This window comes from Paenibacillus sp. IHBB 3054, from assembly GCF_051594305.1.
GTDB lineage: Bacteria > Bacillota > Bacilli > Paenibacillales > Paenibacillaceae > Paenibacillus_AQ.
The window spans coordinates 1-57,671 of sequence record NZ_JBOFBG010000033.1; the positions used below are offsets into that span (position 1 = coordinate 1).

Sequence of the window (57,671 nt, forward strand, 5' to 3'; positions counted from 1 at the left end):
CTATTCCCGCAATATATGCAATCGGCACCCGGGCCGCAGCGCCGCCTGCTGTATGCGGCCATACTCACCGGCGGCGGTAGTCTCGGCGGCGGCCTGCCTTCGAACCGCTGCCTGCAGCCTCGACGGCGGCCACCCGTCAGTTGTGCCCATCACCCGTAGTAACTATCTTACGTCTACGTTTACGGACAACGATGAGCGATTACTCCGCTCCCCGCTTCAATACCATGCCAAAAAGGCTTCAGCAACGGCCTTCCCGGCGGTGCCGTTCGGATGCGGGTCATATTCGCCGCTCATGTACTCCGCTCTGATTCTGTGCTCAGCAGGGGCCGGCATAGCCAGCACGGAGGCGATGTCAAACACGCGGCTGACACCTGCAGGCGGATTCGTCAGGATCGCCATATTGACCTTACGCCACGCCTGCTCCCGCTCTTCCGCAAAGTTGAATGGCGGCACGGTGCTCAGAATAATCTCTGCCCCTCCATTCGCCTCTTTGATCTTGGCGATAATATCGCTTAAATCCCTGAGCAGCTCTTCTGCCGAACGCTGGCCGATATCAAGATCATTGACCCCGAGCACGATCAGCACCTCATCCCCCTGCTTTGCTTTGTTCATCCACGGGCCATCTGCGGCTACATCATAAGCCCGGCCCCAGCCGGAGCCGATATTCCACAGCCCATAATCCGTTCCCAGCCCCTCGGCAATCCGCGCAGCCCAATAGCTGTATTGATCCTTCTCTGTCCGTACCCCCTGCGTGATCGAATCGCCCAGGAACACCAGCTTCTTCGCCACTTGTTTCTTGTAGCCGATATAGCTTGGCAGCACCAGCAGCTTGTCCGACAAGCTAAATGCCTCTGCCGATTCCTGCCCGGCCAGATTCCCCGGCCCGTCATAGGCTGAGACCAGAATTCCCTCCACGTTGTAGGGCAGCGTTTTGCCGGGGGATGATGTCTTAATCGTCCAGGTGAACGCCAAATAATGTCCCTCCGGCAGTGCCAGGCTTGCTTCATCGCTCCAGAAGGTTTCTCCAGCTTCAACCTGCTTCGTGCGGCTGCCCGCAAAGGTTAGCGGTACCGAAGTACCGGCGGTTACCGTTCCATCTGGAACGCTTCCTCCGTCTGAGACGTATGCCGCTTTAATGCTCCATTCCCCGCCCGGCTCACTTCCGTTTGCATCCTGCCCCAGATCCCAGGTCGAATCCACGCTGTTACTGTGCCAGAATTTAAGCGTCAGGCTCCCATTCTCCCGCAAACGGATGTATGTCCGGAAGGTATGGGTGAATGGCTCCGGCGAGTTCATGATATAGTTGGCCGCGCTCGATAATGCTGTAGCTGAAGAGTAGTCCGGCTGGCTGTACACTCCATTGTCTTCTATTATCCTTGTCATATGTAATCCTCCATTATTTAAGCATATCCTAGATCATCTTAAATTAATTACCGTGTGTTCACAGCATTCAACCTATCTTCACAGCATTTAACCTATCTTTCACATCATTGATCACGTAACCCTCAGCATCCAAAAAGCTCTCTGATGAAATCGGGGACGGAGGTCCCCTGTCATCAGAGAGCTTAAATTATATGCTGTATAAACCTATTTCAGTGTAATGGTGAACGATACGGATTTGCTTCCGGCGTTTACCTTTACTGTAGTCTCATCCGCTTGGTCTGCACCTTCTACGGAAGCGATAGTGCCCAGATCCTTCACTGCCAGCGTGAATGCTTTGCCGCTGCCTTCAGCAGCTACCGTTACAGTATTGCCTTTGCGCTCAGCCTTCACGGTCAGCTCAGGAGCGCCCTTGATGTCACGGACGGTTGCAGTCGTTGCCGCTCCGTCTTCCAGCGAGTACAGTCCAAATTTCACGCCATCGGCAAAATCATAATCCGGACGGGTATCTACACTGCCTGTTGCAAGCAGCGAGTTCTGACGGACGAACAGCGGCAGACTGAAGAAATCATGTGTTTCCTTGCGCCATGACCCGCCCTGCACAGTTTCACCGTTAAGCAGGTGTGTCCAGCGTCCAGCAGGCAGATAATATTTCACTTCGCCGTTCTCCTGGAATATTGGAGCCACCAGCAGGGAATCACCCAGCATGTATTGACGATCCAGCACTTCGCAGGTCGGATCTTCCGGGAATTCCATCACCATCGCCCGCATCGAAGCCCAGCCTTCTTCATGCGCCTGACCGGCCACATCATACAGGTAAGGCATCAAGCTGCATTTGAGCTTGGTGAAGAAGCGGGTAACCTCAACAGCTTCGTCGTCGTAAGCCCAAGGCACACGATACGAGGTGCTGCCGTGTAGACGGCTGTGGCTGGACAGGAGGCCGAACGCCAACCAGCGTTTGAATACATGCGCCGGAGCCGTGTTCTCGAAGCCGCCGATGTCATGACTCCAGAAGCCGAAGCCGGACAGACCGAGGGACAAGCCGCCGCGAAGGCTTTCTGCCATTGATTCATAATCTGCGTAGCAGTCGCCGCCCCAGTGAACCGGGAACTGCTGCCCGCCGGCGGTTGCCGAGCGTGCGAATACTGCCGCTTCATTTTTGCCAAGCTTCTCTTCCAATACATCGAAGACAACCTTGTTGTACAGCTGAGTGTAGTAGTTGTGCATTTTCTGCGGGTCGGAGCCGTCGAAATACACAACATCCGTCGGAATCCGTTCGCCGAAGTCGGTCTTGAAGCTGTCTACGCCCATATCCACCAGGTCGCGCAGGTATCCGGCATACCACTCACAAGCCGCAGGGTTCGTGAAGTCCACAAGCCCCATGCCTGCTTGCCACAGGTCAGTCTGGTAGACATCGCCGTTTGCTTTTTTGATCAGATAGCCGTTCTTTTTGCCTTCTTCAAACAGCGGTGAACGTTGTCCGATATAAGAGTTGATCCAGACGCAGATTTTCAGGCCTTTTTCCTTCAGGCGTTTCAGCATGCCAACAGGGTCCGGGAATACACGGGAGTCCCACTGGAAATCGGTCCATTGGTATTCACGCATCCAGAAGCAGTCGAAGTGGAAAACATGCAGCGGAAGATCACGCTCAGCCATGCCTTCTACAAAGGAGTTAACTGTTGCTTCATCATAGTCGGTAGTGAACGAAGTCGTCAGCCACAGGCCGAAGGTCCATGCCGGAGGAAGCGCTGGCTTGCCGGTTAGGGAAGTATATTTGCTGATGACCTCTTTGATCGTAGGTCCCTCGATAACGAAGTATTCCAGGCTTTCGCCGGCTACGCTGAATTGGGCCTTTTTCACTTTTTCCGAACCGATTTCATACGAAACCAGCTCTGGCTGATTTACAAATACGCCGTAGCCTTTGCTTGTTACATAGAACGGAATGTTCTTGTACGCCTGCTCGGAGCTTGTACCGCCGTCTTTGTTCCAGATATCAACAACCTGTCCATTTTTGACAAAAGCAGTGAAGCGCTCACCCAGACCATAGACGAATTCACCTACGCCGATATCCAGTTCTTCACGCATGAAGGTGTTGCCGTCCTGATCTGTGATGTAAGCCATGGATTTGTAACCGCTGCCTGTAATGCGCTCGTCGCCGCGGTAGAAATCCACTGCCCATTGCTCGCCCTTGCGGATGACTACGCGCAGCCCGCCGCTGATCAGCACGGTTTCCGAATCAGTTTCTTCAATCTGTACGTGGTCGCCGGTTCCCTTGGTCAATTCGAAAGCCGGACCGCGGTCAATTACGCCGTCATTATGAATGATCTTCACGCCTACCACACCCGGAAGCGGGGAATGGAATTTTACGGTCAGCAGCGTGGAGTTAAGGGTTGCTGCGCGTCCTGTAATTGGAGTGGTTTGGGTAATTGCCGTCAAACCCTCAGAAGTTTTTTCCACTACATAGTTTTGTACTGCGCCGTTGATGTTGATTCCGTCGCGAACCAGCCAGAGGCCGTCTGTAAATTTCATATGTGACTTGCCACCCTTCAATTTGGTGTTTATAGTTGCATTATAACGATAATAAAAATACAAAACTAATATAATATAGCTCATTTATAACACTATTCTGATGTTTTACCGAAAGGAGCCCAATTATGGACCGCACATCACAACGTTTGCTTAAAGAAGACCGTGTGCATGGTGATGTTATGTTCCCGCTAGCCGCCTATTGGATCGAGCTTCCGGCCGGAACCCATGTCCTGGATACGCACTGGCATGAGGAGGCAGAGTTCTTTATGCTGCTGGAAGGCGAGATTCTGTTTCAGGTCGATACCGATTATTTCCCTCTCCGGGCCGGGGAGGCCGTATTCATCGAATCCGGCGATATTCATGCCGCCTACGTGCTGAAGGAAGGCCCTTGCAGGTTCTGTGCACTTGTCTTTCACCCCGATCTGCTCGCAAGCGCCCAGTATGATGCTATTCAGCATACAGTGATTCTGCCGCTGCAGGAGAAACGCCAAAGCTTCCCCAGACATCTTACACCGGAGATTGCCTGGCAGCAGGAATTGCTCCATCATCTCGAACGTTTGATGGAGGCATATGCTAATAAAATGCCCGGATTTGAGTCCTTTATGAAAGGGACTTTGCTTATCATGCTCTCGCAGATCGCGATCGAGGGCCGTTCCGTGAACCATACCCAGTCGGAGGGTGCGGATACAACCAAGATCAACCGGCTGAAGAAGGTCATCCTCTACATTCAGGACAACTACCAGGAACCGATACGAACCCGTGATTTGTCCGAGCTTATACCCATGAGCGAAGGACAGTTCTGCCGCTTCTTCAAGGCAATGACCCGCAAGACGCCGGTGGATTACATCAATTCCTACCGGATCCGCCAGGCCGCGGATCTGCTGCAGCAAAGCGACCGCAAAATATCCGACATCGCCATGGATGTCGGATTCGATAATGTCAGCTATTTCATTAAGGTGTTCCGCAAGGCGATGAAATGTTCGCCTTCAGAGTTCCGCAAGGGGGCAGTGCAGGGGGCCGGGCAGTCGCAGCTGTATCCGTGAGATGAATGAGCCTCGTTGAAGGGTTACAGAACCATGCGGTATGCGGGACCCTTCCTGACATATCAGAAGGTAAGCGTTTCGTGAACCGGCCACTCGACCACCGCTTCTTCGCCTACCCGCAGATCAAGCTCTCTTCTCGTGTTCTGCAGCCGGATAATAAATTGCTGGTCCAGCGACTTGATTACAACTCCGATCAGATAGGAAGAACCGGAGTAGTTGATAAAGGCCACTTCACCCGCCAGCGTATTAAGCCCATGCCCGGGTACCGGATGGGGTTCCGGGCTTTGACGCCGCACAGAAACAGCCTCCGGCCGGACCATAACATATGTCGGAGCGCTCCCGCTCCCGGTTTTCTCCGCAGAAACGGGGTTTCCCTTCGTCAGTTCGAAACGCCACATGCCTTCTGATTCCATGACATTGTTGATCGGAAACAAGTTCGATTCTCCCACAAAATCGGCCACGAACGGGTCGGCAGGATGCATATAAATCTGCTGCGGCGTTCCGGTCTGCACGATATTCCCACCGTTCATTACGGCAATACGGTCAGAAATGACCATCGCTTCTTCCTGGTCATGAGTAACAAAGATCCCGGTAAAACCATACTCCCGCTGCAGCACGCGGATTTCAATTCCCAGCGCCTGACGCAGCTTGGCATCTAGGTTACTGAGCGGCTCATCGAACAATACGAGCGGCGGTTTAAGCACAAGCGTCCGGGCCAGCGCAACCCGCTGCTGCTGTCCGCCGGACATTTGCGCGGGGAACCGTTCTGCAAAATCGTTCAGCCGCACGGAATGCAGAGCCGCCTCCACGCGTTCCCTGATTTCCGATTTCGGCACACCGTGACGTTTCAGTCCAAAAGCTACATTTTCAAAAACGCTTAGGTGAGGGAAAAGGGCATAATTCTGGAAGACGAGTCCAATGTTCCTTTTATGCGGAGCAATGTTTGTGAGTTCCCTGCCATCCAGCCGGATAGAGCCCGAGGTCGGATCATGCATGCCTGCAATCATGCGCAGGGTTGTCGTTTTCCCGCACCCGCTCGGTCCGAGAAGCGACAGCATCTCACCGCTCTCTACAGTAACATTCAGATTGTTGACTACGGGTTTTTGCCCGTAATTTTTTACGAGATTTTCGATGATCAGTTGGCTCATGATGTGCCTCCCCGCTATGTTTTTTTGCCCCACCGCATAATGCCGATCCCCAGCAGCCCAATCAGAATCGTGCCTGTAATAATAATGGACGATACCGCAGCCAGCGAGGGTGACAGATTGAACTGAATGTCCGAATAAATGGTCATAGGCAGCGTGTTGATGCCTGGACCCGTAAGGAATAAGGCGATAACCAGTTCATCAAAGGAAAGAACCAGACTGAGGAACGCACTGGCGAGCAGCGAGGGTCTGGCAAACGGAAGTGTTACCAGGAAGAAGGTTTTCAGCGGCGAAGCGCCGAGAATGATCGAAGCCTCTTCTACCGACCGTTCCATCCGCGAGAATCCGGCCAGCATGGTCCGCACGACATAAGGAATAATTAAGATGATATGGGCGAGCAGCAATCTCAGGAAGAACATCCGTATGCCCAGATAGCTGAAGAAAATCAGCAGTCCGATGCCGAACAGCAGCGTCGGAATGACCAGAGGGGACAGAAACAGCCCCTGCAGCGCATTCTTCAGCCGAAATTCAAACCGCTGTATGGCGTAGGCAATCATCGTCCCAAGCGGCAGCGCAAACAGCGTAGTCAAAACAGCCAGCTTAATACTGGTCAGGAAGGGTCCGGTGTACCTCCCGCCTGTCAGCACCTCTTCATACCATCGCAGGGAGAAGCCTTTGGGAGGAAACACCAGGAACTCACCGGAATTAAATGATGAAATGAGGATGACAAGCAGCGGTGCCATAATAAATAGATAGATTAGAGTATTTACTATAGTAAGGAGCGGAAATTTCCTTCTCATATCAAACGACTCCTCCCGGCTTCCTGCCGCTAAGCATCCGTCTGTAGAGACTGGTTACCCCAAGCATGGTCAGCAGTAAAATGACGCCCATAGCAGAAGCATAAGGCCAGTTAAGCAGGTTAATTGTCTGGTTGTAGATTTCTGTAGCCATCAGTTTCACTTTGGCCCCCCCGATCAGGGACGGAGTGACGAAAAAGCTTAATGTAATTGAGAAAACAAGCAATGTTCCAGCAATAATCCCCTGTTTAGAGAGCGGCAAGGTGACGAACCAGAATACCTTTGTTTTTGACGCACCCAGATTGGCGGCCGCACTTTCGAGATTGCGGTCCATGCCTTCCAGCACCGAGTAAAGGACGAGCACCATATAGGGAAGCATGACATGCACCAAAGCAATAATCACACCCGCAGGGGTATACAATAGCTCAAGCGGCTCCTGGATCAACCCTATTCCGAGCAGGAATTGATTCAGAATTCCTTTGCGGCCCAGAATAATAATCCAGCCGAAGTTGCGGATTACGGCGCTTGTCAACAGAGGGAGCGCGATTAAGATGAGCAGCAGGAAACGGTGTTTGGGCTGAGCCCGGGATACCCCATACGCGAGGCAGTATCCCAGAATCAGACAGATGAAGCTTACGGCAACGCCGATATACACCGAACGCCAGAGCATTTGCAGATAAAACGGATCTGTGAAGAATCTTCCGTATTGCTGCCAGACGAACGCCGCTTCCATGGCTCCGGATGAGTCCGTTTGATAAAAGCTGAGCATCAGCAGTCGGGCAAGCGGGAGGACAAACACCAGCAGGAAAATTATCAGCCCGGGAGCCAGCAGAATCCAGTAAGGGGGAATGCGTTTCAGCATGGCATTGCAGCTCCCTTCAAATAGTAATGATGCAGTGCTACTGTGAAATCAATTTGCTCCACTTCTCCATCCAATCTGCCTTGTTGTTGTTCACCTGCGCCAAATCAAGATGAATCAGGCCGTTAAACGTATCTTCGCCATTCGGAAGAATGCCTTTCAGATCATCGGACAACTCTGTCTGGCTATTGGTCGGGGAATAGCCGCCACCCTCAGCGGTCAGCTTCTGAATCTCCGGACGCAGCAGGAAGTCTATATATTTCCAGGCAAGCTCAGGGTTCTGGCTGCCTTTCACCACTTGGGCAGTAATATAGATGCCGACGGCTCCCTCCTTGGGAATCGCAAAGTTAATGGGAATTCCCTGTTTGCCAAACGTATAGGCATAACCGGAATCGAACGGAGCTATAACTGCCTCATCCTGGGCGAACAAATTGCCGACTTCGGGACTGGATTTCACAATTGCCGCGGCATTGGGCAGCAAAGTCTTGATTGCATCAAGTCCGGGCTGAATATTATCTTCTCCGCCGCCGTTCATCTTGGCGAGGGCTACCAGGAACTGATTGCCGTAGGTGTTGGAGATATCAACCAAACCGACTTGTCCTTTATATTCTTCCTTCCACAGATCATTCCACGAGGCTGGAGGGGTTGGGATTGCATCACGGTTATAAATCATGCCAAGAGCTTCATAGCCGAAGGTAGGTCCATAGCCTTCAGCACTGCGCGCTTCCGGGTACAGCTGGTCCAGGTTCTCCATCTGCTCCGGGTCGAGCTTCATAATCAGATCCTCTTTGGCTGCAATCTGCTCCTGTCCGCCTGAGAACAGCACCACATCGATGGTTTGATTGTTCTTCTCCGCACGAATCTTGGCCAGCGCATCTGCCGAATACAACGTTACGACTTCAACCTCGGCATTGTACTCCTCTTCAAATTGTTTGATGTAGGCACGCTGGGTTTCTTCAATCGCTCCGCCGAAAGAGGTGACTACCAGCTTGCCGCCGGAAGGCTTGTCCGTGGCTGCCGCCGCTGGAGCATCCTTACCCGAACTGCAGGCTGTCGCCGTAATCAGAAGTGTCAGTATACCTGCCGCAGCTTTTCCATAGAACCATTTCCGCATCGCACATATCCCCTTATCGTTCAGATGATGATACATTCCCTTGGTTTAGCCGTTTGATCTTTCGCCCCAGTTGCGGATATACAGATTGCGTGCATTTTCCGAAAGAACCAGGCCAGCCGCAGTATAAGCATATTCTTCATCAATAATTCCATCTGTCACCAGATCCGTTAGCATTTTACCCAGCTCTTTCTTGATCATCCGGCCACCCAGCCAGCTGACTTCGGGAATCGTAAAACCGTCGGAGCCGTACATCACTTTCGTAAAAGGAGCCATTTCAAAGATTTGCCGCAGCTTCGGCTGCACGCCTATGCTGCTGAAGGGAATCATGGAGGACAAGTCGAGATACACATTATGATACTGATTGACCAGGTAACCGGCTTCTTCAACAAACGGATATGCGGTATGAATGAAAATAATCTTTACAGCCTGATAGTGCGGATCGCTGACAATGCTGTGCATCAGCAGCGGGCTTGCGAGCTTCACATCCAGCAGCGGGGCATCGCCTGCTCCCGAATGCATCTGAATTGGAATGTCATATTCCATGCACAGCTCGAACGCGAGCAGTACGAGATAGTCACGGACATCTTTTTCAGCTTCAGTATTGTCCGGTGATTCCAGGAACCAGCTGTAGCTGGCTGCGGCCTGGCTCTTGCTGATCTTGTTTATTTTCAGTCCTGTATGGTAGGCAATTACGGTCTTAAAAGCAATAGTCCCCTGATTCTCCACCTCATCCCGCAGCTCCCGGATGTAGGTCTCTTCCAATTCCCCGAAGGGTACCTTCTCCTCGAACAGCCGGTGATAGGTAGCTTCCACCCGATGAATGCGGCGGGTCGGAATGGACGACGAGGTCTGATGGAACCAGTCAAGCTCATCCTGGGCCAACCGCGACCCCATAACCGGGAAACCGTAGTCCACCAGCAGTGATTCCAATCCTACATCCTTGAAAAGCATGTCTACATATTCTTTGGGATTGGCTTGATAACGCTGATTACGCTGCAGGATCAGTTCGTCATCCGTCACGCGGGGATCAAGCCCAAACAGCTGGATCATCTCTTTACGGACAATTTTGAATAACAGAGTATTTCGGGTATCGCGGCCCTTAGGGGGGATCAATGAGAGGGTGAAGCAATTATCGAAACTCTTCTTCTCTCTGGTCGGCATGAATGGATGACAATGGTCGTCAATGATGGGCAAGCGGCTGATATCAATCGTCATGGTAATCCCCCTTAATCTTTTGTGAACAAATTGTTTTTGTTATTGTATACAATAATACGTACAAGGATGGTTCTTGTCAACAAAAGTTACATTAGGGGGATGAAAAGATATTTTTATCGAATTAAATGTAATATAACATGACATATAACAAAAAAACCACTCGTTTACGCCCATCGAGGGCGCAACAAATGGCTTATCCATACGATACCAACGTGTTGTAAGCTGCAAAATGAACCTTTCAGGATACCTACAGCTTATCGTTGTATCCGTAGTTCACCAGTTCATTTCTGGCTCTGTTCCAATTCTGCTGTGTATAATGCCTGGCTTTCTCGGAATCTTTAGCGATGATTGCATCGAGTATGAACCGATGCTCCTCTGTCGCCTTCTCCAAATTGACTCCCGCCACAAACCGGGTCTGAATTTGGTAGGTTTTGTGGAACAGCTTTTCCACATGATAAATGAGTAGCTTATTAGGGCACATGCGGTGCAGGGTCCGGTGAAATTCGATGTCATATTCCTTCCACTGATGGAAGTTAGACAGACTTTTTTGCTCATTCATTCTGCCGATCAGTTCCGTAAGCTGGTTAACATGCTCAGAAGAAGGCTGTTGTGCGGCCAGATAAGCGATCATCCCCTCAACGGCTTCCATCATTTCGTAACATTCCTTCACATCTTCTGCTGTCAGTACACTGACATACGCGCCTTTTCGAGGGTAAACGGTCACAAATCCTTCTACGGACAATAGTCTGATTGCTTCTCTTACCGGGGTCCGGCTCATATCCAGCTTCTTGGCGTATTCTTCTTCTATAATGGGCTGGCCTTGGGTTAGCTGGTTCTCTTTGATATCCCGAAGAATGCTGTCGTATGCAATTTGCGCTTGGTTCTGCTTGCCCATATACACAGTCTCCTTCACCGGTCATGATCATCACAACAATACGCTGATTATAATACTATCTGAATACATCATCTGTAAAGTTAGATCATCACTGCGAGGCAATTCGTCCCGCATCATTTCTACACGCTGCACACTCTGCTTCAGCCTTCCTGAGATCATTGCCCTTATACTTTCCGGATCACAATAAAGCAGGTACTGTCCGGCAATGCCACCTCTTCGCCGCTTTCGTCCATAACGACCACCCTGCCCTGCAGCGCCTCCGTATAACCCTCCTGCAAATAGTGCCGGAACACTTCAACCTTCGCCCGTTCGCCCAGACTGCGCTTGATAAAATCGGCATACTGGCCGGGAGTGAAATAACCGAACTGTTCCTGGACCTCATGGATATACGCTTCTTCACCCCAAGTGTAGGTGTACAGAAATTCCATGGCATCATTTACAGGCATCAGCACCTCTTGTTCACCGGTCACCGAATACTGAATTTGGCGTCCGGCAAAATCCTTCGCGTACCGTGAAAGCCAGGCCATCCCGTCCTCCTCCAGAAACCGTACGCGGCGCTGATCACTCTCCGGCTCGCTCATAATCCCGTCGCGGATGATGATCACACCGCCGGCCGACAGCATATCAAAGGCGCTGCGCAGAGCTGCGGCCACTGTCCCGTGATTGAATTTGACGCCATCCAGCGGCACATACGAATACAGCTCATGCAGTATTGATGAGAAAATGACGGTGTCTACGCTGCCCGTCTCCACAAAATCCTTCAGGTTCAGCGCATCGCCCTGCAGTACCTCCCAGCGGTGCCCTTCCCGCTGCTTGCGCTGCCGCAGCGCTTCAATCACATTGCTGGAAATATCAATACCGACCGGAGTGACATCCGGCATACGCGCTTCAATCAAATCCAGCAGCACACCCCCACCGGGTCCGATATCCAGCACTTTGCTGCCGGTCACATACTCCAGAATCACTGCTTTATAATCACCTGTATCATTCATCTGGCTCAAGTAGCTGTCCTCATTATGGAACCGGTCAAAGGCATCGCGGCGCAGATCAAACAGATCGAACAGCAGCAGTACCGCCCGTTCATACAAGGCTGACTTCTCGGCTTCCATACAGAATTCGATCAGCTTCTCTGCAGCGGGTGAGAATTCAAAATCAAAGAACACCGTATCCGGCAAGTGAGCCTGCCTACGGAGCCGGTGGGCAAGATGCGCATTACCGGAAGACATGGTTCCGCTCGTGATATCCTGCCAGGTTAATTCCGACAAATACTTCTCTATAATCCGCTTCTTGTACACATTGATCTTCTTCACGCCTTTGTAGTCATAATGGAGCGAATTCATGACAGCCTCAAAGCTGATATGATTCAGACCGGAAAGTTCGGCGCCGCAGGCGGTCAAAGCTATCACTTTCAGGAATTGCTCCAGCGAGAAGGTCTGGAGTGCCGACTCCACATACCAGAAGGTAAGGGGCTGCAGCGGTTCCAGCAAGGAAGGCCGAAATCCTTCGGACTCCAGCCTGCTCCATTCGCTGCCGAAATCCTCCCCTTTGGCAATCGGCCCCGATCGCATACGCTCCAGCCGTTCCTTCATCGGCAGCGGGACATCCAGAGCGCCTGATGCGATTGCCGCAATCAGCTCCATAACCTCCGCGCGCACCTCCTGCCACAGCTCGGGGGAAACGGCGGAAATGATGCAATGGTTCAGCGCGAACAGCAGCCGTTCCAGCTCATCTGCAGTCAGAAGCCCTTCCTCCACCATGGCTGACAGCGGACGGTTAGCGGACGGCGGAACCTCACCGCGAATCTGCTGCCCTATCAGTCCGTGAGTCTCGATCAGCCGGTGTACGATCATCGTCTTCTCCGCATCTGCTACCCCTGCCGCCGTGAGCTGGCCCGCTTGCGGTTTATGCTCTGTTGCCGGATCTCCCCCGGCATACCGCCAGTACAGCTGCGCCGAGCCGATATTATGTACGAAACAATTAATGCCTTCCAGCTGCCACATCCGGCGCTGGCGGGAAGTTCCGCCTTTTGCCGTCTCCGACCAGACCAGTGTCTCCTCGGCCAGTTCCTTGATCCAGTAGGACAAAGGCAGGCTATCCAGCAGGCGTAAGCTCCGTTCCACATAATCCAGCACAGGATTCTGTTCATCCAGTTCGCGCAGCGATTCCACCCGCTCCAGATTGACAATGGTTTGCTCAGCCTGAACAATATATTTCAGCCAGGGAAATGCCTTTGCGGGCAACTCTTCCCCTTCACGGTACGATTCAATCGCTTGCAATGATTTCAGCATGTGTGCCTCCCTATGTAATTGAACAACTCTCTCTATACCATAGCCCTGCTACCGGCCATTTGAATCAGAATCGGCAGGAAGTATTCCGGCGTTCTCATGACAAACAACACACCCGTGCCAGCATAAAAGAACATGATGTTGACCACATACAGGATATTCACCCGGAAGGGTCCGTTCCGCTTCTTGCTCCTCTCGCCACAACTGGCCAACAGCAAAATCGATTTCCGTCTCCTGCAATTCGTTTACAAGCGTCCTAAACTGATTAAGTGCGGGTTCGAGCATGGTTACATTGGGCGTATAATCGAGCATGCTCCATCCCAAGCAGCGGATGGCCCCCTCAATGGTTGTGTCTAAAAAGCTCTTCTCCAGTTGCATCCGGTCTCTTGACCATGGCATTTCCGAGATCGTAAAGCCGCAGGTACCACTTCCCAGTACAGATTGATCATGCTCGGCCAGCCATATAATAAAGTCCTTCTCATCCGATGTTCTTGCAATCCGCGATCCACTCAGTGCAAGTACGGATATGACTACGGAAAATAAGCCGTTTGAACACCTAATATCCTGATCCGCCTCTGCGTCTGATCTTGTTATGGTATTAGCCATTTCGGACCACCCTTCAAATTCCCCCGAAGAAATTGCCGATACAACAAACAGCAAGCTTCCAAAGAGAGGCCTGCTGCTTGTCGTATCGTTTATTTATACTGGTTCTGCAGGATAATCGTATTCTAACCCGCCAGAGTAAAACCTGGCAAGAAGACATGTTTGTACTGTATCCAAATGTTCAAGTGGTCTCCAATTTAAGATTCCCCCATGTTGGGCGAGGACGTAACTACGGTGAATATTTGGACTTTCGGCCGCTGTTGTCCCCAGATTTCTTGATTTTACCCGCTATATGCGGTGGAAATCCGGTGACAAAGGCGGTCGCTATCGCTCCTACAGTTCCAAAATTCCCCTCCGTTACTTTTGCCCTTTTGTGTAGTTATCAAGTTCAATCTATATAGCGAAATCCCATTCGCAATTTTATCGTTTTTTTGCTCTCCACCAGTACATCCCCGCACCTGCCAAGACCAGGAGTGAGGCTACCGCCACCGAGATGCTCAGGATATGATTGCCTTCATCTGATGGAGAGTCATCGCCGGAGGGCTGTGCTGAAACGGCTGTTGCTGCTGAATCGCCAAAGTCCGCCTGTGTATCTGCCGGTGTTTCGGCTACTTGTTCTACCTCTTGTTCTACCGCTTGTTCTACCGCTGCTTTCTCCTTCGCTTCCTCTGCGGATACCCCTACGATCTTCCCACTTGCTTTTGTAATTGTATACGGGATCACTGCGCCGCTCCAGAAATGCAGCTTCAGCTGCACTTCTCCATCCTTCACTTCCTTCCAGAATTCGCCCGTGAACTTGATCTCTCCAGTGGTATAGTCTGGATAGAAGGTACGTTTGTACTCCTTGAAGGGAGTCCAATCATTGGGACCGGCATTGCCGCCAGCCGTATAGACGGCTTCCAGTGTCGCCAGGCTGTCCCCGTTGAACCAGGTCGGGATCGTGAATATCCCCTCCGGGGCTTGCGCACTAATCAGGCTGGGCGTGTCATAATAAATAATATTTATTTTCCAGTCGGCACCCGCACTGAACGTAGCGGTTAAGGTCGCATTCATTCCATACTTCTTCGTGACAAGCTTTTGCAGCAATGCAGATTTGAGGATTAAGTTTTCTCCGTCAAGCTCATAATCCGTACCTTTCACTAACGCATTTTCCTGATTGAGCAGAGCGGTGAAGGTATTCCCGTTCAAATTCAGGGGAATGACCACATCCTTAATTTCCGAATCTTTAAGAATATAGACCGAATCCGTTTCCGCGTTGGAGGAGCGGCCCTTCCAGCCCTGCTTCATCACCTGATGAAGCTCCTCATCCACCCACTTGAGGGTGCGCCTATCGAAATGCTGGCCGTTATCCCACAGCATCAGCGGCATCTTTTTTTCCCGAGCATAGTAGGTGATGTATTCAAAAAACTTCAAAATTTCGCCATGCTGAACAGTATCCAGCGATTTATCGAACCCAAGCAGGCCAAATTCCCCCACGATAACAGGAATCCCTTTGGCGGTGAAGGTGTCGTAAGCCCGGTCGAAAGCCTGAATCAGATCCTCCCTGGCCGTGTTATCGAACGTAGTCGAACCTCCAAGGTTCACACTGAACGCATAATATCCATAGTAGTGGAACGTTGCAATCAGCCTATCGTCGTTTAATTTCGTAATGGTTTTGGCTAACTCATCCAGTCTGGCCTGGGTTGGAGCAGCCGTAAGAGTAGAAAGTACGAGCGGACGCTTATTGTTATTCTCGCCGGAATGACGAACGATAGCATGAAAAGAAACATTCAGTTCATCCAGCATTGTAAAATATTCAGGAGTATCCTTGCTCCAATCCTCGGAAAAGCGCGGTTCATTCAGGCTCTCAAACATCAGCGTATCCGGATAATCCTTGAAATACCCCGCAATCTGCATCCAGGCCGCATTGAATCTGGCAACTACTTCATCATGCTCCGCCTCCATGTTCAGGACCCAGCTTGTATCGTGATGAAGGTTAATGATGACATGAAGATCCGCAGCCAGCGACCAGTCGACGACTTCTTGAATCCGTGCCATAAACTCTTTCTGGATCACATAATCAGGAGCGTCGCCCATCCGGTGCTTCCAGGTAATCGGGATGCGGATGCTTTTGTAGCCTTCAGCAGCAATTTGGTTAATAAATGCCTGGGTTGTACTCGGGTTTCCCCATGAAGTTTCCTCACCCGTAGCCTCGAAGGTGTTTCCTAAATTCCAGCCCGGTCCGATGGCTTCGACGTAGGCTTGCATGGCACTCCTCTTGTTTGTGGTTTCTGCATGCGCAGGTAGAGCCGTTACCGTAGCGGCAAACAGCAACACTCCAATAATGGCGAAGTAGCGTTTAAGCTTCATTATCCGCCTCCCCTGCTAAACAATCAGCCATCGAACAGACGTTGATCCGGCCAGGCAAGGTAGGCCTGCTGGTCATTTCTCCGCTTGTACGCCGGCGGAATTCAACCGTCTTAGGGATTCCGGGAATAAGGTCGAAGAAATTATCGGAGAAACGGCCGTCCTCCGTCGCGGTTAACCAAACTTGCTTAGCCAGTTTATCGGTCTCCAATACATATCTTGTTCCACCGCTGCCCTCCACCTCGCTTAGCTGAATAGCCGGAGAACCAAGCTTCAGCTCCTTCGTATTCAGGAAATAGAACAGCTTGCGATCTACCAGTTCCCCTTCTTGGTCAAGCTCTGCAAGAAACATTACACTGCCCCGGTCATATTTCTCCACAAGAGTGCACTCATCCACCGAATACACAACAGCCGCACTATTGCCCTCCACCGCAACAGATTCTACAGCTTCCTTCAAAAGAACTCCATTGAAATCATATAATCTAACCCGCAGTGTGCCGATGAATGGAGCCAGCAAGTCTGTAATCGCATGAACGCAGAGCTTGCCGTCCTCTGTTCTGTCAAAGGACAATATGGAGTCGGCCAAGCTTGCTTTGGCATAATATTGCATGGCTTTCCATTTCCCATAATAATCCAATCCTGACCAGGAAGCCGCCGGCCAGCAGTCGTTCATTTGCCAATAGAGACTTCCCATACAGTAAGGCATCGCCCGCCGATGGGCTTCAATGGCCGTTTTCATCGCTTCCGCTTGAAGCACCTGACTCATATAGAGAAAGGATGGGAAATCCTTCGGCTCACCCATGTAATTATTCATATATCCCTGGATCAGACGGTTGCCGTCAGGACTTCTCTGATGCGCGAGCAAGACCTCCGAATCGAGCTTCAGTTCCTCTTCTGCCGCAAAGGCCAGCACTGAACTATATTCCGGGAACGATTGGAACCCGTATTCACTCATGAATCTGCCGATTTTTTTGTTGTAATGATCAAAGGGCTCAAGCATATGCCAGACTCCCCAATAATGAATATCCCCCTCTGTCGTGAGTGGGCGTGAATGCTGGTTGATATCGCCTGACAACGAGATCATGGGCGAGGATGGCCAATAGTCTACATCAGGCTGCAGCGTGGCAACAGCCTTTGGCAGAATTTCATGAAAGATAGACTCATAACTATTCCAAATGAAATTTCGCTGCTCTTTGTCATAGGATTGCTTCCACCCCCAGCCTCCATGCTCATCGTACATGGCCCAAGCAATGTCGATCTCGTTGTTCCCGCACCAGAGAGCAATCGAGGGGTGATTCCGCAGCCTTTTCACATTCTCCTCCGCTTCCAAACGGACATTGTTCAGGAAAGGCTCATCACCTGGGTACATGCTGCAGGCGAACATGAAATCCTGCCACACCAGTATTCCTTGCTCATCACACAATTCATAGAAAACAGCTTGCTCGTAGATACCACCGCCCCATACCCTCAGCATGTTCATATTGGACTCCACGGCGGTAGCGATTTCATGTCTATAGTGCTCTTCCGTCACTTCTGGAATAAAACTGTGACCCGGAATATGATTCGCACCTTTGGCGAACACGGGCACACCGTTCAATTCAAAATAAAACGAAGCTCCCGCCTCATCCTTATTGCGAACCAAACGAACCGTGCGCAGTCCTGTACGTACGGAACAGGTCGCTGCCTGCTTCTCTTCTCTCAAGATCTCCGCAGTAAAGGCATATAAACGCGCTGCTCCCAGCCCCCTGCTCCACCATAGCTCAGGTTCGGCAATAACAGCCGGCACTTGCACAATATTGGTGCCAGGCTGCAAGCTAACGTCCTGCTTCCATTCTTCACCTGCAGTCACAATACGAACCTTGCCCTGACCTTCCTGCTCCGATTCGATCTCTACATGAATGACTAATTGCGCTTCTGCGGCGGATACACTCTTTTGCTCTACAAAAAGATCGCTAATTCTACAATCGGACCAACCCTCCAGCCTAACCTCACGCCAGATTCCGCTGGTTACAAGGCGAGGGCCCCAATCCCATCCATAGTGATAGGGGGCTTTTCGGGCAAATACACTAACCTTCTGCTCGCCGATTTCACCCAGCTCGGATTGATCGTTTGTTGACGGGAGGTTGTATCCCAGCTTTTCAATTTTCGGGAGATCTTCTTGAACAGGGGACCGGAAACGAATGTTCAGCACGTTATTTCGCTCGGCCACCAGTGATTTCACATTTACTCTCCAGGTGCGGAACATATTGTCGGCAGACAGAATAGGAGCCCCATTTACATAAACGTCGGCATAGGTATCCAAGCCATCAAACACAAGCTCCAGGGAGGAACATTTCATCAGCTCGGCGGAGACGTCGAAGGCTGTTTCGTACTCCCAATCGATTTTGTCTATCCATTGCATATTCCGCTCATTGGTTCCATAGAAAGGATCGGCTATGATTCCCTCCCGCAGCAGATCCGTATGAACACAACCCGGTACGACAGCTGGCCTCCATTCCTTATCCCTGCATGCTTTAAACTTCCAATCCTTTAGTACCAGTTGCGTCTCTCCCATTGTTCCCTCCTAAAATGCTGCATTAAGGTCCACTGTAATATAGATTCTTGTTAACCAATAATACCGCTGCGCTCAACGCTCTCTACGAAATAACGCTGCACCACCATATACAGCAAGATCAGCGGGATAATGGCCAGCAAGATGCCGGTATCAATAATCATGGCCACATGGTTTGGATCTGCCTTAATACTAGACCCGCCTGCACCTATCCCAAGTAACCCCGGAAGCAAGGCATTGGCCTGAGCCGCCAGCGAGCTGATCTTCGTAGGCATAAGCGCCACTTCACTCATGAAGAGCGAGGTAAAGTAGGTATCGTTATACTGCCAGACAAAGCAGAACAAAATGACTGTGATCATCGGGGAGACTGCATTAGGCAGCATGATCCGCAGGAATGTTTTAACGCCTCCCGCACCGTCAATCAAAGCGGCTTCCTCAATTTCTTTCGGCATCCCTTTGAAGAATTGGCGGAAAATATAGATGAACAAGCCTGCTTTTAATCCGATCGCTGTCGCCGATGTAATAATGGAAGGCCAATACGTATTGAGCAGGTTGATGCCTTCTTTGCCTGTGATCAGATGAATAATCCCCAGAATATCAAAGCTTCTGAAATGCAGGTACATAGGCACCATCAGCGTGCTGGTAGGTACAAGCAAGGTTAGAATGACAAGTGCAAACAGGATGTTGCTTCCCGGAAAGTTGAACCGGGCAAAGCCATAACCCGCCAAGGCGCAGGAAGCAGTAGTCAGCAGCGTTGTCACTACGACGAAGAGCAAGGTATTCCCCAGCAGCGGAAAATAATCCAGAATCCGCATCGCCATCTTGATGTTATCCAGCGTAAAGTGGACCGGTATCATATAAATCGTCGGGTTATAAATATCTGCTTTATCCTTGAAGGCGATGGAGAATTTCATAAGCAGCGGGTAAATAATAATAAATGAAATCCCAATGACTAGCGCGTACCGGAACAAAGCATACAAAATATCAACTGCCTTACCTCTGACCTTCTGAACTCTATAGTGATTTGCTTCTCTGTGAATGGGTTGAGGAGATTGCATAGCCGTACCCTCCTTTGCTATTAATCAGTTGTAATGCACTCTTTTAGACAGTACGTAACCAACGATAATCAAGATAATGCTGATAATCAGCGTATAGATCCAGGACATCGCCGCACTGAGACCGAAGTTTTGTGTGGTGAATGCGGTTGAGAATATCATTTGGGTAACGCTGCTACCCGAGAAGGAGTCGATAATGGTATAAATAACGTTGGTCAAGATGAGCGGGCTCACTAACGGGAATGTGATTTTCCAAAAGGATTCATAGGCGGTTGCCCCTTCAATCTTCGCCACCTCATACATCGCCCCGGGAACAGACTGCAGCGCGGCCAGAAAGATCAGAATTTGCACGCCCGAACTCGTAATAATCTCATAGATCCGCAGGATCGCGTCTACAATATAATCCACGAATGACAGCGGCAACCCGATATCACGCAGAATCATAACCATCGACATGACATTGTACTGTGAGCCCGATTGGCCCAATTCGTTGACAGCCGTAGCATCACCAACCAGATTGATCAGTCCGGACGCTTCTGCCGCCGATATCGCGTTGGAGGCCAGAATGACCGGCAGAAAAAATATGGCCCGGGCCAGAATTCTCCCCCGAAACTTCTGATTCAGCAGCATTGCCGAGAAGAGGCTAAAGAACAGGATCATCGGAACGTTAAGCACCATATCCCTGACAGACTCGGTTAATACCCGGTTAAAGGTTGGATCTACGAACAAAGCATTGTTGAAGTTGGACCAGCCTACCCAATCTAATGAGAAGCCTGATGGATCTACAGTTAATTTACTGAAGCTGAATTTGATGGACTGAATGAGCGGAGTCGCGAACATGAACACGAACCCAAGCAGCCATGGCGCAATAAAGGCTATTCCCAGAAAAGAGCGCTTGTGATTTAAGCTGAGCTTACTTCCTCTCATGACTGCTCACCTTCTATCCCATATTGTCCGGCTCCGATTGCGAACCCATGGACGGTGACATCCTTATCTGTGTGATTCACATAAATCGAAATCCCATTACTGTACTGCACCTCCACAACACCCTCCTGATGGCGTATATGGTTCACGATTTGCGCATTCTGTACGGGGGAGAGTACTTTATTGACTTCCTTGTACATCGAAACCGCCTGATCGTACCAATCTTTGTAATAGGTTGCATGCTTGCTGTCAAAATGAGTGAACTTCAGCTTGGAGGAGGGTTCATAGGACCACGAGAAATAGGGTGCTGCACCCAGCTCAATGGAGCGAAGCATCTGCTGCTTGAGATCCTGCTCATCACTCAGATTAACCGGAGTCCCTGCATAGTTGATAAAGCCATGAACAACCATTTCATAGAAAGGGATCTCTTCATCGGTCAGCAAGAATCCGCTGGAGGATGTCGGTACATGGATCAGATGATCGGAGTAAGGCCATGCGTAGGCATTCCCCCCTGTGATCATGGTTTGATCGATGTTCTGGTCGAGTTTACTGAGCTGCTCTTCCACGATTTGTTTGGCTGTTTCCCGCTGTATGACACGGCTAACCCGAAAATCCGAGCTGAGTACATTGCCGAGATCCCGCAGAGATACGCCTCTCATCTCAAAGGATTTATACTTGTTCATAAACTCGTCAACGTAATAAGGCAGCTTGGCAGGGGACAATAAATAGTAGCTTCCGAGCGTCATATCCATTCCGTTGTATGCCCGATTGTATGGATAGAGCTCTGCCTCTTCCCTTGTGACGAATCTGGATGCGTCGGAGGAAGGCGTAAAGCTGCTATCATTATGGTAAATCTGCTGAAAGGCCACATCTGGGAATAACGTCCCGCCTGATTGCTCCAACTTTTCCGTTAATGCAAGGAGATCCGATTTGCTTCCCAGCACACCTTCAATCTTCAGCTTATTGGGTGTAGCATGGTTTATGCCTTTGGAAGACCAGCCTGTATAGCGCATAAGCAGCCGGTCAATGCCGTCCTGCTTCAATTGATTGGCAATCTGCGCGGCCTGCTCAAAGGAGGTCATTGCCACCTCGGACCGGTAAGGTACGCCAAGAAATGACTTTTGTTTGTCGACAGCCCCCAGCATATCCAGATAAAAAGGAATGCCCTGTCCCTCCTCTAAAGACTGCAGTGATTTCTCCGTCACCAGCTTATTCCGGTACAGCTCAGCCATTCCTGAATAGCTGGCCTCGTCATTGTTCAGGAAGCTGTAGCGAACTTGAATATCGCCTTTGTAAATTTCCTCATTCAGGAGCTGTATTTCCTGAATGGTAGATCCGGTGTACAGCTCAAGCTCATCCTCACCCCGCAAGGTGTAGCTGCTGTGAATGAAATTGTACGAGTTCTTCTTGCCGCTGATATCGGCAGCTATGCTGGCTATGGCATCTCCTTTTTCGATCACGGCGAACCAGGCGGCATCACCAGCCTTTAATCCAAACACCGGCATTCTGGCATTCTCACTGACTTGCCCGCGTCTATAGCTGTTATCATTCGGGTCGGGGCCATACACACGCTGTACATACTGCTCTTCCTTCACTTTTCCATTATTCAAATGGATCAGGCTGCCGGAACCGTCAGGAACGAGCATATAGCCATCGGTCTGCTGATCGGCAGCACCGAACATATTGAGCACCTCAAGGCTGCGAATCTGATAGTCCCCGCTTTCCTTGACTTGGTTCACAGGGACGGATACAACCAGAGATCCCCCGTCTAACCGGTATTCCAGCGGAACAACAAAATTCGGCTTGGTCGTTCCGGCCCCGTCCCCCGCTCCATTCTCCTGATTATCGAAAGCCAGATCTTCTGCAGAATAACCGGACTTGGTAAAGGCCGCTGTCATTTTGCTCAGCACCAGCGGTTTGGAGACTTGTGCATCTATGCGCTCCAGCACCTCCGGGTCGCCCTCTTTCGGGTAGTAGCGAAGCCCTACGTATTTTGCCGTGGGCTTATCGAGCTTGGACAGAACCTTTTCTTCCATTCTCGTCTTGCTTATATACTTAGGCAGTGCGTCGATTCCGATCGACGTATCTCCAATCGTATACACAATACGAAGTCCGTTCTTAATGCTTTCGGCAGTAAACTGTTTGCTGCTGATGCTCTGGGCGAAGTTGGTATAGGATTCCAGTGTGCCTACAGCGTCACGGAATAGCACTGTTAACTGCGATGACAGCAGCTCTTTCTCGAACCCCGAAGCCAGAGCATCCTCTTCGCGGTTGACAGGATTGCTGTACCAGATATGACCTTGGCGTTTATCCTTAACTGCTACTTCCGTGGTTTCAGGATTGTAGTATAAAGACAGTTCCGTATCGTCGGCTACCAGTTGCATTCCCGGTACACCCTTGGACGAATCAGGCAGTGCAGTTAGCTCGCTTCCGGCTTCCAGTTCAGCAGTTACTTCCATATAGGAGGAGGCTTCAACAGCCTTTACTCCGCGGGATGTGAAGAACAGGGCAGAACCGGCAAGGATTAGAATAGCTGCGGCACAGGCGAGTACCGCAACCAGCATTTTACGATTTTTCACAGGTGCGGCCTCCTTTACGTACGGAAAGTTAATTCCCGATAAATGTTAACGAAGAACTCGATGATTTGCTGGAGCATACTTAATACGAGCGTCCCCAGAAATATGACAATTCCCATGACAACAACCGTGAGCAGCATCGTTACCACTGTTTTGAGCACGGTATATTGATGGACGGTCATAATACCAACGAATAAAAGAGCTACAAACCATATGGAGGAGATCGACATCATCAAATAATAAAAGGCCGTTTCTTCCTCCGCCATAAACCGGCTTGCAATAATCATCGGCGTATAAATGATCACGATGGGAACAAGCGCATAACCTGTGGCCATCATAATTTCTTTGAATTTCCCTTCCCCATCCATTAAAGTTGTGATCGCCCAGTTTGATAAGCACCACAGAAAGAAGGGAAATACAATCGTTAATAATTGTATGATACTATTCAGATGACGCGGATCATTATAATTGACAAGGAATCCTGCAAACTGATTTTTTAAAATCATCGAAATAACTACAAGCAGTAAAATCGTCAACGTTACCCGGATTTTACCTTTTCCTTCATACTTCATATCCCAAAAGCTATCAAACGGATGCACAATGAGGTGCAGCGGGAATTTAATGAAATCCTGCCTCATGGGCTTTACCCTCCTTAAGGTTTTGCGAAGTCTGCCGGGATCTTCCTGACAGCCACTTTCTTCTCCAGAAGCGAAAGAGCTTGAAAGCAAGCCATCCTGACACCAGGATCATTATCACGGTAAGAAATGTTCCGAAGTGCTCCTGCATGACTTCCCTGCGGTACCGTTTGAAGGCCACAGAATAACCGTCGCGGTCCATTCCGAGCTTGAAATATTTCAGCGCCTCTTTATTGCTTTTGTCCATCAGCAAGGATTTGCCAATGCCGATATAAGCGATATCATAGTTGGAATTCAGCTTCAGAACTTCCTTCCACACCGGGACAGCCCGGGCATCCTCGCCATTATAGTGAAACCCTACCGCTTGATTGACGCTTGTGCCAAACCGGGTTGGCTTGAAGATGACTATGTTTCCTTTGCCGCGGTCAAGTACGAGCTGGTTCCCGCCAGAGAATTCTATGGCTGCCGGTATTTTGAAGGTTCCGACCTGGTTGCCTTTACCGCCGTACACATAGAGAAGGTCACCTTCATCGTTGTACGTGAACACTTTGCCCTGGTTAGCATCAAGAGCACTGTACATCCCGTTGGCAAGAACTTTAATATCCGTGAACTTAGAAGGTCCTATAGAGGTGCGGAACCTGATATCACCTTTAACATCAAAGTATCCGAATCGCTTCAGCACATCCTCACCGGATGGATTCAGACGTTTTATCGGTTCCTTCGAGCCTGGATCAATATTCGTGGCATACAGAAACCCTTTAGAATCAACATCAATATTGGAAAACTCTGTAGGCACAAACAATGCCATCTGCGCTTTCTGCGCCTTGGTGGAGAGTAACCGCCATAAATATTCGGTATAGTCACGCTTCACCTTGTTCGTACCGACATAACCGATAAAGTCGCCGTTTTTATCAAACTGCATAATCCCTTCGAATATCCCTTTAGCGATGACGTAGACACGTTCCGCCTGGTCTACGGTCACTTTAACAGGAATAAACTTGAAGTCAGCCGGTAAAATATCGGACTTCGGCTGCTCTATCATTCGTAGCAAGTCCCCGCCCGGGGACAGAACAACAATGCGCCCGTTATCCGTATCGGCAATAAACAGATTGCCTTCCTGATTAACATATAATCCGCTTGGATTCTTGAATTTTTCCGCTTTACCCTTGTTATCGAAGCCGCTAATGACCTTATTGACCTTCCAGTCGCTATCCAGACAAATAATCCGTCCGTTCCCACTATCAGCAATATAGATCAGTCCGTTTGCCGCAACGACCATATCGCCGGGATCCAGAAAATCGCCCACCCCGAGATCCTTTCCGGATAGGGTACGGTCAGGTACATAAGCAGCAGGAGCAGGTACCGCTTCTTCCCAGTAATTATAGTTGTAGCTCTCATAGGGCGTAGATTCAGCAGACGCCGGCGCTGCATAACATAACAGCAGGGATGCTGCCATAACCGCGGGCAGCCATTTTTTTGCTATCAACTGTCTTCCCCCCTTAGTCCTTCATTCCCGAAGTAGCCATCGTCTCTATAATTCGGCTCTGCGAAAAAACAAACAGCGTAATGGGTACGCTCATTAAAATGAGAGCTACCGCGGCCGCCGCACCGGAACGGGCAATCCCCCCGGCCACCACTTGGCCCGCCGCAAAGTGAAGCGACTTCAGCTGTTCACTGTAAATGAACCCGTTCCCATCACTGCCCCACAGAATCTGGAATAATAGAATGATGAGCGTTAGCCAAGCCGGCTTTACGTTAGGCATGACGATGGACCAAAAAATGCGGTATTCGCTTGCCCCGTCTATCTTAGCGGCTTCCAGCAGCACATCCGGAATCTGTTCCATAAATTGCTTCATTAAATACAAACCCAGTGAATAAGCAAACGCCGGGATAATGACTGCCCAGTAAGTATCAATCAACCCGAGCCAGGACATGATCATATAGTTTGGCATGGCGGTTACAGCCGGGGTAAACATAAGCGACAAGACAACGATGCTGAACAATATCTTTTTGCCGGGAAAATGATGTTTAGCGAGAGGGTACGCCGCTGCCGAGGCCAGCAATACGTGACCGACAATACCCGTGCCGGTAATAAACACCGTATTGAAAATATACCGCGAGAACGGAACCCAGGAATTTCCGAGCAGGTTAAACAGATCTATAAAGTTGTTCAACGTAGGATGGCGGACAAATAACGTCGGCGGGAAGATAAAGATTTCATCCAGCGGCTTGAACGCATTATTAATAGCGTAGACAAGCGGTAGAATCATAAATGCTCCAAATACGGTGAGCAGGGCGAATAAAGATAAAGTGCCCCATGCTGAACGGTTCACCCGCTTTTTCGGCATTCGGATCGACCGGCTTAACCGTTGTTTTGCATTCATTTGAAAGGGGATATTCATGCCTCTATTCACCCACCTTTCTAAGCAGTTTCTGAACAATTAGGTTCGATCCAACCATGATCAAGAACAACACGGTAGCAATAGCTGAAGCGTAGCCCATTTCAAATCGGGTTGTGCCAAAATCAATCAAATGTGTGACGATAGTTTCCGCTGCATAGTTCACGCTCGGGAACCCTGCCAGCGCAATCGAAACATCAGCTACGGCAAACGCAGTCGTTATCTGGATAACGGCACCGAACATCAATTGCGGGCGCATGGAAGGCAAGGTGATGTACCACAGCTCCTGCCAGCGATTTTTGATCCCGTCCACAGCTCCCGCTTCATATAACGTTCCATCAACGGTCTGCAGGCCTGCAATGAACGTGAGGAACCCTGTTCCGAGACTGAGCCATAATTGAACAAGGATGATGATAGGCATAATGTAGCCTTCCGTTTTGAGCCATTGGATCGGCTCCAGGATAAAGCCAAACTTCAGTAACAATCCGTTCATGATTCCATACCGGTCCCCGGAGAAGATCATGAGCCAAATGAAATAGACATTTCCCGAAATGGAAGGCGCATAAAAGACGAGCGTCATTACAGCTCTAAGCTTTGGAGACAGCTCATTAATGATCCAGGCAAAAACAAAACAGGCGATATAACTAATCGGCCCTGTGATCACTGCGAATAACAGTGTGTTTTTGAGGGCAATCAGAAAGACATCATCTTCCAGAAATAAGCGGGTATAGTTCTGCCAGCCTATAAACTTCGGAAACTCCAACATATTGAAGTACGTGAAGCTAAGCACGATCGAGACCAAGACAGGCAAGACCGTAAATACGGCGAACAATATCATATACGGTGCCATCAAAATATACGAATGCTTATTGGCTCTCATTTCCCGCCACTTCAGGCTCCACCAATTTTGCACGCTTGACCCTCCTCCTTACCGCTATAGACCAAACTCTTTCCGTTTGGTGGTGATTTCGTCCTGAATATATTGGACATAGTCCATAATGGATTCCCGTGCTTCCACGCCGCCGACTACCGTTTTGTAGAAAGCGTTGAATAAATGTCTGCCCGTGAAATACCCGCCCGGAACTTCAGGAACACCTTCGGCCCACTCGAACTGGGCTTTCAAATTTTCATAATCGGCAACGGGCCAAGGCAAGCTGTCCAACGCTTTGATGTTAGCGGTCGGATAACGGGCTGCCGCCCCCATCAACCCTTCCATCTCACGTCCGAACACCGTTTGCGTCTCTTCACTCGTCCACCATTTCATAAATTCCCAAGACGCCTCTTTATCTTTGGCCTTATCCATCATCACGACAGCACTTCCGCCGCTGGATACCGTACGGTCCAAGGTGCCATCCTTTTGCACGGTTCCCGGGATCGGCACGAAGCCCCACATCCCCCGAATCTCCGGAGCAAATACAGAAAGCTGGTTATACAGTGTGTAATCGGCTATGCCAAAAGGCATTTCTCCTGTGCGGAACCGATTGGCAAAGTCATATTCACGTTCAAGCTTGTAATCGGTGTAAAACTCCGTCCATTGCTTGAACGTTTCCATCCCGGTCCGCGAATCGAGATCTGACTCCTGTCCGCCATCCCGGTAAAATTGTCCGCCATTCTGAAATAAGAGAGCGGCGTACATCGAGTTAGGCGGGATGTTCTGTCCTTGGACTGCGGATTGAACCACAACCGGCAGTCCAAACTGCATATGGTTCTTACTGAGCACAGCAAGTAACGTGGATACCTCATCCCAAGTCTGAGGCACTTGCAGATGAAGCTCCTCCAAAATGTCTTTCCGGTAGAAGAGCATATTAAAGGTCTGAGTCTCAGGTAAGGCATACACTCCGCTGTCATATCTGTAAGGTACAACTGCGCTTTCCCGGAAACGGCTGCTCACTTCATCAAAGTCTGCAAACTGTGTCAGATCCGCCGCCGCATTACGCATCGCAAAGTTGACAGGCAGATCATTGCCGATCTGCATCGCTACATCGGGTCCTTGCCCGGCTAAGGTAGCCGGAAGCAATGTCGTCATGTTGACGAGCTTCAGGTTGACATTAATGCCCGTGGCGGATGTGAATGTCTCATCAATCATGGCCTTCATCGTATTCGCCTGATCCCGTCCGCTCCCGATCCAGACGGTTACTGATTTCTGGTCATCCTCTTCCGACACATTTCCGATTTGGTTGTAATCGGTAAAGAAGGAAGCGAAGAAGGTAGCGGTCTCATGCTTAAACTTCGAGCCAAAACCCATCCCTTTCTTGGGAAACTTTTTATCGGGAGAAGCTAAGTAAAGCGCATCTACTTCAAGCGGCTGCTCTCTTGCTGTCTGTACCCATGTTCCAAGTCCTCCGGTATTCGTCTTATATGCGGCCAGTCTTCTTGGAATGGTATCCGGATCATCAATTAATTCGCCCAACTGCTGTGCCATTGTTTTGAGCAGCGCTTCCTGGTCACTCGATTGTCCTGACAACTGGACCAATTGCTTGGCAATCCCCGTTAATCGGTCCCGTTCGGCACCAAACACCTCAAGCATGTCAGGCACTTTTTTATCCAGCTGGTAATCGCGGTATTCATCCGGCTTGGTTCCCGTAATCATCAGGATCTTGCGGTACATGGAATTGAGATTGTACAGGCTGTCCTCTACCTCGCGAATTAAAGGGGCGAACTCGCCAAGGCTTACCTCAAGCCTCACAACATGTTTGCCCTTTTCCAGCTTGTATAAATAGGGTTCGTCCCCACCCATAATGTCCAACCGGTAGGAGCTTTTATATCGAAAAGGAACCTTTGCCATTTCCTCAAACGGCACTACTCCGTCTATGGTCAGCTTCCGGGTGGAATAAATCCCCCTGACATAATTCTGCTGTGTCTTAAAGGCCATTTTATATAATCCGGTCTCAGGGACATCAATTTCCCATTCAATCCACTGGCCGGGTATTCGCCAATTCAGCCCGCCTATGGTATTGATCTTGATCTTGGAAGAACTGTAAGGATGAACCGCGGCACTGGAACGCTCGCTAAGCGGGTACAAGGTCGGCGATGATTTGGCAGCCGCATCCTCTCCCTCGATCCTCAGGAGCTGACCGCCGGAGGCCTGAACACCATCGGCATCCAATTGCTTCTTTACTTCCTTATAAGGCAGCGGCTCCGCTTGCTTAAACAGCTTCAACTGCTTAAGAACGACTGGTTCTCTGGAAGATTCCAAAGTTAACGTGTGTGAGCCTTTAGAGAAATAAAATAAAAAGGGCTCATTCTCATAACCGTTAGAGTCTTGGAACGCTTTCTCGCTCCAGCCCGGTTTCTCAATCTGTCTAGGCCTCAGATCATTGCCCTGATTGTCCTGAACCAGCTGATCCAATTGGTCAACCCAAATACGGTCAAACTGCAAGAAAGCTGCTTCCCGAAAAGGGAGCTTACCGTCAATATATAAGGCGCGCTCAATCGCTGAGCTTTTCCCTTCAACGGGATAATACAGCATGGATAAATTGTAGAAGCCCTCTTCCGCGACTTGAACATTCCATTCGACCCTGCCGGATTCCCCCGTTAATAGAGATTGGCCTGCCATGCCTTCGTAATCCGGCAGCTTCTCGAAGCCACTGCCCTCAACATGACTATAATTAGCTGCCTCCAGTACAATTTCTTGATCAGGTCTGGAAGCCCCCTCATGTTCGGTTAAATAGGATACGTATTTATGCTCATTAAAAGCCGCTGTCTCCACTGTAGCCGTTGTTTCATTGGGGACTTGCTCCACTGCGGACGTTGCTTGCGCACTTGCATCTACCTGTACATTTAAGCCTGCCGGAAGCGTGATCAACAATGCCATTGCAGCAAGCGTTATATTCTTGGCTATTTTGGATTGACGCATTTTACTTATCACCAGAAGTCCTCCTTACAAGCGCAAGCGGTTATCCCCCTTTTACGGGAGAGCTTACGTGCTGTGGTGAAATCTTATATTCATACAACAGGGGGAGTCGCCAAGACATCCCCCTGTTCTTATGACGATACGAACCGCTTCTGTTACTTGCCTAGCTTGGCAATGGAAGCCTCCGCCTCTGGCTTATATTTCTCGGCTGTTGCTGTAACCGATTGATTGTTTACAATAATGTCCTTCATGAAATTGGTGGTCGGGAATTCCGGGTAAGCGGTTTCCAAAAGAATCTGGCCTGTGTTGTTGATATGCTCATGCATCATAGCTACATCTTCTTCATGAGTGTAGATGCTTTCAAGCCACTCTTGGCTCGGGAAATCTCCAGTTTGAGTAATATCATAGGTATCTTCGAAAGCCTGGTAGACAGCCTGTGGATCTTTTACACCTTTAGGAATGAAAAATGCATTTTTGCCGTTATCAGCATAGGTAAGTTCAGGAGATCCTGAGGGTCCATTCGGGAACGGAACAACACCGAAGTCGAAAGTCAAATCTCCCAAATTCCAAATCGGAGCCGGGAACATCGCTACATCGCCATCTTTGAAGGTATTGAATTCGTCATAGCCAACTTTGTCTGAGCCTTTGACTTTGACAACGTTTTCAACGTTGTACAAACGGTTTATAAATTCAGCGGTTTCAATGACTTTGGGATCAGTCAGACCTTGTGTACCTGTGGCTTCATCCACAATCTTCCCACCGTTAGCTGCGGAGAAGTTACGCAGGATATCGATAGCCCAGCCCGAGAATCCATAAGTGTCGATTTTACCGTCATTATTCGTATCCTTAGTGGCTTGTTTGGCGACTTCGATGAATTTATCCCAATTCCATTGTCCACTGGCATAAAGCTCCTGCAAATCGGGAAGCCCCAGTTTTTTGAACAAATCGCGGTTGTAATGGATGCCCGCACCACCGACGCCGGGTTCAGCGAAGGCATAGTCCTCGTTTGCGATTTGAGGTGCCTTAACCAATAGATTAGCTTCATTGTTGATATTGGAAGCGGCTGTAGTATATTCGCTAACTTTCAGCAGTTGTCCCTTGAGGATTGCAGGCCATGCGGAGTTGTACTCCATAATGACGATATCGGCAAAGGGTTCACCCGTAAGTGCGGTAGCCGTGAATTTAGGCATGAACTCTTGGAAGGGAACGTTTACAAATTCGAACTTGCAGTTATACTTTTTCTCTACTTCAGCAATTTTAGCAAGCCGTTCCTTCTCGGAGGCTGAATTGCCCGCAGGCTTCAGATCCCACCAAGCCGCTACCTTAATTACACGTCCGCCCATGTCAACCGGTGCTGCCGTTGCTTCTGCTGTTGCTTCTACCGCCGCTTCTGTAGCAGCAGGCTCAGTAGTCGCATTTGCTTTTGTATTGTTGGCAGCATTGTTTCCGCCACTGCAGGCTGTAAGTAAAAAAACAAAACATAATAATAAAACTGAATACCCCTTTATCTTTCTCATTCGTCAAACCTCCCGTTAATGATATGAATACGCTAGTGCTGTCCCCTTCTGGATAAAGCGCTTACACGACTGCATAAAAAAATAACAGAAGCACAATTTCCTTCGTTTGTTTGGAACACCACCTTTATTTGTTATTGTATTTTGTTTTTCTTAACATAACAAATATTACCACCACCCAAGAAAACGGTCAATCATTTTTTATCCATAATCTCACTTTTTCCATGAAATAGGACAAGTTATATCGCAAATAAGTCATTAGCTTGTACATTATAAATAATAATGTTATCTTTTACATAACAAAAATAACAATTTTTAAAAACACCAAGCAAAAATATAGTTCTAAAAAAAAATAACAAAACCATTCCAAAGGAAGCAAATAACCAGATTCAAAAAAACAAGTGTTAGTCACTCATTCTTCATGTAAAATTGTAATGTAATTGTCTTCGGGAATTACAAAATAATCTGATTAAAGTAGGATGATTTGTATGCGACGTAAAGTAACTATCCAATCCATAGCTGATTTTACGGGGCTGTCGAAATTTGCAGTGTCAAGGGCATTATCCGGCAAACCCGGAGTCAGTTCACAGACGAGAGATACGATATTCAAGGCCGCCGGACAGCTTGGTTACTTTAAAGACTCTAAGTCTGCGCAAACTCCAGGCGAGCTGGTCGATCTGGATACCCGCAAATGGTCTGGCACCGTTCTGGTTTTATTTCCAAACATCCGCTACCAGAACCCGGACTCTTTATATTGGGGACCGGTATTTAACGGCATCTCTTCCAGATTAAATCAGAGGGGCATTAACGTATTAACGTTAACGGAACCTAAAGACGACTCTATGTTCTCTCTACTTAACCCTGAAGCGATCATGGGTGTGATTACGGTAGGTTCCATTTCAACACCTATTCTGGTAGAGATTCGTAGTCTGGGCATTCCGATCATGATGGTGGATCACTCCGACCCCAGCTTTCATTGCGATTCCATCTTTACCGATAATCCGTCATGCATGAAAGAAATGATGAACTTTGTCATTAACAAGGGCTACAGGAACTATCAATTCCTTGGGAACATACGTGATGCCCATAGTTTTTATGAACGATTCCTTGTCTTTCGGGCAGCACTCGAAGATAACGATATCGAACTTAAGCAGATCTCCTCACTTAACGGACCCGAAATTGAAAACTTCAGGGAAACCTTCGCGGCTGCCATTACCGAACACGGGCTGCCCGAGGTCTTTGTATGCGCAAACGATATTTACGCCTTGTTCGCCATAGAGACATTCGAATTTATGGGCACGGCTATACCCGACACTTTGGTGTTTACCGGTTTTGATAATACACACCCTTCCATACCATTCCTGGCGACCGTTAATGTCAATAAGGAGCTGCTTGGTACAAGAGCTGTAGATCAGCTGCTGTGGAGAATCCTCAATCCAGGCACCAGTTATGAAAAAATACTTATACAGGCAGATGTGATCATTAGGGACTAACGAAGATAAGCCAAAATGCACCAGTGAGTTCACTTACGAATTTCACTAACCGGACAAACGACAAACAGCGGCAATCCTGGACTTCTCTTACCGTCCGGGGTTGCCGCCGTTTCTATATTCAAAGGCCTATAGCTTGCTTTATTTCACTTTCCCCATGAATTCCCTTAAATTCTGGACGATCTCTTTGGATCTGGTATGGTGCAAATAATGCCCGCCTTCAAGTGCCAGGACTTTTCCATGTACAGAATTTTTGATCTGCTCTTCATGCAGCGGTAGCCAGCCCTCAACCTCTGTATTATTCGCTTGTACAAAGAGAAGGAGAGGAAGATCCTTGGGGAATGACAAAGCTTGGGCTGCTTTAAAATTGGTCTGAAAATGTTTCATTTCATTCATGGTAGCGGCATTAGCGTAGTTTTTATTCGAAATCATTCTCATTTGTTCCTTAATTTGATCATCAAACGCCAGTCCGGCATAGGGGTCACCGCCCAGTTTCTTGAGCAATCTCATGAGACCTGATTTATCGAGGAATTTAAAGGTCCCGATGGGTGATTCATCATCCATGCCGCCTTGTGTTGGAACACTGCTGTCAATTCCGATAAATGCACTCACTTCGTCTGTGTACTTGTTCACATAATCCAGTCCGTAAATGCCCGCTATAGAATGGCCCATCAGCATGTACCGGTCAATATTAAGCTGATGTAACGCTTCATGAATTTCACTTACAATGTTCTCAGTGCTTCTTTCTTTGTCGGTTCCATCACTTAATCCATAACCAAACGGCTCAACCACCACTACTTTATAAAATGAAGACAGCTCATCTACCAGCGGCTTAAAATCAAGTGCAGGCGCACCCGTTCCATGACCCGGCAGCAGCACAACTGTTTCCTCGCCTGTTCCTTGAATCAGAACATTCATATTTTTCCCGTCTACAGGCACTAACTGACCATAGGGTTCTATTTTTCCTTGCTCCGATTTGTTGCTGATGATATTCACTACAAAAACAATGGCCAAAAACAGCCCTATTGCAATAATTAATGCGCCTATTGATTTAAGTATAATCCTAAGTGTTTTTTTCATACATACACCTGACCTCATTGGTTTATTGAGCTGCCTTAACGAACTGCTAAGAAAAGCTTATACAATGAAGATGTACTCCCCATGACGGCAATATGAACGGAGTATGAACAAGCCAAGAAAATGCTGCGGCATTACATGAACCTGACTTACCGGCCAGTGTTGTGATTGGCAGGGTGACAATGATGCTTGTGCCCCGGCCGGTTCACTTCCACCCAAATGTCGCCGCCTGCTAGGTTCCAAACCGCTGCCGGTACCCGCATTTGCGGCACAGCTCCTCTACGGCTTCCCTGCGGGAGAAGCCGTAGAACAGGTTGTTCGCCCGCTCGCCCTCGACAATCTCGGAGAAGGGCTTCTCATGGATGTTGCCGAGGTTGATGACACCCTCGCCATCAAGACAGCACGGCACGACCGTGCCGTCGACCAGCACCGCCGCCTGGCTGCGCAGCGCATGGCAGAAGCCTTTGCCGTCGTCCTCCGGCTCGTGCAGGGCAGGCCATCTGAACTCATGGTCCTGGTTGAGATAGATGCGCGGGGCGATTTTGACGCCGGTGCCCGGCATAACCTTCTCCTCAATCTTGAAATCCAGCTGAAACGCCTCCTCCAGCAAGGCCAGTGTCTCGCGGTTGCGGCTTCGTTCCAGATTGGTCAGGTTATCCTCCGTCAAATTCCATAGCCGGAAGGAGATGATCACACCCTGCGCAGAAACCTCGCGCACGAACGAAATGATCTCCCGGAGATAGCCCTCACGGTTCTCTGAGCCAGCATGTCCGTCGAAGCTGTGCAGCGAGAAGTTCATCTGCCTAAGCGCCGGCTTGCCGAGAATCTTCGGCCCCGCCTTATGGATCAGCGTGCCGTTGGTCGTTATGTTGACCTTGAAGCCTTTGACGTGGGCAGCGTCCAGCAGCTCGCCGATCTTCGGATGCAGCAGCGGCTCGCCTTTGACATGAAGATAGATATGACTGCTGTGCGGCTTGATCTCGTCCAGAATCGTATTAAAGGTGTCGAGCTTCATGAAATTCTTCTGCCGCTCCGTGGGCGGACAGAAGCTGCAGGCCAGGTTGCAGACGCTTGTAATCTCGATGTACACCTTTTTAAAAGTCTTCAAGTTCTGCTCCCCTTTTCCCTCTGTAATCCCAGCCGTTTCAACTATAGATCCGAGGCGTAGCGGAGGCCGATCTGTGCTCTGGCTTCCTCCATTACCTCCGCAACCGCGAGCGAATTGGCATGGCTGTTGGTGTTGCTCTCGCGGTGTCCATTCCTCAGCAGATGGATGAATTCCTGCACCTCATAATACATCGGTTCGAATACCTGCGGCAGCGTAAGCTCCTCGACCGTACCGTCGCGGTAATGAATTTTGACCTGATAGGGCTGGTTGATCTTGTCGATCACCATCGTTCCGTTCTCCCCCTGAATCTCGGCAGGCAAATAGGAATCGGCAATCTTGGAATGCATGACAACCGCATCCATATCGGCATAGCGCATAACCATACTCCCCTCCCCATCCACTCCGGAAGAGAGCATAATACCCGTAGCCTTAATCGAATCGGGCTTGCCAAACAATGCCACCAACGGATACAGACAATAAATGCCCAGATCCATAAGCGAGCCGTTCGAATATTCCGGATTAAAAGCATTCAGCACCGTTCCCTGACGGTATGCGTCATATCTCGACGAATATTGACAATAACTGGCGAAATACCGCCGCACTTGACCCAGCTTGTAAAGGTTGTCTCTAATAACGCCGAAATTCGGCATGAAGGTTGATTTCATCGCCTCCATCAGCAGCACATCATTGCGGTTGGCTGCTTCAATCATCGCCCTCAGCTCTGCGCTGTTGGAAGCGGCCGGTTTCTCACATATCACATGCTTGCCATGGTTCATGCACACCAGCGCCTGCTCGGCATGCATGGAATTGGGACTGGCGATATATATGGCGTCCACTTCGCCGCTGGAGACCATCTCCTCCAGATCGGTGTAAATGGCAGCTCCCGCATATTTGGCGGCAAAAGCGCGGCCCTTCTCTTCTGTGCGGGAATATACGGCTGTAAGGAGAAATTCCTCATTTTCCAGTCCGGCCTGAACAAAGCGGTCTGTAATCCAGTTGGTGCCTACGACCCCGAATCGAATTGTCATGATGATCCCGTCCTTTTTTTGTTCTCACTAAGCTCTATATGCTATTTTCTCACTGTCAGGGTGGTCATGTCCACTTTTAACGGCTAATTTCCGACAAATTCTGATAGGATCACTATGTAAAAAAAAGCACCTGCATAAATGCAGGCGCTTCTCCTCACAACACTTTTAAATTATATAATCGTCCAGCCTCCGTCAACGAACAACGTTTGCCCGGTAGTATAGCTGCAGGCATCCGAGGCAAAATACAGCACAGCTCCATTCAGCTCACCGGGATTTCCGGGACGGCCCATCGGGCATACGGCGTTGTACATTTTCAAAGCCTGCTCCGAAAAGAGCGTATTCTCCGTCATTTCACTCTTGAACAAGCTCGGTCCAATCGCATTGACAGTAATCCCGTGCTTCGCATAGGTTGCTGCCACACCCCGGGTCAGGTGAATCACTCCGCCCTTAGCCGCGTTATAGGAATGGGTAGGGATGGAAGCCGACGCGGTAAGCCCCAGCATAGAGGCGGTATTAACAATCCGGCCGTATTTCCGTTCCTTCATATGGCGGATAACATGTTTGGACATCAGGAACACGCCCTTCAGATCGGTATCAAGCACCCGGTCCCAGGCCTCCTCCTCCAGTGCTTCAATCGGCACGGAATCGACGATACCGGCGTTGTTCAGCAGGATATCAATTTTGCCGAACTCGGCCATCACCTTTTGAACCGCAGCAATAATCTGGTTTTCTTTGGTTACATCACATTCGATCGGGATAATCCGGCGTTCCGGATACTTCGCCGTGATCTTCTCAGCCACCGCCTTCAGCTTGTCATATCTTCTCGCCAATATCGCCACATCAGCCCCTTGATCCGCGAGCATTTCCGCAAACTCCACACCGATCCCGCTGGATGCGCCTGACACGATTGCCGTTTTCCCCGTTAAGTCAAAAAGATTGTTCATCGTAAACCCTCCTAATAGTTTTGTAAGCCTGTTCTGATAATGCCGTGTTCTCGACTTATATAGACGATGGGGTATGTTCCGGCTGCAGCTTGTTCTCCCACCAGTCCCAGCGGAGATAGCAATAAGGCAAGAACTCCATCGGATTGAGTTGTTCCAGCACTTTGCCTTTTTCCAGCACATTCGTGCTGACGGTATAGACCGCTCCCAGCATGTTCACGACTTCAAGCTCGCTCCATGGATCATGCTCAGACTCCTGGAAGGTAATCGAAGCTTCGGCAGCCTTATACACCTTGACGTCACTGACCAGCCGCTGGGTCACCAGCGTAGGCATCAGATCAAAGCCGCTTCCGTCAACCGCATTGGCATACTTGATGTTGTATAAAGGAATGTCTTTGCCGTAATACTCCTCCAGAATCCCTCCGGCCTTGCCGTCATTGAAGCGGTCCTCCATAGTGGCCTTTATGTTGAAAAAGTCAACGCCATGCCGGCTGATCGCCCCTTCGAAGGTACGTTCCGAGCTGTTCATACGGATATCGGCCATCTTCTTAGGCAGGCCGCAGACCTCGCGGCCCATCGCCATACCGATATCGCTTGTAATCGGCATGGACAGACAGTAGTTGCCCAGCTGTCCGTTATAGTCGGCCAGCACGAACAATCCGGCTTCACGGTAAGGCGGGCAGAAGTTCGTTGCCGGATAGTCGGCCACAAACGCATTGACGAGCGGACGGCTGGCAGGCTTCAGCGGCTTCGGCAGCAGGCGTTCGATAATTTCCGGTTTCGTCTCCCAATACACCGTAAGCATCTCTGCATCATAGAAGGTAGTCGGTCTGCCTCCATACTTCTTGATATCCGCAAAACTTTTCACAAAACTCCCCATCATTGAATCCTCCTTTATTTAGTATCAATTCAGTACAAAAGCTGTCTCGAAGCCGGACTGAATCGCCTGCCCGATTCTGCCGGGCTTGCCGGCATCGCCAATGACCTTCACCTTCGGCAGGGCCAGCTTGAGCTCTTCCGTGAATGAACGCTCAGGTGCAACTCCAATGGACAGCACTACGGCATCTGCTTCCCTCACTGAGGTTTCACCCGTGGTGCTGTTCTCCAGCACAATGGCCCCGTCCCGCACTTCTACCAGCTTCGTCGAAGCCAGCAGCTCCACGCCGCTCTTTTTCAGCCGGGTGACAATGTCAATCAGGTTCGGAAGATACGCATCCGGGCCAACCCGCGGCTGCATTTCCACTACCGTGACCTGATTGCCGAGGTCGGCCAGATATTCCGCCGTCTCCAGTCCGGTCATGCCCGAGCCGATCACTACCGCCCGCTTGTTCTTGATTACAGCAGCTCCGCTTAACACGTCGACAACCGTGCAGACCGCTGCCTTATCCACTCCCGGAATAGTAGGCACAATCGGCTGTGCCCCGGCAGCGATAAATACCGCATACGGATTCAGCGACTTCAGCTGCTCCAGCGTAGGCTTCGATGAAAGCCGGACATCCACATTCAGCTGCTCCAGCTGATGCTGCATATTGTCGATGAACCAGTTCAGCTTCTCCTTAAGCGGCGGGCGGCTGCCCAGCTCCACGCTGCCTCCCAGCACATCCCGCGCTTCGAACAGCACCGGCTTGAACTCCCGCAGCGCCAGAATCCGCGCAGCCTCCATGCCTGCCGGACCGCCGCCGATCACGGCCACAACCTTGCCGCCGCCATCCCGCGGCGGCTCGGCGAATTCAAGCTCCCGCCCTACCCGCGCATTGACGGCGCACTTAATGACCTTGCACTCCATCACTTCCTGGATACAGTACAGGCAGGAAATGCAGGTTCTGATCTCGGCTTCGCGGCCTTCTGCCGCCTTGTTCCCCCACTCCGGATCGGCCAGCTGGGCTCTGCCGAGCGCCACGAAATCCGTATTTCCTTCCTGGAGCAGGCTCTCGGCAAACTCCGGTTTGCGGATTACATCACAAGCAATTACCGGAATTTGAACGGCCTGCTTCATGGCTGCAGCAAGATGTTTTTTCCACCCTTGCGGATAGGAGATCGGCTCAATGATCGTATTGGACGACTCATAGGTGCCAGCGCTTACATTTATGCAGTCTACACCAAGCTGTTCCAGATGTTTCGCTGTGAGCAGCGCTTCTTCCAGCGTAATGCCCCCGGGCACAAACTCATCCCCGTCGATCCGTACGGATACCGGGTATCCGGCCCCGCAGGTCTGCTTGATACCTTGAACGATCTCACTCAGGAACATCATTCTGCCTTCCAGTGAACCGCCGTATTTGTCGGTCCGCAGGTTGGTCAGCGGGCTTAGAAACTGCCCGATCAGATACCCGTGGGCACCATGGATTTCCACACCGTCGATCCCTGCAGTCTGGGCGATAACCGCGCCGAATACGAATTTGCGCACCAGCCCTTCAACCTCTTCCGTAGTCAGCTCCCGGGGCATTTCGCCAATGGCAGATGACATGACTGCGCTTGGCGCCACAATCTGCTTGCCGCCAATCAGCCGCCCATGATTCTGCCGTCCGGGATGCTGCAGCTGGAGGAAGATTTTGCTGTCATGGCGGTGTACGGCTCTGGCCAGCTTCTCCAGCCGCGGAACGAACAACAGATCACTTGCATTCAGCTGGTTGGGGGTTCCCACACCCGTTTCGTTGTCCACCCGCGTAATCTCTGTAATAATCAGGCCGCAGCCGCCGGCGGCACGTTCTTCATAGAAAGCAATCATTTCGTCCGAGGCTTCGCCGCTGGCCGCTGCCAGTGACGTGCCCATCGCCGGCATTACAATCCGGTTCTTCAGGGTAAGACGTCCTATTTTTCCTGCTGCAAACAGTTTCTCATATTTCATCTGCTCAGCACCTCCACCTATAGTGTAAGGCTCCGGTTACTTTGTGAATATATTTACAAGCGCCAAAAATCACTTCTTTATAGTGCAAATTGCACTATGATAACAAGGGGGCGATACCAATGGATGTTACCTTAAATGAGCTGCAGCGTGAAAGAATCGAAGTTGAGCACTATACCGCATCTTTGTTCACAGCATACATTTCTGGCGCAGGCCTTTCGTCAATTGTGAACACAGCCGCAGGGCTGCTGGGAAATCCCGTGATTGTGTTTGACGCAAGCTTCAAGATTGTGGCCCACTCCGGCCAGGAAGATATCGACGATTATCTGTGGAACGAGAATATCCGCAAGGGCTACTGCTCTTATGACTTCATTGCGGCTGTGAACCGGATGGAAAGTGTAAGGCGGGGCAAACAAACGGATGCTGCGTATGAAGTTACCTGCGAGGAGACTGCCAATACCAAGCTGATCTCCAAAATAAAAGTAGGCGGCAAGCAAGTCGGCAACGTGCTGCTGCTCGGCTGCAAGAGCCCTTTCCGGCCTAGAGATCCCGAACTGCTGGCGATTGCCGCCACCATCCTTGCGGAAGAAATGGGCAAGAGCAGCTACTACCGCAACGCCAAAAATATTAAGGTGGAGGATTTCATCTGCGGACTGCTGGATCAGCAGCCACAGGACCCCGGCACTATCCGGGACCGGATGTTATCGGCAGGCCTAAAGTTCGGCACACAACTGCTTGTGCTGCTGTTCGATCTAACCCGCTATGAGGGATCGGGCCGTTATGACGATTATTTAAGAGAGCGTTTACAACAGCTTTTCCCCGGCAGTCCTTGCAGCTATTACGAGGGCCGGATCGTGATGATCCATGACGGAAACCTCTCCAAAGAGCTTGCCCGCAGCAGGCAGCTGCAGCAATTTCTGGACCAGACTGGCATCACCATAGGTCTCAGCAGCATGTTCTCCAGTCTGACCCAGTGCAGAATGCACTATCTGCAAGCCTTAAGCGCAATCCGCATCGGCCGGATTCTCTGCCCCGGGCAGCAGTTGACCTACTATGCCGATGTCCAGCTCTATGAGCTGCTTTCTGCCGAGGTGATGTCCGGCGAGGAGCAGGTGTACCGTCATCCGGAGCTGCTCAAGCTGCAGGAATACGATGCCGCCCATCAGTCCACCTTGTACCACACCTTCTTTGTTTATCTCAAAAATAACCGGAACATGCAGCTCGCTTCCGACGAGCTGTATGTTCACCGGAATACACTCAGATATAAATTGGATCATATCGCGAGACTACTGGATACCGATTTCTCCGATTCGGAAAAAATGCTGGCCTATTACGTCTCCTACAAAGTTGCTGATTTCTGCGAGAAAGCCAGGGAACAGCAGTTGGCAGCGGTGCTTGGCGTATAAAGGTAAAACGCAGCATGAGCAGATCACAGCCTTATGTGTACTTCGCCAAGTGGAAACGGCTTCGCCGTCCTCAAGAGGACGGTATCCGTTTCAGCGAGAAATAGAAGGATAATTTATAGCGTGAAGCATATAAATTCTTATATTTTAAGAACACCAAGAGCCCCCTTCTTCTGTTGAAGAAAGGGGCTCTTGGCGTTTATATGAATCAAAGGTGTCTAGTTCAGCCAGCAGCTGGCTTGTTTATCCGTAAAAAGCCTGCAGCTGCCGTACAATCTCCGCCTTGTCATGCTCGACTACCGTCATATGCTGCGGCTTCTCAAACAAGGCCGAAATCTGCGCCGGGAAGTCCTGCTTGATACCGGTCAGGGCAATCGCTTCGTCGAATTTGGCCGGATGCGCCGTTGCAAAGGTAATGGCCGTTTCTCCAGGACCGCTGAAGGCCTCATAAGCCGCGATGCCGCAGGCTGTATGCGGATCCAGCAGATAGCCGTATTCCTGCTCATATTTGCCGATGGTATCGAGGCATTGCTGGTTCTTGACCCCAAGCGCGGCAAAATCAGCCTGCACCTGGTTGAACAGCTCGCCGTCCACCGTAATTTTGCCGTCTGTTTGCAGCTGTGACATATATGCAGACAGCTTCACTGCATCTTCATCCAACAGATAATACAGATAACGTTCGAAATTGCTCGCCACCTGGATGTCCATCGACGGGCTGTAAGTGCCCGTAAAGCTGCCTGGCTTGTATTCGCCGGTCAGCACGAACCGTTCAAGAATGTTGTTTTCGTTGGTCGCGATAATCAGCTTGTTGATCGGCAGGCCCATCTTTTTAGCCAAATAGCCTGAAAAGATGTTGCCGAAGTTGCCGGAAGGCACGCTGATATTGATCTTCTTCTCGTCACTGCCTTCAATTTGCAGATAGGCATAGAAATAATAAACGGTCTGGGCCAGGATACGCACAAAGTTAATGGAGTTAATCGCCCGCAAATGATAACGCCCCTTGAAATCCAGATCTGCGAACAGCTCCTTAATTACCTTCTGGCAATCGTCGAAGTTGCCTTCTACGGACAGGTTCAGCACATTGCTGTCATCCACCGTCGTCATTTGCAGCTCCTGTACCTTGCTTACTTTGCCATGCGGATGCAGGATGCAGATCTTGATCCCTTCCTTGCCGCGAACGCCTTGAATGGCTGCCGCTCCGGTATCGCCCGAGGTTGCGCCGAGGATATGGATGATCTCGCCCCGCACCTTGGAGATATAGGAATACAGCTCACCCATAAACTGCAGCGCCACATCCTTGAAAGCAAACGTAGGACCATGAAACAGCTCCAGCACATGTAGCGAATCGTTAATCTTGCGTAGTGGCGTAACCTCCGGCGCACGGAAATTTCCGTAGCTGGTGTATACCATTTCTTTTAGATCGTCATAGGGAATTTCGTCGTTGGTATAGTAGGAGAAAATCTCCAGGAACAGCTCCTGGAAGCTGAGGCTTCTCCACTCTTCCAGCGTTTCCGGGGAAATCACCGGGATCTTAGAAGGGACCATCAGCCCTCCATCATCCGCAAGCCCCATCAGAACTGTATCAATAAAGCCTCTGGCTTCCACATTTCCTCTTGTGCTTATATACTCCATACCTGTCTCATCCTCCTGAACCCCTCTTTATTTAACCTATATAGTAACACGTTTAAGCGTTAAAGTCCGTTATTTATGTGTCAACTTTTGCGATAAAAAATCAGGGCTGAACCGGCTGCACTATTTATTCTGCAGCTGCTTCCAGACGGTTTTGTTGCTGTACTTCTTCTCTACGCTGACATCCTCGCCGAACCAGTCCGGGGCGGCGAAGCTTTCCGCTTCCTCCAGCGAATCAAATTCAACCTCAAGCACCGTAAGCTCCAACTGGGTGTAGAGATCAATTTCCACCGTAGTACCGTTCCATACGCCGGTAATCCGGGTTTTGACCAGCGGAATAGCCTTAACCGCATCAATCATCTGATTATAGATTCCTTCCGAGATGTAATATTCAATCTCCTGGCGGCTGATCCCTTTGCCATCCTTGAAGGTATGTGTAAAGGTAACCTCTCCTGAATCCAAATCGGTAATTTTGCGCACCCGCAGTTCCTGCCCGTCTTCAATCGCGAGATAGGTCTGATCTATGCTGTGCCGGGTGAGTACCGTAAGCTGTCCGTCCTCTATAAGCCGCTCCGGATATTCCGGCAGCAGAAACTTGCGTTCAATTTCCATAGCCATGCTGTTCGCTCTCTCCTCTTCCAGTTCCGCTTATATTTTATATTATTAATCATCATAGGGTCGTGTCATACGCAAGTCAATCGCAAAAGCCGAATCTTATGGGAAAAAGCCGGTGCGAGTAGCCAGCATATGCTTATGCTAAAACCATTTTTGCTGAGTCCGCGTTTCTGCCTGAAAGGTTGCTTATTGAGCTGGTACGGCTGTTGCTCCATAAAAGAATTAGAACCTTGCCACATCATAACTGCACTTCGTGCAACTAAAAAGGCGCATATCAGCGTTAATCAAAATATAATTGCACTTTGTACAGTTAAATATCGCCGATACCAGGAAAAGTAAGCTTACTGTCCTTTTTAAGTGTACGAAATGCAATTATCGCTGAAAATAGACCGCTGCAGCTCTTTTTAATTGCAGTAAATGCAATTATGTACTTCTGTGAGCTTGGCGCTGGTGAGCAGCCGCCGATTTTGAGCTATTATGAGCTAGGAGCTATATCAGCAGAGATGCCTCGTTGCAGCATACAGACGTTAGATTCAGTATTCACAAGAAGACGGGGCATCCCCTGCTGGGATACCCCGTCTTCTTGTCTCAATGACTTTACCGCTGCATCTAGCAGCGGCTACTCTTCCCCAAGCGGAAACAGCAGCGGTACCACCCGTCCGGCGCCGACATCAATCAGGCCGTGGTCCGTGATTTTGAGTGCAGGACTGACAGGGAGCGAATGGGTGCTGATCGACATAATCGGGTTGTAATGATTATAACCCAGCGATTCCATCGCCGTCCGCAGCGCGAGCACACGCTCAGCCGTCTCTGCAAGCGGTGCTTCGGTCAAAATACCGCCAACCGGCAGCTCCAGCAATGCGAGCACCTCGCCATCACATACGACGCAGAAGCCGCCTTGTGCAGCTATCACTCTATTCGCCGCCAGGATCATGTCCTCAGGGTTATGACCTACGACGAGCAGATTGTGATTGTCATGCGAATACGTAGTCGCAATGGCGCCGCGTTTAATCGTGTCGCCGCCGATCAGGCCGTAGGCGCGGTTGCCGTTTTTGCCATAACGCTCAAAGGTGGCAATCAGGCCATAGCCGCTTTCCTGCCACTGCAGCTGGCCGCCCTTAACCTCAGCCGCAGAGTGCTTCTCTTCGGTAAACGTGGACACGTTGTTGACCATCATCACCCGGCAGCCATAGCGGCCGTCCGCCAGCTCTGATGACACCGCGAAGTCGCTTGCAGCCAATGGAGCCAACTGCACGCTGCGGTAGAAATGGGCCGGGAACCGCGGCCCCCGCTCCGCCTGAGGCAGCGGCTGCATGCGGTCGTAGACCTGGGTGCCCCGTTTGTAGACCTTTTCGATAGCGAAGCTGGCCAGATCCGACAGCAGCACATAATCGGCGGCTTTGTTCGGGGCGATCACGCCGCGGTCAGCCATCTTCATCCGCCGGGCCGGGGTAAAGGTGGCCGCATAGACTGCATCCTCCGGTGCCATGCCCATGGCGATGGCTTTACGTACCAGATGGTCAAGGTGCCCGGTCTGCACCAGGGAATCGGTCATCACATCATCGGTCACGAAGCAGAAATGCTCGCTGACCGCATGGCTGATCAGATACTCCATCACATCCGGGGTCATCGATTTCTCCTGAATCTCAATGAACATCCCCGCTGCAATCCGTGCGGTCAGCCCTTCAATGCTCTGGTGGGTGTGATCCGAATCAATCCCGGCATAGATCAGGCGGTGCAGATCAAGGTCCAGCAGCTTCGGCGTATGCCCCTCGATGACAAGACCGGGATAACGGCTGCGGACATGCTGGATGATACGGTTGCTTTTGCAATCAGGGTCGCGGATGACATCAACATAATTCATCACTTCGCCCAGACAGATCATCTGCTCCGTCTCCATCAGCTCGTCGATATCGGCAATTTCAATCGAGCCGCCCGTCGTCTCCAGCGGAGTCGCCGGCACCGAGCTTGGAATCGCGTAGAACATGTCCACCTGACAGTCCCGGCTGGCCCGGATCATCTCATGTACACCCTCTACGCCGAATACATTGGCCATTTCATGCGGTTCTGGAACAATTGTAGTTACCCCATGCTGCAGAATACCGTAAGAGAAGGTCTCCGGCGTAATCATTGTGCTCTCGATATGCAGATGGATATCAATCAGGCCTGGCACCATATACCGGCCTTCCGCCTGAATGACTTCCCCAGCTGTGAACGTCTCCGCGCCGAGCGCCCCCACATAGAGGAAACGCCCCTCCTTCACGGCGACATTCGCCGTCTCGAACCGTTTATAGTAACTGTTGTACACTTTAGCGTTCAGTATAAGTTGATCTGTAATCATCATGTATGCTCCTTATGAAGCGCTACTGCACCAGCACCAGCTTCTCTTTTGGAAAATAAACCGTAACCTGCTGTCCTTGAATGAAAGGCTGCTCCATTTCCTGATTAACGGTGAATACACCCAGCTCCGTCTCCACCTGGTATTGATAGCTGCGGCCGAGATACGTGCTGATCTGCACCGTGCCAGGCAGTGTGTTGCCGGCGGCGTTTGGATCAGGCGCAGTGCCGAGCAGCTGCAGATCGTCAGGGCGGATGGCACCAAGTAATCCGGTATTGCCTTCCCCACCCGGCCGTTTGGCTGCCAGGAACTTCAGCGCTCCCCGGCTGAGCTCGATATCCGCTCCCTCGTCATTCCTGCCCTCAAAGGAAATGAAGTTTCCGAACCCGATAAACCGGGCCACAAATTCACTGGCCGGGTACTTGAAGATCGCCGATGGCTTGTCGAGCTGCTCGATCTTGCCATTATTCATCACGGCTACCTGATCGGAGATGGAGAAGCATTCCTCCTGGTCATGGGAGACATAGACGGTCGTAATGCCCAGCTCCTGCTGGATGCGGCGGATTTCCACCCGCATGTTCACCCGCAGATTGGCATCGAGGTTGCTGAGCGGCTCGTCGAACAAGAGCAGGTCCGGCTCGATGACCAGCGCTCTGGCAATCGCTACCCGTTGGCGTTGTCCGCCGGAAAGGGCAGCGGGCAGTCTTTTCTCAAAGCCGCCAAGGCTGACAATTTCCAGCATCCGGGTAACCCGCTTCTTAACCTCCGCTTCCTTCAGCTTGCGCAGCCGGAGGCCGAACGCCACATTGTCATAGACTGACAGGTGCGGGAACAGCGCGTAGCTCTGAAACACAAAGCCGAAATTCCGCTTTTCCACGGGGATCTTGGTATAGTCCTTCCCGCCGAACATGAATGCTCCTGATTGCGCGTTCAGAAAACCGGCGATCAGCCGCAGTGTGGTCGTTTTGCCGCAGCCGCTGGGGCCGAGCAGCGAGAGAAGTTGCCCCTTGGCCAGCGACAGATTGAAATCCTCCAGGATCAAACGGTTGTCATACGCAACCGATACATGATCAAGACTTAATAGTGACATTGCGTTATGCCTCCGTTTATCGTTTGGTAAAATAAGCGAATCCCATCAGACGCTCAATGACGAACATCAGCGCCGCCGTCAGCACCATCAGAATGACTGAAATCGCGGCAATGGTGGGATCGAAGTAATTTTGCACATAGGTCAGCATTTGAATCGGCAGGGTACTGATCCCCGGACCGGTCATGAACACGGAAATGTCCACATTGTTGAAGGATTCCAGAAAAGCGATCAGAATGGCCGCCAGAATACCGGAACGGATATTGGGCAGGACCACTTTAAAGAATGTGTACAATCTGGAAGCCCCCAGGCTCTGCGCCGCTTCTTCCACAGCGAAATCGAAATTCTCCAGACTCGAGGCAATCACCCGGATAATAAAAGGCAGCATGATTACCGTATGTCCGATTAACAGTCCGGCTACAATTGGCAGCCCGTATACTACAATCAGGTAGCGCAGCAGCGTGAAGCCCAGAACAATGCCGGGAATCAGGACGGGGGACAGAAAAATCGCATTCAGCGTATCCCGCCCGCGGAACCGGTATCTGCTCAGCGCGTAGGCCGCAGGCACACCCAGGAGAAGCGCCAGCAGATTGCCGAGCAGCGAGATCACAATCGAGGTCTTGAAGGTCTCCATGAACGCGCTGACCTCGAAGATATTTTTGTACCACTTCAATGAAAAGCCCTCAGGGGGGAATTTCAGGACTGTGCCCGGCTCAAAGGAAGTAACGGAAATGATGATGAGCGGACCCAGCAGAAAAATAAAGACCAACAGCGTATACAGCGACAGCGCGCGGTTTCCTTCCTTCATGTTCTCACCCCTTCGGATTTAATCGGTTGGCCCAGACGTTCATCAGCCCCACGACCACAAATGTAATGACGATCATAATTACGGCAATAACCGAAGCCGCCTGCCAGTCATTCAGCGTCATGGCATTCTGGTACAGGAAGGTGGAGACCACCCGTTCCTTACCGCCGAGCAGCGCCGGCGTGGTATAGGCCGTCAGACTGCCGACGAAGACGAGAATTCCGCCGATGATCAGCCCCGGCACTGTCAGCGGGAAGGTGATTTTGCGGAACGCCGCAAACGGAGAGGCGCCCAGACTGCGCGCCGCCCGGACCAGCTCATGGTCCAGATTCTCCATGACCCCCAGCAGTGTGATGATGATCAGCGGCAGGAATAAATGCACCAGCCCGATCATCATTGCCGTAGGCGTATAGAGAATATCCAGGGGCTTCTCGATCAGCCCGGTGTTGACCAGGAAGGAGTTGATCAGCCCCTTTTTGCCGAGAATAATCATCCAGCTGAAGGAACGTACCACGGGACTGGTCAGCAGCGGGAAGATCGACAGCGCCAGCAGAAGGCTCTTCTTCCGTGCGCTTGCCCGCGAAATATAATAAGCCGCCGGATACCCGAGCAGCATGCAGACCAGCGTGGTCACGACACTTACCCGGAGCGTAGTCAGCAGGATGCGGTTAAAGTACCCGTCACGGAAAAAATGCAGATACCCTTCCAGCGTCAGCCTCCCATCCTGCACGAAAGTGGAGGCAATGGTCAGCGTGATCGGGACCAGCATGAAGGCCGCCAGGAACAAGAGGCCCGGCAGCAGCAGATACATTGCTCTTTTGTTCTTCATTTTCTAATGACTCCCGTCCTTCTTCGGCTCTTGATTCAAGCTATCAATGAAACACTCCAGAAAAGCGGCCGCGTCCACCTCCAGGCAGACAGCGGCATTTACCGGCTTGCCCAGCCGGTTCTGAAAATCGCAGACGGTCTGGCCGTCGCACAGCTCGCTGCGGGTCTCCACGTCCACATAATAATCGTGCACGGTGACGAACCCGCGGTTCAGTGCCACGCCAACCGCCAGCGGATCATGCAGGGCACAGGCCTGTACACCGTTGCGCTCATAATAACGCTCCCGGTAGCCGGAGGTGCTCTGCTCCACATAATCGCGGATCGCCGGAATGCGCAGCTTCGCAATGTCCTCCGCGCTAAGCAGCGCACGGCGGGTCACATCCAGCCCGACCAGCGTCAGCCGGGGGAACCCGGCAGCCAGCACCTGCTTCGCGGCCTCCGGATCGACGTACATGTTATATTCCGCCGTCGGCGTGATATTGCCGAAGCCCTGCACCACGCCGCCCATGACGATTACCTCGGCGGCATGCTGCGTAAGCTCCGGGCATTTCTGCAGCGCGCGCGCCAGATTGGTCAGCGGCGCGGTCATGATCAGCGTGATTTCGCCGGGCTGCGTCAGCACCTGGCGGATGATGAAGTCTTCCGCAGGCTCTGCTTCCGCCTGCTTTGTTACCGGCATATCACCCAATGCACCACCGATGCCATCCGCACCGTGCACACGGTGCTCAAAAATCGCTTCGCGGGCCAGCGGCTTGTCCGCTCCACGGTATACCGGAATCTGCCCGGACACGCCAAGCAGCTGGAGAATTTTACAGGTGTTCAGGCTTGCCTGATCCAGTGAGACGTTGCCGCTGACCGTGGTGATGCCAAGAATGTCGAGCTGTCCGCTCGTCACCGCCAGCATAATCGCCAGCGCGTCATCCACCCCTGTATCTACGTCCAGAATGACTTTTTTACGCCCCGTCATCCTTAGCCGCCAATCTCACGGTTGAAGCGGTCCGTCCACTCTGTAATGTGCTCGTTCACGAAGGACATATCCAGCTTGCGCAGCTTGCCGATGACATCCGGTCCGTACGTTACGCCCACAGCTTCTTCAGGTGTCAGCATTACGTTCATATTGACAGGGGAATCGACCTTCGCTTTGGCGGATGCCGCCTGCACTTCATCGCTCAGCTGCCAGTTGATGAATTCTTCGGCAAGCTCTTTATTGTTGCTGTCTTTGACGACGTTGACTGTATTCATTACGGCATAAGCACCTTCAGACGGTGCGATAAATTTGGCGTCAGGCACAGCAGCCTGCAGATCCTTGAAGTACATTTCCATAATCGGACCGCCGGCAATTTCCTCCTGGCCGAACATGTTCACATACTCGGAAGTCTGGCCGTAGTATTTAACAACATTACTGTCCAGCTCTTTCAGCTTCGTGAATGCTGTATCCTCGTTGAAGTCCGCATTGCCCGCCGCAAGAGATGCCGCATCTACAACCATTGGACCTGCTGTAGCTGTAATTGCCGGCATCGCCAGGTTTTTATCAAACTTCGTCCACAGATCGCTCCAGCCGGTTACGTCACCTTTAACCAGTGCCGGATTATAGGCAATTCCCAGGCGTCCGATCGTGTACGCAGGACCATATTCTGCACCCAGCGGGGCTTTGGCGATATCATAAAGGTTCTGGAGATTCGGAATCTTGCTGCTGTCGATCGTTTCGAACAACCCTTCATTAATTGCCTGCTGCGCATAATAGTCCGACAGATAAATGACATCCACATCGGAGCTGCCTTGACGGATTTTATTCAGACGCTCGGCGTTGTTGCCGATTTCCACCACGATTTTCACATTGTGCTCTTTCTCAAACGGCGCATAGACCGATTCCTTGAAGAAATCTTCCGAAAAGCCCCAGGTGGAGACAACCAGTTCCGTAGGCTCGCCCGATTGTGCCGCTTCGGGTGCAGCTGCGTTATTAGTTCCTGTGTTGTTCGTCGAGGTATTGTTGCCGCAAGCAGCAAGCACAGCAGTCAGTGTAAGGGCAAGGCCCGCATTCATTATTTTTTTCATTAGTAAATAACCTCCCAAGTGTAATATGCTGTACAAATCCAGTCTTCATCCTATAGTTGCGGCAATTTCAGTTCTCTTCATTCCAGTGATCTTCTGGCGGAAAACGGTTTGGCAGCACCTCCTGCTGGTAGTAAAATCTTGATTCCCCTTATTTTTTCATAAAAAAAAGAAAAGCATTCTTGTAGGAACAAGAACACTTTTCTTTGTATAAACAAAGCAAAGAGCTACCCGTAATAGAAGGACGGTCTTCGCTTAAGATAGATCAAAAACGAAAATCCGCGGATATCATATTGAATCTGTCATTCTCCGGCCAATATCATATTCGTAAAGGCCCACCCCGTCGGTGCGTCGTAATCCCTGAGCAGAACCTCAATCGTTAATCCCATTTCTGCTTCAAGTCTTTCCTTGAATCTCTTCTTAAACAGCAGTGACATCCGAAAATCTACTTCCTGCTTAAGTTCAGGCGCCTCGCCTTCCAGGGCGGTCGACCGGGGAGATCTGCGGTGCTTGGCGTGAAAGGTAATGACCCGCTGATCGACAGTAACGCGGAGCAGGGTCGTCCCGAAACCAAACAAATCCTTAGAGACCTCATTGTAGATCTGGCACATTTTCTTCTTCTGCTCGCTGTTTTCCAGTTCTGCCATGAAACCACCTTTGAAAACAGAATATCGTACAATTCCTTCGATAGCAATTGTTATTATACATAAATATCGCATTTTCGGCAACAAAAAAGCAATAACTCACATGAAAGTTACATTAAACACGAACAATTAGCGCTTTTCAGCGGATCAATGTTCAGAAAAATGTGCCGAATTCAGACGCACTTCTACCTCTCATTCCACCGCATTATTCCCCAAACAAAACAAAAGAAGCCAAGTCCTCCTGGCTTCTCCTGCTCTCCTAAATGCTAATTATGCTTGTGCCTTTAAGTGGAAACATCCGCTCACATAGTCCTGTTGGATGTCCGGCAGCGCCAGCCCGGCCTGCATCAGCCGGTCACCGCCGTATACTTCACCGCTGTCTGTAAGCGTGTAGTCATAGTCGGGGTTCAGGCCGCTGAGCAGCAGGCTGCGGCGTGGCGGGTAAGGCACGGCCATTACCCGGAAGTAATAGACCAGCGCCTCGCGCTGATCGTCCGAGACGAACATCCAGGCCGTCTCGTTGCCCTCGAACGGGCTCTGCAGCCGGTACAGATTGCCCTGCTGCACCAGGCCGCGAATTTCTTTATAATTAGCTACCTGCTCTTTCACCAGCTCCTTCTCCTCGTCCGTGAACTTCGTCAGGTCGAGCTCATAGCCGAAGTTGCCGGACATAGCGACATCCCCGCGGAAGGACAGCGGCGTGACGCGTCCAACCTGGTGATTCGGCACCGCCGAGACATGCGCGCCCATCGCACTGACCGGATACACCAGGCTGGTGCCGTACTGGATCTTCAGACGTTCCGCGGCGTCGGTGTCGTCGCTGGTCCAGGTCTGCGGCATATAGTAGAGCAGACCCGGATCGAAGCGGCCGCCGCCGCTGGAGCAGCTCTCGAAGAGAATATGCGGGAAGTCCGCCGTCAGGCGCTCGATCAGCTCATACAGCCCCAGCACATAGCGGTGGGCAGTTTCTCCCTGGCGCTCAGCCGGCAGGCAAGCCGAGCCGATCTCCGTCAGGTTGCGGTTCATGTCCCATTTGACATAAGCAACCGGCACGGTGGAGAAGATCTTGCTCAGCGCATCGTAGATGTACTCCCGGACCTCCGCACGGGTAAAGTCCAGCACCAGCTGCCAGCGGGCTTCGGTGCGGCGGCGTCCCGGCACATGGAGGCACCAGTCCGGATGCTCACGGTACAGCTCGCTGTCCGGCGAGATCATTTCCGGCTCCACCCACAGGCCGAACTGCATACCAAGGTCGTTGACCCGCTTCGCCACATCAGCCAGTCCGCCCGGCAGCTTACGCAGGTCCTCGGTCCAGTCGCCAAGCGAGGAGTTGTCGGAATCGCGCTTGCCGAACCAGCCGTCATCGAGCACAAACAGCTCGATGCCCAGCTTCGAACCTTCGGCGGCGATCTCCACCAGCTTGTCGGCATTGAAATTGAAATAGGTTGCCTCCCAGTTGTTCACCAGAATCGGCCGCTCCTTGTCGCGGTACATCCCCCTTACCAGACGGGTGCGGTACAGGCGGTGATAAATCCGTGACATGCCCCCAAGGCCTTCATTCGAGTAGACCATAACAACTTCAGGAGTCTGGAAGCTTTCTCCCGCAGCCAGATGCCAGGAGAAGTCAAAAGGGTTCAGCCCAATGCAGAGACGGGTCGAACCAAAGGCATCCACCTCCGCTTCAGCCGCAAACCCGCCGCTGTAGACCAGCGAGAAGCCGTATACCTCGCCATGGTGCTCGTCTGTACCCGGCTTGGCCAGCGCGGCAAACGGATTGTGCTGATGGCTGCTCATTCCACGGCGGGACTGGAGTGCGGTAGTACCCTGCTCCAGGCGTCTGCGGGTCAGATTCGCTTCCCGCGACCAGCCGCCGGAAAGGTAGATCAGATCAAACTGGCCGTCCTCCGGGAAATCGACGGAAGCGCTCAGCGCGCGCAGCAGGTCAAGCGGCGCCTGGCCGTCATTAACAAATTCTACCGAGCGGGCAATCACATCCGTGTCACGATATACGGTATAGCGTAAAATAACGTTCAGCGACGAGTAATCATCACGCAGCGTAATTTCCAGCGTATCTGCTTCTTCAGGGGACTCCACATACACGGAAGGAAGTCCGGCGAGCGTTGGCTTGCCCTGCAGTACACGGTATCCGGTGTACTGCAGCTCAGTAATCCGCGTGCCGTCCGCAAGCTTTACCTGATAAGCCGGCACACGGAAATCTCCCGTGCCGTACTGCGGGTATTCCTGCGGAAGCCGGTCCAGGCCGGTGCCCGCCCCGAGATGCGGCAGACCACCCAGATTGCCGTCATGGCGCAGCTTTTTACCCCAATAGACATGCATCGGATAGTTATTGAAGATGCCGATAATATAACTCATACCCTTGCTCTGTAAATGAAATATCCCCTTGTCTTCCTGTACCCAAATTGCCATGGTCCGGTTCCTTCTCTCTACTGTTTTTTACCCCAGGTAATCTTCCTTCACATAGTCAGCCATCGAATGAATCTCAAGCCCCTTTGGCGCTGCGGGAATGAAGTCCCGATCTCCATTGCCCCGCAGCATAAACTGCACCGTCTTCGGCTCACCCGGAAGCAGATCAAAGAAGTTATCCGAGAAGATACCTTCCTCTTCCGCCGTCAGGTACACCCCTCTGGCCAGCACATCGCTGCTGACCGCAAAGTCCAGGCTGCCCGGAATCTCGGTCACCGTAAGAACCGGCCGGTTCAGCTTGCTGTCCTTTGCCGCAGCGAAGTAATGCTCCTTGCGCTCCAGTAGGGAGCCATCCGCCAGCAGAGAAGCCACCAATACCACCTGCTTCGGATCGTTGCCCTGCAGCAGTTCCGCAGTCGGCACCGCGAAGACCACCGCCGCCGAATCGGCCTCCAGCTGGACCGGCTGTGTCCATTCACGCAATAGCAAGCCGCTGAAATCATACAGCCGGAGTACCAGTTCACCAGCCAGTGCCTTTTGAAGATCTGAAACGGCATGCACTTGCAGGTTCTCCCCATCCATCTCTTCAATAGAGAGCAGAATTTCCTGGAAGCTTTTGCGCACCGTATATTGCAGTGCCTTCCAGCGGCCGTAGTAATCCATGCCAGCCCAGGAAGCCACCGGCCAGCAGTCGTTCATCTGCCAGTACAGCGTTCCCATGCAATACGGCTTGTTTCTTCTGTGGCTTTCAATAGCGATTCTCATCGCCTCTGCCTGAAGAATCTGACTCATATACAGGAATGACCTGAAGTCCTTCGGCTGCGGCAGGTAGATGTCCATATACTCTTTAATGATCAGGTTGCCCCGTCCATTCTTCTGGTGAGCCAGCATCACTTCCGATTCCAGCTCCATATCCTCTTCCTCCGCGTAGCTCAGCACCGATTTTAGCTCAGGGAAGGACTGGAAGCCGTATTCGCTCATGAAGCGGCCTACCTTGACGTTATAGTTCTCAAAAGGCTCAATCCCGTGCCATACACCCCAGTAATGAATATCGCCCTCACCCATGATTCGCGTCGCATGCTGATCTTGATCAGTAGTAAGTTCACGAAGCGGAGAGGATGGCCAGTAATCAGCACCCGGATGATAAGCCGCTACCGCTTCCGGCAGAATCCGGTGGAAGATTTCTTCATAATAACCCCAGAGCGTCTCACGGATCTCAGCGCTGTAGCCTTCCTTCCAGCCCCAGCCCATGTTATCCTCATATTGCGACCAGGCGGAGTCAATCTCATTATTGCCGCACCATAGGGCGATGCTGGGATGATTGCGCAATCTGCGTACGTTGTATTCTGCTTCCTTCCGTACATTCTCAAGAAAAGGCTCATCTCCGGGGTACATGCTGCAGGCGAACATGAAATCCTGCCAGACCAGCAGCCCATACTCATCGCACAGCCGGTAAAAAACTTCCTCCTCATAAATTCCGCCGCCCCACACCCGCAGCATGTTCATGTTCGACTCTACTGCTGTGGCAATCTCGTGCCGGTAACGTTCCTCCGTTATTTCCGTGGTGAAGCTGTCGTTCGGAATATGGTTGGAGCCCTTTGCGAATACCGGGACGCCGTTCAGCTCAAACTGGAATGAAGCGCCCTTCGCATCAGGTTTGCGGATCAGCTTGATCTCCCGCAGCCCGGTAGTTACTTCTGCACTGGACCATACCGTAGCGCTATCCAGCAGCTCTGCCCGGAAGGTAGTTAAATGAGGCGTGCCCAGCCCATTGCACCACCATAACTCCGGCTGGTCAACGACAATATCCATCTCCACAGTGTGCTTGCCGGAAGGAACAGAAACCGCTTGCATCCATTCCTGTCCATTAGCAGTCGTGATCCGCAGCATTCCCTCGCAAGCTTGCGGAGCTTCAATCTCCACGACAGCTGTAAGCCGCGCCTCTTCCCGCTTAACTTCATTCTGGCGGATATAGAGATCCGTAATGGCTGCGGCATCCCGGCCTTGCAGCACCGCTTCCCGCCAGATTCCGCTGGTAAGAAATCTCGGGCCCCAGTCCCAGCCATAATGATAAGGCGCTTTGCGGGCAAACACGCTAATCCGCTGTTCTTGCAGTCCGCCCAGCTCTGATTGATCATTGGGCGCCGGCAGATCATACCCCAGCTGCGCCAGCTTCGGCAGGTCTTCCTTAACTACGGAACGGAATTTCACGAGAATTTCATTGTCACCGGCCACCAGCAGCCCTTTGACATTTACAGTCCAGGCCCGGAACATGTTGTCTGCTGAAAGCGCATGCACATTATTCACAAAAACATCGGCATAGGTGTCCAAGCCCGCAAAGACCAATTCCGTAATGGCCAGGCTCTGCCATTCTTCTTCCAGCCGAAGCTTGCTTCTGTACTCCCAGTCCTTCTTGTCGATCCATTGCAGCTCATGCTCGTTCTTTCCATAAAAGGGCTGCGAAATAAGCCCATTGTGGAGCAAATCCGTGTGCACCGTTCCCGGCACAACCGCCGGAAGCCACGTTTCATCACCGCAGGCTCTAAATTCCCAGTTTGTCAATTCAAGATGATATGATTTCATAAGTCCTCCCTATTTCAGCAAAATTCATTTGTTTCATTATATTTTGTTATCTTATTGTTAGCAACAAAGTAATTATAAACCCAGAAAGAAAACAAATAAAGACAATAAATAATAATTGAATACATTTAATGCTGGAATCAATGACGCTATAATGATAATGTAAACGCTAACATCAAAACGAAAAGGGGACAACGTAATGAGAAATAAGTTATTTTCGTTATTTTTTGTTATCACCATGACTTTCTCTTTATCTCTGACAGGCTGCGGATCGAACAATAATAACAACGCAGCTAAAGCCACAGATGAACCGGCTGCAACCAAAGCACCAGAGAATTCCGGCAGTGAAGCAACTACTGAGCCAGCAGCTGGAAGCGGTTCCGACATTAGCGGAAAGATTACCTTCCTGACCAACAGAACCGATATGATCGGCAAAGAGTATGACGAATATGTTAAACGCTTTAACGAGAAGTATCCGAACATAAAGGTCGAGTTCGAAGCTTCCCAAACGGACTACAACCAGCAAGCCAAGGTTAGAATGGCCAGTGGTGAGCTTCCCGATGTGATGTTCATTCCTTCCATTCCCAACTCCGATCTTCCGAAATATTTTGCTTCCCTGGACGATCTCGGCCTGAATGATCAGATCACCTTTAAAGATTTCAAATCCTTTGAAGGCAAGCTGTACGGAATTACCACAGGTAACTCCACCTCAGGCATTGTCTACAATAAAAAAGCCTTCGCCGATGCAGGCATCACCGAAATTCCTAAGACTTGGGATGAATTCCTTGCTGCCTGCGAAAAGCTTAAAGCCAAAGGTGTGATTCCGCTCGCTTCCAACTTCAAGGACAAGTGGCCGCTTAACGATTGGGTGTACTCTGTTCCCCGCGTGATTGCAGGCAACCCGGATTTCCCGAACGAAAAGCTGACCTCCGAAACACCTTTCACTATGGACAACGGCTACGGAAAATCACTCAACCTGCTTAGAGAGCTGAACGAAAAGGGCTATCTGGAAAAAGACATCAACTCCACCAACTGGGAACAATCGAAGAAGGATATTGCCTC

At 50.8% G+C, this 57,671-nt stretch carries 42 protein-coding genes (1 of these 42 running past the window's edge); 4 read left to right on the top strand and 38 right to left on the bottom strand.

What is annotated here, in order from left to right; genetic code table 11:
- Positions 1 to 216: 216 nt before the first annotated feature.
- Together ACQ76X_RS26310 and yicI are read right to left on the bottom strand one after the other, a co-directional pair.
- On the bottom strand, positions 217 to 1,383 hold the full coding sequence (locus tag ACQ76X_RS26310; RefSeq protein WP_438496725.1) for an SGNH/GDSL hydrolase family protein: 1,167 nt from the start codon (positions 1,381 to 1,383) through the stop codon (positions 217 to 219).
- 204 nt (positions 1,384 to 1,587) lie between these two features.
- Positions 1,588 to 3,909: an alpha-xylosidase gene (yicI, locus tag ACQ76X_RS26315; protein WP_438496727.1), complete on the bottom strand. Its 2,322-nt coding sequence runs from the start codon at positions 3,907 to 3,909 to the stop codon at positions 1,588 to 1,590.
- A 125-nt stretch (positions 3,910 to 4,034) separates the two neighbouring features.
- On the opposite strand from yicI, the gene ACQ76X_RS26320 reads away from it, so the two are divergent.
- Positions 4,035 to 4,952, top strand: coding sequence for an AraC family transcriptional regulator (locus ACQ76X_RS26320; protein WP_038586210.1), 918 nt, complete (start codon positions 4,035 to 4,037; stop codon positions 4,950 to 4,952).
- Positions 4,953 to 5,014: 62 nt separating this feature from the next.
- On the opposite strand, the gene ACQ76X_RS26325 is transcribed toward ACQ76X_RS26320, so the two are convergent.
- The 19 genes from ACQ76X_RS26325 to ACQ76X_RS26415 all read right to left on the bottom strand — a co-directional run bounded on the left by ACQ76X_RS26325 (position 5,015) and on the right by ACQ76X_RS26415 (position 31,721).
- Complete coding sequence (locus ACQ76X_RS26325) at positions 5,015 to 6,100, bottom strand: ABC transporter ATP-binding protein (protein WP_438496728.1); 1,086 nt, start codon at positions 6,098 to 6,100, stop codon at positions 5,015 to 5,017.
- 14 nt (positions 6,101 to 6,114) lie between these two features.
- Entirely contained in the window at positions 6,115 to 6,897 is a 783-nt protein-coding gene (locus ACQ76X_RS26330) for an ABC transporter permease (protein WP_038586204.1), read from the bottom strand.
- A 1-nt stretch (position 6,898) separates the two neighbouring features.
- On the bottom strand, positions 6,899 to 7,756 hold the full coding sequence (locus ACQ76X_RS26335; RefSeq protein ID WP_038586199.1) for an ABC transporter permease: 858 nt from the start codon (positions 7,754 to 7,756) through the stop codon (positions 6,899 to 6,901).
- Positions 7,757 to 7,793: 37 nt separating this feature from the next.
- Positions 7,794 to 8,867, bottom strand: a complete 1,074-nt coding sequence (locus ACQ76X_RS26340; RefSeq protein ID WP_438496729.1) for an ABC transporter substrate-binding protein — start codon at positions 8,865 to 8,867, stop codon at positions 7,794 to 7,796.
- A gap of 45 nt (positions 8,868 to 8,912) precedes the next feature.
- On the bottom strand, positions 8,913 to 10,082 hold the full coding sequence (locus ACQ76X_RS26345; RefSeq protein ID WP_438496730.1) for an amidohydrolase family protein: 1,170 nt from the start codon (positions 10,080 to 10,082) through the stop codon (positions 8,913 to 8,915).
- A gap of 247 nt (positions 10,083 to 10,329) precedes the next feature.
- On the bottom strand, positions 10,330 to 10,977 hold the full coding sequence (locus tag ACQ76X_RS26350) for a GntR family transcriptional regulator (RefSeq protein ID WP_438496731.1): 648 nt from the start codon (positions 10,975 to 10,977) through the stop codon (positions 10,330 to 10,332).
- Positions 10,978 to 11,141: 164 nt separating this feature from the next.
- Positions 11,142 to 13,265, bottom strand: a complete 2,124-nt coding sequence (locus tag ACQ76X_RS26355; RefSeq protein ID WP_438496732.1) for a class I SAM-dependent methyltransferase — start codon at positions 13,263 to 13,265, stop codon at positions 11,142 to 11,144.
- A 48-nt stretch (positions 13,266 to 13,313) separates the two neighbouring features.
- On the bottom strand, positions 13,314 to 13,868 hold the full coding sequence (locus ACQ76X_RS26360) for a hypothetical protein (protein WP_438496733.1): 555 nt from the start codon (positions 13,866 to 13,868) through the stop codon (positions 13,314 to 13,316).
- A 417-nt stretch (positions 13,869 to 14,285) separates the two neighbouring features.
- Entirely contained in the window at positions 14,286 to 16,214 is a 1,929-nt protein-coding gene (locus ACQ76X_RS26365) for a cellulase family glycosylhydrolase (protein ID WP_438496735.1), read from the bottom strand.
- A complete protein-coding gene (locus tag ACQ76X_RS26370; RefSeq protein ID WP_438496737.1) occupies positions 16,204 to 18,765 on the bottom strand; it encodes a beta-mannosidase in 2,562 nt (853 codons plus the stop codon). Before ACQ76X_RS26370 ends, ACQ76X_RS26365 begins: the two co-directional genes overlap by 11 nt.
- A gap of 50 nt (positions 18,766 to 18,815) precedes the next feature.
- Entirely contained in the window at positions 18,816 to 19,820 is a 1,005-nt protein-coding gene (locus ACQ76X_RS26375; protein ID WP_438496739.1) for a carbohydrate ABC transporter permease, read from the bottom strand.
- 24 nt (positions 19,821 to 19,844) lie between these two features.
- Entirely contained in the window at positions 19,845 to 20,744 is a 900-nt protein-coding gene (locus ACQ76X_RS26380; RefSeq protein ID WP_438496740.1) for a carbohydrate ABC transporter permease, read from the bottom strand.
- Positions 20,741 to 23,320: a DUF5696 domain-containing protein gene (locus ACQ76X_RS26385; RefSeq protein WP_438496741.1), complete on the bottom strand. Its 2,580-nt coding sequence runs from the start codon at positions 23,318 to 23,320 to the stop codon at positions 20,741 to 20,743. The genes ACQ76X_RS26380 and ACQ76X_RS26385 overlap by 4 nt, the downstream gene beginning before the upstream one ends.
- Before the next feature lie 14 nt (positions 23,321 to 23,334).
- Positions 23,335 to 23,955: a YIP1 family protein gene (locus ACQ76X_RS26390; protein ID WP_340894720.1), complete on the bottom strand. Its 621-nt coding sequence runs from the start codon at positions 23,953 to 23,955 to the stop codon at positions 23,335 to 23,337.
- Positions 23,936 to 25,438 (bottom strand): gluconolactonase, encoded by a 1,503-nt coding sequence (locus ACQ76X_RS26395; protein WP_438496742.1) that lies wholly within the window; start codon positions 25,436 to 25,438, stop codon positions 23,936 to 23,938. The genes ACQ76X_RS26390 and ACQ76X_RS26395 overlap by 20 nt, the downstream gene beginning before the upstream one ends.
- Before the next feature lie 13 nt (positions 25,439 to 25,451).
- Positions 25,452 to 26,354, bottom strand: a complete 903-nt coding sequence (locus ACQ76X_RS26400; protein ID WP_438496743.1) for a carbohydrate ABC transporter permease — start codon at positions 26,352 to 26,354, stop codon at positions 25,452 to 25,454.
- 4 nt (positions 26,355 to 26,358) lie between these two features.
- A complete protein-coding gene (locus ACQ76X_RS26405; protein WP_081966099.1) occupies positions 26,359 to 27,231 on the bottom strand; it encodes a carbohydrate ABC transporter permease in 873 nt (290 codons plus the stop codon).
- A gap of 54 nt (positions 27,232 to 27,285) precedes the next feature.
- Positions 27,286 to 30,207: an extracellular solute-binding protein gene (locus ACQ76X_RS26410; RefSeq protein WP_438496787.1), complete on the bottom strand. Its 2,922-nt coding sequence runs from the start codon at positions 30,205 to 30,207 to the stop codon at positions 27,286 to 27,288.
- Between the two features lie 152 nt (positions 30,208 to 30,359).
- The gene (locus ACQ76X_RS26415) at positions 30,360 to 31,721 is read right to left on the bottom strand and encodes an ABC transporter substrate-binding protein (protein WP_438496744.1); all 1,362 of its coding nucleotides are present in this window, start codon (positions 31,719 to 31,721) and stop codon (positions 30,360 to 30,362) included.
- Between the two features lie 485 nt (positions 31,722 to 32,206).
- Here ACQ76X_RS26415 and ACQ76X_RS26420 point away from each other — a divergent pair, with 485 nt between their 5' ends.
- Complete coding sequence (locus ACQ76X_RS26420; RefSeq protein WP_438496745.1) at positions 32,207 to 33,211, top strand: LacI family DNA-binding transcriptional regulator; 1,005 nt, start codon at positions 32,207 to 32,209, stop codon at positions 33,209 to 33,211.
- Positions 33,212 to 33,349: 138 nt separating this feature from the next.
- Here the strand turns inward: ACQ76X_RS26420 and ACQ76X_RS26425 are convergent, their stop codons facing one another.
- The 6 genes from ACQ76X_RS26425 to ACQ76X_RS26450 form a co-directional block, all read right to left on the bottom strand.
- Complete coding sequence (locus tag ACQ76X_RS26425; protein ID WP_438496746.1) at positions 33,350 to 34,288, bottom strand: alpha/beta fold hydrolase; 939 nt, start codon at positions 34,286 to 34,288, stop codon at positions 33,350 to 33,352.
- A gap of 229 nt (positions 34,289 to 34,517) precedes the next feature.
- The gene (locus ACQ76X_RS26430) at positions 34,518 to 35,393 is read right to left on the bottom strand and encodes a radical SAM/SPASM domain-containing protein (RefSeq protein WP_438496747.1); all 876 of its coding nucleotides are present in this window, start codon (positions 35,391 to 35,393) and stop codon (positions 34,518 to 34,520) included.
- Between the two features lie 41 nt (positions 35,394 to 35,434).
- Positions 35,435 to 36,421, bottom strand: coding sequence for a Gfo/Idh/MocA family protein (locus ACQ76X_RS26435; RefSeq protein WP_438496748.1), 987 nt, complete (start codon positions 36,419 to 36,421; stop codon positions 35,435 to 35,437).
- A gap of 170 nt (positions 36,422 to 36,591) precedes the next feature.
- Positions 36,592 to 37,365, bottom strand: coding sequence for an SDR family NAD(P)-dependent oxidoreductase (locus tag ACQ76X_RS26440; RefSeq protein ID WP_038586158.1), 774 nt, complete (start codon positions 37,363 to 37,365; stop codon positions 36,592 to 36,594).
- Between the two features lie 55 nt (positions 37,366 to 37,420).
- Positions 37,421 to 38,245 carry an acetoacetate decarboxylase family protein gene (locus tag ACQ76X_RS26445; RefSeq protein ID WP_083675588.1) on the bottom strand — a complete coding sequence of 275 codons (825 nt, stop codon included), beginning with the start codon at positions 38,243 to 38,245 and terminating at the stop codon, positions 37,421 to 37,423.
- A gap of 21 nt (positions 38,246 to 38,266) precedes the next feature.
- Positions 38,267 to 40,207, bottom strand: a complete 1,941-nt coding sequence (locus ACQ76X_RS26450) for an FAD-dependent oxidoreductase (protein WP_438496750.1) — start codon at positions 40,205 to 40,207, stop codon at positions 38,267 to 38,269.
- Positions 40,208 to 40,326: 119 nt separating this feature from the next.
- On the opposite strand from ACQ76X_RS26450, the gene ACQ76X_RS26455 reads away from it, so the two are divergent.
- A complete protein-coding gene (locus ACQ76X_RS26455) occupies positions 40,327 to 41,610 on the top strand; it encodes a PucR family transcriptional regulator (protein WP_438496751.1) in 1,284 nt (427 codons plus the stop codon).
- A 240-nt stretch (positions 41,611 to 41,850) separates the two neighbouring features.
- Here ACQ76X_RS26455 and thrC read toward each other — a convergent pair whose 3' ends face one another.
- From thrC to ACQ76X_RS26510, 11 genes are all read right to left on the bottom strand, one after another.
- Positions 41,851 to 43,239: a threonine synthase gene (thrC, locus tag ACQ76X_RS26460; protein WP_438496752.1), complete on the bottom strand. Its 1,389-nt coding sequence runs from the start codon at positions 43,237 to 43,239 to the stop codon at positions 41,851 to 41,853.
- A gap of 120 nt (positions 43,240 to 43,359) precedes the next feature.
- Positions 43,360 to 43,854, bottom strand: a complete 495-nt coding sequence (locus ACQ76X_RS26465) for a CYTH domain-containing protein (RefSeq protein WP_038586150.1) — start codon at positions 43,852 to 43,854, stop codon at positions 43,360 to 43,362.
- Positions 43,855 to 44,470: 616 nt separating this feature from the next.
- Complete coding sequence (locus ACQ76X_RS26470) at positions 44,471 to 46,192, bottom strand: adenine deaminase (RefSeq protein ID WP_438496789.1); 1,722 nt, start codon at positions 46,190 to 46,192, stop codon at positions 44,471 to 44,473.
- A gap of 22 nt (positions 46,193 to 46,214) precedes the next feature.
- Positions 46,215 to 47,279 carry an ABC transporter ATP-binding protein gene (locus tag ACQ76X_RS26475; RefSeq protein WP_438496753.1) on the bottom strand — a complete coding sequence of 355 codons (1,065 nt, stop codon included), beginning with the start codon at positions 47,277 to 47,279 and terminating at the stop codon, positions 46,215 to 46,217.
- A 16-nt stretch (positions 47,280 to 47,295) separates the two neighbouring features.
- Entirely contained in the window at positions 47,296 to 48,084 is a 789-nt protein-coding gene (locus ACQ76X_RS26480; protein ID WP_038586142.1) for an ABC transporter permease, read from the bottom strand.
- Between the two features lie 4 nt (positions 48,085 to 48,088).
- Positions 48,089 to 48,910, bottom strand: coding sequence for an ABC transporter permease (locus tag ACQ76X_RS26485; protein ID WP_076110407.1), 822 nt, complete (start codon positions 48,908 to 48,910; stop codon positions 48,089 to 48,091).
- Positions 48,911 to 48,913: 3 nt separating this feature from the next.
- Positions 48,914 to 49,876: a nucleoside hydrolase gene (locus tag ACQ76X_RS26490; RefSeq protein WP_438496754.1), complete on the bottom strand. Its 963-nt coding sequence runs from the start codon at positions 49,874 to 49,876 to the stop codon at positions 48,914 to 48,916.
- Between the two features lie 2 nt (positions 49,877 to 49,878).
- Positions 49,879 to 50,964, bottom strand: coding sequence for an ABC transporter substrate-binding protein (locus ACQ76X_RS26495; RefSeq protein ID WP_438496755.1), 1,086 nt, complete (start codon positions 50,962 to 50,964; stop codon positions 49,879 to 49,881).
- Positions 50,965 to 51,263: 299 nt separating this feature from the next.
- Entirely contained in the window at positions 51,264 to 51,608 is a 345-nt protein-coding gene (locus ACQ76X_RS26500) for a hypothetical protein (RefSeq protein WP_038586129.1), read from the bottom strand.
- Between the two features lie 267 nt (positions 51,609 to 51,875).
- Positions 51,876 to 54,032, bottom strand: a complete 2,157-nt coding sequence (locus tag ACQ76X_RS26505) for an alpha-galactosidase (RefSeq protein ID WP_438496757.1) — start codon at positions 54,030 to 54,032, stop codon at positions 51,876 to 51,878.
- A gap of 27 nt (positions 54,033 to 54,059) precedes the next feature.
- Positions 54,060 to 56,612, bottom strand: a complete 2,553-nt coding sequence (locus ACQ76X_RS26510; RefSeq protein WP_438496758.1) for a beta-mannosidase — start codon at positions 56,610 to 56,612, stop codon at positions 54,060 to 54,062.
- A gap of 196 nt (positions 56,613 to 56,808) precedes the next feature.
- Between ACQ76X_RS26510 and ACQ76X_RS26515 the strand changes: the two genes are divergently transcribed.
- A protein-coding gene (locus ACQ76X_RS26515) for an ABC transporter substrate-binding protein (RefSeq protein WP_438496759.1) crosses the window boundary here: on the top strand, positions 56,809 to 57,671 show its 5' portion. The gene runs 478 nt beyond the window's last position; only the first 863 of its 1,341 coding nucleotides appear in the window; it begins with the start codon at positions 56,809 to 56,811; its stop codon lies off the right edge, out of view.

What these genes read in the sequence shown, in the direction of transcription:
- ACQ76X_RS26410 (WP_438496787.1), bottom strand. Translation starts at nt 30,207, where the DNA reads ATGCGTCAATCCAAAATAGCCAAGAATATAACGCTTGCTGCAATGGCA.
- yicI (WP_438496727.1), bottom strand. Translation starts at nt 3,909, where the DNA reads ATGAAATTTACAGACGGCCTCTGGCTGGTTCGCGACGGAATCAACATC.
- ACQ76X_RS26345 (WP_438496730.1), bottom strand. Translation starts at nt 10,082, where the DNA reads ATGACGATTGATATCAGCCGCTTGCCCATCATTGACGACCATTGTCAT.
- ACQ76X_RS26335 (WP_038586199.1), bottom strand. Translation starts at nt 7,756, where the DNA reads ATGCTGAAACGCATTCCCCCTTACTGGATTCTGCTGGCTCCCGGGCTG.
- ACQ76X_RS26390 (WP_340894720.1), bottom strand. Translation starts at nt 23,955, where the DNA reads ATGAGGCAGGATTTCATTAAATTCCCGCTGCACCTCATTGTGCATCCG.
- ACQ76X_RS26445 (WP_083675588.1), bottom strand. Translation starts at nt 38,245, where the DNA reads ATGATGGGGAGTTTTGTGAAAAGTTTTGCGGATATCAAGAAGTATGGA.
- ACQ76X_RS26420 (WP_438496745.1), top strand. Translation starts at nt 32,207, where the DNA reads ATGCGACGTAAAGTAACTATCCAATCCATAGCTGATTTTACGGGGCTG.
- ACQ76X_RS26365 (WP_438496735.1), bottom strand. Translation starts at nt 16,214, where the DNA reads ATGAAGCTTAAACGCTACTTCGCCATTATTGGAGTGTTGCTGTTTGCC.
- ACQ76X_RS26480 (WP_038586142.1), bottom strand. Translation starts at nt 48,084, where the DNA reads ATGAAGGAAGGAAACCGCGCGCTGTCGCTGTATACGCTGTTGGTCTTT.
- thrC (WP_438496752.1), bottom strand. Translation starts at nt 43,239, where the DNA reads ATGGAGTATATAAGCACAAGAGGAAATGTGGAAGCCAGAGGCTTTATT.
- ACQ76X_RS26380 (WP_438496740.1), bottom strand. Translation starts at nt 20,744, where the DNA reads ATGAGAGGAAGTAAGCTCAGCTTAAATCACAAGCGCTCTTTTCTGGGA.
- ACQ76X_RS26485 (WP_076110407.1), bottom strand. Translation starts at nt 48,910, where the DNA reads ATGAAGAACAAAAGAGCAATGTATCTGCTGCTGCCGGGCCTCTTGTTC.
- ACQ76X_RS26330 (WP_038586204.1), bottom strand. Translation starts at nt 6,897, where the DNA reads ATGAGAAGGAAATTTCCGCTCCTTACTATAGTAAATACTCTAATCTAT.
- ACQ76X_RS26355 (WP_438496732.1), bottom strand. Translation starts at nt 13,265, where the DNA reads ATGCTGAAATCATTGCAAGCGATTGAATCGTACCGTGAAGGGGAAGAG.
- ACQ76X_RS26455 (WP_438496751.1), top strand. Translation starts at nt 40,327, where the DNA reads ATGGATGTTACCTTAAATGAGCTGCAGCGTGAAAGAATCGAAGTTGAG.
- ACQ76X_RS26360 (WP_438496733.1), bottom strand. Translation starts at nt 13,868, where the DNA reads ATGGCTAATACCATAACAAGATCAGACGCAGAGGCGGATCAGGATATT.
- ACQ76X_RS26400 (WP_438496743.1), bottom strand. Translation starts at nt 26,354, where the DNA reads ATGAATATCCCCTTTCAAATGAATGCAAAACAACGGTTAAGCCGGTCG.
- ACQ76X_RS26435 (WP_438496748.1), bottom strand. Translation starts at nt 36,421, where the DNA reads ATGACAATTCGATTCGGGGTCGTAGGCACCAACTGGATTACAGACCGC.
- ACQ76X_RS26510 (WP_438496758.1), bottom strand. Translation starts at nt 56,612, where the DNA reads ATGAAATCATATCATCTTGAATTGACAAACTGGGAATTTAGAGCCTGC.
- ACQ76X_RS26415 (WP_438496744.1), bottom strand. Translation starts at nt 31,721, where the DNA reads ATGAGAAAGATAAAGGGGTATTCAGTTTTATTATTATGTTTTGTTTTT.
- ACQ76X_RS26450 (WP_438496750.1), bottom strand. Translation starts at nt 40,207, where the DNA reads ATGAAATATGAGAAACTGTTTGCAGCAGGAAAAATAGGACGTCTTACC.
- ACQ76X_RS26500 (WP_038586129.1), bottom strand. Translation starts at nt 51,608, where the DNA reads ATGGCAGAACTGGAAAACAGCGAGCAGAAGAAGAAAATGTGCCAGATC.
- ACQ76X_RS26405 (WP_081966099.1), bottom strand. Translation starts at nt 27,231, where the DNA reads ATGAGAGCCAATAAGCATTCGTATATTTTGATGGCACCGTATATGATA.
- ACQ76X_RS26440 (WP_038586158.1), bottom strand. Translation starts at nt 37,365, where the DNA reads ATGAACAATCTTTTTGACTTAACGGGGAAAACGGCAATCGTGTCAGGC.
- ACQ76X_RS26495 (WP_438496755.1), bottom strand. Translation starts at nt 50,964, where the DNA reads ATGAAAAAAATAATGAATGCGGGCCTTGCCCTTACACTGACTGCTGTG.
- ACQ76X_RS26425 (WP_438496746.1), bottom strand. Translation starts at nt 34,288, where the DNA reads ATGAAAAAAACACTTAGGATTATACTTAAATCAATAGGCGCATTAATT.
- ACQ76X_RS26320 (WP_038586210.1), top strand. Translation starts at nt 4,035, where the DNA reads ATGGACCGCACATCACAACGTTTGCTTAAAGAAGACCGTGTGCATGGT.
- ACQ76X_RS26350 (WP_438496731.1), bottom strand. Translation starts at nt 10,977, where the DNA reads ATGGGCAAGCAGAACCAAGCGCAAATTGCATACGACAGCATTCTTCGG.
- ACQ76X_RS26465 (WP_038586150.1), bottom strand. Translation starts at nt 43,854, where the DNA reads ATGGCTATGGAAATTGAACGCAAGTTTCTGCTGCCGGAATATCCGGAG.
- ACQ76X_RS26505 (WP_438496757.1), bottom strand. Translation starts at nt 54,032, where the DNA reads ATGGCAATTTGGGTACAGGAAGACAAGGGGATATTTCATTTACAGAGC.
- ACQ76X_RS26475 (WP_438496753.1), bottom strand. Translation starts at nt 47,279, where the DNA reads ATGTCACTATTAAGTCTTGATCATGTATCGGTTGCGTATGACAACCGT.
- ACQ76X_RS26310 (WP_438496725.1), bottom strand. Translation starts at nt 1,383, where the DNA reads ATGACAAGGATAATAGAAGACAATGGAGTGTACAGCCAGCCGGACTAC.
- ACQ76X_RS26340 (WP_438496729.1), bottom strand. Translation starts at nt 8,867, where the DNA reads ATGCGGAAATGGTTCTATGGAAAAGCTGCGGCAGGTATACTGACACTT.
- ACQ76X_RS26375 (WP_438496739.1), bottom strand. Translation starts at nt 19,820, where the DNA reads ATGCAATCTCCTCAACCCATTCACAGAGAAGCAAATCACTATAGAGTT.
- ACQ76X_RS26490 (WP_438496754.1), bottom strand. Translation starts at nt 49,876, where the DNA reads ATGACGGGGCGTAAAAAAGTCATTCTGGACGTAGATACAGGGGTGGAT.
- ACQ76X_RS26470 (WP_438496789.1), bottom strand. Translation starts at nt 46,192, where the DNA reads ATGATTACAGATCAACTTATACTGAACGCTAAAGTGTACAACAGTTAC.
- ACQ76X_RS26370 (WP_438496737.1), bottom strand. Translation starts at nt 18,765, where the DNA reads ATGGGAGAGACGCAACTGGTACTAAAGGATTGGAAGTTTAAAGCATGC.
- ACQ76X_RS26325 (WP_438496728.1), bottom strand. Translation starts at nt 6,100, where the DNA reads ATGAGCCAACTGATCATCGAAAATCTCGTAAAAAATTACGGGCAAAAA.